The following is a 56227-nucleotide window of genomic DNA, read 5'->3' as shown; positions in this document are numbered from 1 at the left end:
GGCAAAACTCAGACCATCGATTTGTAGCGCCGACGTCATGGTTTGACCGCTACGCCCCAAGGATAACGCCCCACCGCCACCGACTTGGTTACCTTGTGACTTTCCAGGTCGATGATCGAAATATCGTTGCTGACGCCGTTGGTGGTATACAGGCGCTTTTGGTCCGGTGAAAAAGCCAGATTCCAAACTCGTTGACCGACCAGTAAAAATTTCTCCACCTTGTAATTCTGCGCGTCGATCACCGCGACCCGATTGGCCGGCCCCATCGCTACATAGCCGTAGCGGCGTTGTTTATCGATAGCGATGCCGACCGGCTGCACCAAATCGCTGCTCAAACCGGGTACATCCAGTTTAATATTCTGGACGACTTGCTTGGTTGCGGTGTCGATGATGGTCAACGTACCGGCCATTTCCGAAGTTGCCCAGAGTTGCTGACTATCGTCGCTAAACGCCACCGCGCGCGGCCGAGGATCGACCAAGGTATTTTCCTTGATCTGCCGATCGGCAGTGCCTATCCAATGCAGCATATTGGTGGTCTCCGAGGCGCTGACCGTCCATTGGTTGTCAGGGCTGACCGCGATACCTTCCGGCTCGACGCCCACCTTGACCTTAGCCACCGCCTTCTTGCTGGCGATATCAATGACCGTGACTTCGGCGTCGTCCTCGTTGGACACGTACATCAGCTTGTCGTCGGGGCTCAGCGCGAAAGTCTCCGGGTCTTCGCCGGAAGGCAATTTACCGATTTCCTTCAAGCTTGAGCTATCCAGCATGCGGATCGTGTCGTCATCGCTGGTGGCGACGAACAGTGTCTTGCCATCGTGACTGATCGCAATACCGCGCGGCCTCTGGCCAACCTTGACGGTCTTGACCAACTTGCCTTCGGCGGGATCGACCACAGCAATTGCATTGTCTTTTTCCAAAGTCACAAAAACAGTTTCCGCACTTGCCGCACCGGCGACACAAACGGCGGCAGCCATTCCGGCCAGCTTTATCCGACGCATAATGCTTATCCTTGAGTTGCCATAAATCACTTGAGCCATCTCCTCGTTCTTGATCGAGCCAGACCGCATGCTAGACGATCGGCGGGCGGCAAGTTTAACCCGAAGCCAACCAGGATTTCATCCCTTTACAAAAAGGGAAATTTTCCAAATCGACGATTCGGAAATCTACCGGTGGGTTTCTCCCGGAAAATTCTACTGACAATAAACCTGCTGCACCTTGGAACAATAGCCTTGCTAAGCCCGGAGAGAGAGGATATCAACCATGCCGATACCGGCAGCACCCAAAAACACGCCAGACAGATCCGTTTAAGAGCATTCTAATCCGTTACGGAAACTTGAATGCAATGCGTACCAAGAGGACTCGACTCATGAAGATCTATTTGATTACGGACCAACAACTCGAAAACATCGAAAAACAACATGACGCACTGACTAAAACCCAAAACATGTGCGATTTGATGTTGGACATTGCCCAACACAGCGAAAACGGCAAGACCTTCGATGCGGCCATCGAGTTGGCCACCGGCGAACTGGATAGGCTGGAACGTTATTTCGATTCGTGCGAAGTGGTGTTAGCCCCCTGAAGCCCGCTTCGGCCATTGAGCATTGACGCCCGAAGCAGGCAAGCCGGGTTGGTTAATCAACTCCCTTCCACTGCCGGCTTAATCCCCTACTCTGCTCATAACATTAACACGCGCCCGCTCTCAAGATACTCAGCGAGACTCCGTGCTCATTCCCGCAAGTGGCCGTCCCCCACCGCTATCCATTTATAGGTAGTCAACCCGTCCGGCCCGACCGGACCGCGGACGTGGAGTTTGTCGGTGCTGATACCGACTACCGAGCCCAGTCCATAATCGCCGCCGCCGGATAGCCGGGTCGAGGCATTGACCATCACCGAGGCCGAATCGACTTGTTCTTCGAATTGCCTTGCCAGCCTCAGGCTTTGGGTAACGATGCCGTCGGTGTGGCCGGAACCGTAGTGGTTGATATGATCGATGGCTTGCTGGATGCCGGCGACGATTTTCACCGACAGAATCGGCGCCAGGTATTCGCTGGACCAGTCCTGTTCGGTGGCGGCGGCAATGCCGGGCAATATTTTCAGGGTTTCCTCACAGCCGCGCAGTTCGATGCCATTTTCAGTAAAGGCTTCATCCAATAACGGCAACAACCGTTCGGCACATTCGGCATCGACCAGCAAGGTCTCCAACGCGTTGCAGACCTGCACGCTCTGGCATTTGGAATTGACTGCCAGCGCCACGGCTTTGGCCGGTTCGGCGTCGGCCGCCAGATACAAATGGCAAATGCCGTCGTAATGTTTGATCACCGGAATCCGGGTGCCTTCGGCGATACGTTTGATCAGGCTTTTGCCGCCGCGCGGGATCAGTACGTCGATGTACTGGTCTTGTTGCAATAATTCGCCGACCGCTTCGTGGCCCGGCGTGCGGACGATCTGGATGGCGTGTTGCGGCAAGCCGGCGGCCGCCGCGCCGGCCACCATCGCATCGGTCAATACCGCGTTGGTTTGCAAGGCCTCCGAGCCGCCGCGCAGTATCACAGCGTTGCCGCTTTTTATGCAGACGCCGGCGGCGTCGGTGGTGACGTTGGGCCGCGACTCGTAAATCATGCCGATCACGCCGAGCGGTACCGACTTCTTATACACCCGCAACCCGGCCGGATTGGTATGGCCGGTCAGGATACGGTTCAGCGGATCCGGCAGTTGCGCGACTTTTTTCAAGCGCGACAGCATGTAATCGAACATCTTGTCGTCGATGGTCAGCCGCTTGACCATTGCCTCGGTCTGGCCGACCGCGCGGGCTTTAGCGACTTCTTCGGCGTTGGTTGCCAGTACCTGCGCTCTAACGGCCTGCAACGCTTCGGCCATTTTTGCCAGAGCCAAATTACGTTGCGCGTCGGAAGCCGGCGCCAGTTGGCGCGCAGCCAAGCGGCTTTGCCGGGCGATCTCGGTTATGGAAGATGAGTTCATGAGTTGCAGAATGGTTTTCGGTTAAAGGATGTCTGAGAAATCAGCCGGCGCGGATTAATTTGCCGGCCAAAGATAAGTGGCGACGCTCTTGGCCGGGATTTCGACGCGGGCAGTAAGCGCTCGATAACGGATATCGAAGCCAACACCGGCGTCGCCGTCGTTCAACACAATCAGCACCAGATTACCTTCCGGGGTAACGAACGCCACGTTCGGCAACAAATCGTCGCTGGAATCGATTCTCATCGAGCCCGGCCTTACCGTTTTTGCGGCATGGCCGATGATGTAGTAAGCCACGTTACGCTCGACCCGCTCGCCGTCGATGGTCAAAGCGCCGACGCAGCGCGCCTCGCCGCCCGGCGTGTGGGGGCAGCAGAACGGGTCGGCCGCCAGATTCCACTCCAGTACCGCGTTACTCCAATTGCGGCAGGCACCGATCAGCACATGGCGGATGTGCCACATCAAATCGCCACCGAATTCGCCGTCAGAGCCGACCCATTGTTCGGTGAAATACAACTTCATGTCCGGATAGGCCGCGTGGATTTCCGACAGCACCGAAATATCGCCGCCATAGAGATGCCAAGCCGAGCCGCGCAAATAATGGCGGGCGCCAGCGTCGGCGAACACCGCCAACGAATATTCCTTGACGTCGCAATTGTGGTCCCAACACAAGATTTCGACTTCGGCCAAACCGGCCTCAGCCAGCGCCGGACCTAAGTAGGTTTTGACGAACTCGGCTTGCTCGGCCGCCTCCATCACCATACTCGGGTCGTTTTTGAAGTTTTTCGGTTCGTTTTGCGGCGTGATGGCGTGAATCGCGATACCGCGTTCGCGCATCGCCAACAGGTATTTGACGAAATATTGAGCGTAAACGGCGTAACACTCCGGTCTTAACTTGCCGCCGACGGCAGCTTGGTTGGTTTTCATCCAGCGCGGCGCCGACCAGGGCGTGGCGATGATTTTGATCTCAGGATTCAATGCCAGGATTTCCCGCAACAGCGGCACCACCTCGCAGTCGCCGGCATCCAGGTCAAAGTAGGCCAACTCGAAGTCGGTTTGCCCTGCCGGCAGATCGTCGTAGGAATAACTGCGCTCGCTCAAATCCGACGCGCCGATACTCAACCGTAAAAAACTGACACCGATGCCATCGGCGTCGGCCGAAAACAATTCATTCAATAACTTCTGTTTGACGTCTGTCGGCAAGCGGCTGATCAGCATGGCACTGCCGCCGGTCACCGAAAAACCGAATCCCTCGATCGTTTGCCGGGTTTGTTCCGGGTCCAACGTAATCGCCGGGCCGACGCCGACGCCCGCTTGAAAAAACAGCACATCCTGCGCCTTTTCGAACAAGCGACTGCGGTCGGCGCTGGTCAGCCAAACTGAGATGGCCTGGGTCGGCTCGGGACTGGAAAACTGGGTCATGATGGATCTCGCATGATCGTTGAACGGGAGTTCGGCGGCGGTTTTGGCAGCGTGCTTTAGGCTTGTTCGCTCCTCGTGCCCCGCAGCTCGACACAGCGACATGATAATTAAATCCGCCGGAAAAATGCGAAATGCTTGGTGCCGGCCGGTTTCCGCTAACGACGGTCGGATTTGGCAATGCAAAATCGGAGACTGTAAAATTCAATTGAACATTGTTTAATTTGATTTTATAGTAGCTCCGGTCTTTATCTTTACTGTCTGCTAAACTGCGCCGGGGAGGAAATTTATGTTGAAAATCGTATTGCGCTGGTTGTTAACCCTACTTTATCGGGTCAAGGTCAACGGTCTGGAGAATTACGCCGCAGCCGGCAACCGGGTGCTGATCGTCGCCAACCACACCTCGTTTCTCGATCCCCTGTTATTGGGCGTGTTTTTACCGGACGACATCACGTTCGCCATCAATACCCACATCTCCGAACGCTGGTGGTTGCGACCGTTCTTGAGGCTATCCAAAGTGTTCCCGATGGACCCGACCCATCCGCTGTCGCTGAAAGCCCTGATCCACCACATGCAACAGGACACCAAAACCGTGATTTTCCCGGAAGGTCGAATCACCACCACCGGTACGTTGATGAAAATATACGACGGTACCGGCATGGTCGCCGATAAATCCGGCGCCACGCTGCTGCCGGTGCGGATCGACGGCGCCGAATTCAGCCGCTTCTCCAAATTGGGCGATAAGGTCAGACAACGCTGGTTTCCGCGCATCACCCTCCACATCCTGCCCCCGACCCGCATCGAAACCCACGGCGACGTCACCGGCAAAGCCCGCCGCAAACATAGCGGCCATATTTTGTCGGACATCATGAGCGAAATGATGTTTGCCACCAGCCATTACCGGCAAACCATTTTTGCCGCGCTACTGGAAGCCCGCACCATTTTCGGCGGCAACTATGCCATTGCCGAGGACCTGGAGCGCAAACCGGTCAGTTACGACACGTTGATTACGCGCAGCATCGCGGTCGGCAAATTGGTGAAATCCATTACCGAGTCCGGCGAAAACGTCGGCGTGTTGCTGCCGAACAGTTGCAAGACCTTGAACGTAATACTGGGACTGCAACTTTACCGCCGCACGCCGGCGATGCTGAATTACTCGCTGGGCGCAGCCGGGATGGCTGCCGCCTGCCGCACCGGTCGGGTCAAAACCGTGCTGACCTCGCGCAAATTCATCGAAGCCGCGCATTTGCAAACCGAAGCGGATACACTGGCTGAGCAAGTGAACTTGGTCTATCTGGAGGATCTGGCGGCGGCGCTGACCGGCTTCGACAAGGCGGCGGCGTGGCTGCAGGGCAAAACCGCCCGACTCTGGTACAAAAGCCGGGAATACGATGCCGACGACGCGGCCGTGGTACTGTTCACTTCCGGCTCGGAGGGCTTGCCGAAAGGTGTGGTGCTGTCGCATGCCAACATTCTGGCCAACCATAAACAGATTCGCGCCCGCATCGATTTCGGACCGGGCGACGTGGTGTTGAATTTCCTGCCGATGTTCCATTCCTTCGGTTTCACCGTCGGCACGATGATGTCGGTGTTAAACGGCATGGTCAGCTTTTTCTACCCGTCCCCGCTGCATTATGCGGTGATTCCGGAAATGGCCTACGAAGTCGGCGCCACCATCATGTTCGGTACCAACACCTTCCTGGCGGCCTACGCAAAAAAAGCCCACCCCTACGATTTTTACAAGATGCGTTATGTCGTGGCCGGCGCCGAAAAATTGCAGGAAACCACCCGCACCCTGTGGCTGAACAAATTCGGGATCCGGATTCTGGAGGGTTACGGCGCGACCGAAACGGCTCCGGTCACGTCGGTCAATACGCCGATGGACTACAAAGCCGGCAGCGTCGGCCGCTTCATGCCCGACATGCTGCACCACCTGGAGCCGGTACCGGGCATCGAAGGCGCCGGCCGGCTGCACGTGGCCGGACCGAATATCATGAAAGGCTACTTATTGCCGGATAATCCCGGCGTATTGACGCCCCCGATTTCGCCGCAGTACGGCGAAGGTTGGTACGATACCGGCGACATCGTCCACGTCGACGACGAGGGCTTTATTCACATTCGCGGCCGCAGCAAGCGCTTTGCCAAAGTCGGCGGTGAAATGGTGTCGTTGACGGCGGTCGAACAATTGGCGATCCAGGCCTGGCCGGATACACAACACGTTGCGGTCAGCCTGCCCGACCCGCGCAAGGGCGAACAAATCATCCTGCTGACCACCCAACGCAACGCAACGTTGAAGCAATTGGCCGAAGCCTCGCCAGGCGTGGCGGCCATCAATCTGCCGAAAAAATTGTTCGTGCTGGAAAAACTGCCGGTGCTGGCCACCGGTAAAACCGACTATCCGGGTTCGACGGCGTTGGCGGAAAAGCTGACCCAAACCGATAGTGCCGACGACGACCAATAACGCCCACCAGTAATCGATTCAGACCGATGCCCCTGCCATGAACAAATCCATTTATCCGTTGCTGGTTGCGCAATTTCTCTCGGCCTTTGCCGATAACGCCATTTTGTTCACGGTCATTGCAATGGTGATGCAACAAGCGGAACTGGCCAGTTGGTACGTGCCGGCATTGCAGAGCGCATTTTTGGTGGCTTTCGTCGCGTTGGCACCCTGGGCGGGCGGCTTTGCCGACAGCCAGCCTAAATCGCGGGTACTGATCATCGCCAATCTGATCAAAGCCGGCGGCGCCGGGTTATTGCTGGTCAAGGTCGAACCTTTGCTGGCTTATTGCCTGGTCGGCGTCGGCGCCACGCTCTACAGCCCGGCCAAATATGGCATATTGCCGGAGTTGGCCGGACACAATGCCTTGGTCAAAGCCAATAGCTGGGTCGAGGGCTCGACCATTTTAGCGATACTCACCGGTATGCTGGTCGGCGCCAAGCTGGCCGACCATTCCGTCACCTGGGCTTTGCTGGCCACGATCGGTCTGTACTCGGTATCGGCTGCGACGACGCTGTTTTTGCCGACAGGATTGCGCAAAACAATAGGCGGCGGGTCGAAAATCCTGCTGTTTTACCGCGAGGTCAAAGATTTTCTGTCGGTACCGCGCTCGCGGTTTGCGGTGTTGGGTGCTTCGCTGTTTTGGGCGGCGGCGGCCAGCGTCCGGGTCATCATCATCGCCTGGGCGCCGTTGGTGTTGATGCTGCACAATGCCAGCGACATCGCCAACCTGACGCTATTTCTGGCGTTGGGCATCATCGCCGGCTCAGCGCTGGCACCCCACTTGATTCCGCTGGAACATCTGCGCCGGGCAAGGCTTCCTGCCTATGCAATGAGTGCGCTGATTGTGGCATTGAGCTTTACCGACGCGATCTGGCCGGCGCGCGGCGTGCTGTTTTTGATGGGGACCGCCGGCGGATTGTTTATCGTGCCGATCAACGCCGCCTTGCAGGAAATCGGCCAACAAAGCATCGGCAGCGGCGGCGCAGTGGCGATGCAAAACTTTTTTCAAAACGCGGCAATGTTGCTGGCGGTCGGTTGCTATACCCTGGCCGCAGCGGAACAGGTGACTCCAATCGCGGCTATGGTCGGATTGGGGCTGCTATTGCTGGTAGCGACTATTCTGGTGGCATGGCATTTGCCGGATTCGGCGCAATCTTCCAGCCCTGAATAAAAGTCCAAACCAACAACTCCACCGCCTTTTTCGCGGCTTCGACTTCGCCGGCTTGCTGCTCGCCGGTCAAGGAGAGGATGCAGATGCCGTGGATGCCGCTCCACAACGCACGCGATGCCAGCCGGCTCCGCTCGGCGGAGACATCCTGCGCTAGCTGGCCGAACAAGGCTTCGGCAATCGCGAACATTTGTTCGACCTTGGCTTGGTACCAATCCGGTACCGGCGCATCGCTCTGGGCATCGAAAATCATCCGCCAGCGGTTGAAATGGCGGGCTGCGAATTGCAAGTAAGTATCCGCCAGCGCCATCAATTGCTGCTCGGCGCCGCCGTCGGTTACGCTGTGTTGCAGGTGTTCGGCAAGTTGCTCCAAAGTCCGCGCCTTAACGTGGGTTGCCAGATCGTTCATATTGGCGAACACCATGTAAATGCTGCCGACCGTATAGCCGATCTCCAGCGCAATCTTCCTGACCGTCAAAGCATTAAAACCATCCTCGATAACAATGGTCTCCGCCGCCTTCAGCACCATTTCCCGGATCTGCTCCTGACTATGCTCGCTTCTTCTTGCCATGTTCGCTCGATAATCCATCAAAAACGGTTACGATACACGACCTTGCCATAGGAATCGATAGCTGACATGTCAAACGAACTGCTCGACGTGGTCGACGAACTCGACTGCATTCTGGAACAGCGCCCGCGCCAGGAAATCCATGCCTCCGGCCGCCGTCACCGCGCTGTGCATATATTGGTGTTTAACGACCGCGACCAGTTGTTTTTGCAAAAACGCTCGATGCTGAAAGATCTGAACAAAGGTCTGTGGGACACGTCTGCCGCCGGCCATGTCGACGCCGGCGAGACCTACGACGATTGCGCGCCGCGCGAGCTGGAAGAAGAGTTGGGAGTGGCCGCCGCCGATTTGAAAGCTTTATTCAAACTGGAGGCTTGCCCTGAAGTGGGCATGGAGTTTATTCAGGTCTACCAAGCCCGACATAACGGGCCGTTCCAATTGGCAGCGGACGAAATAGACGAAGGCGGCTGGTTCCCGCCCACTGCCATAGACGATCGGGTCGCCAAAGACGACCCGACCATGACCGAAACCTTCAAGATAATTTGGCGGCGTTACCGCCAGATTGTGCCGCCGGCAGGCGGTTAATCAATGCTCAAACGCTGGCCGCCTTTGCTTTGGGCTTTGACCAGATTCAAAGTCAGGATCCCGTTGTCGTAACGAGCTTTGCTGGCGCCTTGATCGATCTCGACCGGCAACTGAAAACTACGCGATACCTGCCCGAAATAACGCTCGCTGCGCAAAGGTTTGTCGTCCTTGTTCTGGGTGTCGATCTGGCTGATTTCGGCGCGGATACTGACTACGTTGCCTTCGATCTGGACATGGATGTTTTCTTTGCCGGCACCGGGCAATTCGGCGTGAACGACGTATTCGTTCGGATTTTCTTTAATATCGACTTTAATCTGCGCCGGCAACGGATCGCCGTGTAAAGGGCGGACCCAATAGCCCGGACTGATATCCCGAAACAACTCGTCAAACAGATTACCGCCGACAAATGGACTCAAGCTGCTCATAGCATTTCTCCTTATAGTTTCTGCGGGAAATACGATGATACAAAATTGGGCCGGCATTGCAACCGAGGAAAATCCCAGGAAATTGTTGCGGCTCGAGAGCGAAAGGAGGGGATGGCAAAACGATTGGCGGAGCGGACGGGGCTCGAACCCGCGACCCCCGGCGTGACAGGCCGGTATTCTAACCAACTGAACTACCGCTCCGCGTTGGTGAGCCGCTCATTATACGAGCTGATAAAATACGGTCAAGTAAAAAATCGGTATCGACCATGGACAACTCGACCTGCCCGCTTTGCACCAGCAACGAAACAAACCATTTTCATCGCGACCGGCAACGCGATTACCGCCGCTGCGCAAAATGTTGGCTGGTGTTTGTGGATAGCAGCCAACATTTAAGCCCGGACGCCGAAAAAGCGATTTACGATCTGCATCAAAACCACTTGAACGATGCCGGCTACCTTAACTTTCTGTCGCGGCTGGCGTTACCGCTGACCGGCCTGTTACCGCCCGGCTCGGAAGGGCTGGATTACGGCTGCGGCCCCGGTCCGGCAATGGCCTGCATGCTTGAGGAATACGGACATCGCGTCAAACTCTACGACCCGATTTACGCCAATCATCCCGCACATTTGCAGCAGCAATACGACTTTATCACCTGCACCGAAGTCATCGAGCACTTTCGCGAGCCTGGGCGGGAATTCGGCCGTCTGTTCGGTTTGATTCGCCCCGGAGGTTGGCTGGGTATCATGACTAAATTGGTAATCGATGCGGACGCCTTCAGCCGCTGGCATTACAAGAACGACCCGACCCACATCGCTTTTTTCTCGCGACCCACTTTAACGTGGCTGGCCGAGCACTACGACTGCGCGATCGAATTCATCGGCGGCGACGTCATCATTCTGCAACGCAATCGGCACCGACGCAGCAATTGACTTCCACCGTGACGTGATCCAACTTACCGAACCTCGCCAACAGGCACTTGTAATATTGCGGCGGCTTCGGGCGCTGCGTGACCAGACCGATAATGGCGGCATAGTGGTTGGCGCTGACCGGCCAGATGTGCAGATCGACAACGCGGCATTCGCCGTCCTGTTCCAAAACGGCCCGTATTTTGGCGGCGTAAGCGGAATCGATACTCTGATCCAGCAAAATCGGGCTGGTGTCCCTGATCAAACCGACTGCCCAAATCAATATCACCCCGGCACCGACAAATCCCATCACGGTGTCCAACCAGACCCAGCCGTAATATTTACCGGCTAACAACGCGATAATCGCCAATACCGAGGTCAGTGCGTCCGCCACCACGTGCAGATAGGCCGCTCGCAAGTTATGGTCATGGTGGCCGCGGCTTTCATGTTCATGTTCATGTTCATGTTCATGTTCATGTTCATGTTCATGTTCATGTTCGTGGTCGTGGTCGTGGTCGTGGTCGTGGTCGTGGTCGTGGTCGTGGTGATGATGGTCGCCGTGATGGTGGTCGTGATGGTCGCCCAATAACAACGCACTCACCAGATTGATCAACAAACCGACTTCGGCCACCAAAATCGCTTCGTCGAAATGAATGGCCTGCGGTGCCAACAAGCGTTCGATCGAATCGGCCACCATCACGAATGCCACCATCGCCAAGGCGATTGAGCTGGCAAAACCGCCCAATACGCTAACCTTGGCCGGACTAAACGCAAACGTCTGGTCGTGCTGATGAATCCGACTGTAGCGGTAGGCAAAAATAGCAATCATGAAGGCGACAACGTGAGTCGCCATATGCCAGCCGTCCGCCAGCAAAGCCATCGAGTGGAACTGCATGCCGGCGGCAATTTCCACCAACATTGTGCTAAACGTCAGTGCCAGCACCCATTTGGTCCGCCGCTCGCCTTTACGGTTAATCCTGGCGAAATCATGAGAATGCTGCCAATTACCGAGTTGATGTTCATGCATGAGTCGAATCCTTGTCGTCCACCAAAACCTTAACTGCGCCATTCTAACCCAGCTCTCCGGCAAAAACCGCCGCTGAGGAGAAGCCGACCGGAAACCGCAGAATCGGCTTAGAATAGAGCCATTAAGCTAAGCAGCCACCCTACCCCGTTCAATGACCGATTCCGAAGCTATCTACAGCGTTTCCGAACTCAACCGCGAAACCAAGCGCCTGTTGGCCAACCACTTTCGAACCGTGCAGGTACAGGGCGAAATATCCAACCTGAGCCTGCCTTCGTCCGGCCACTATTACTTCACGTTGAAAGATGCCCAGGCCCAGATTCGTTGCGCCATGTTCAAGGGTCAGCAGCAACGATTACGTTTCAAACCGGCCAATGGCGATTCGGTTATCGCCACCGCCCAGGTCAGTTTGTACGAGCCGCGCGGCGATTACCAGCTGGTGGTGGAACATCTGGCCGAAGCCGGGGACGGCGCCTTGCGGCTTGCGTTCGAACGCCTGAAACAGAAACTGCTGGCCGAGGGTTTGTTCGACCAGGAACGCAAAAAACCGCTACCTACCCTGCCGGACTGCATCGGCGTGATTACTTCGGCCAGCGGCGCCGCGATTCACGATATCCTCAGCGTATTGAGACGGCGTTTTCCGGCGATACCGGTCCTGATTTATCCGGTTGCGGTACAGGGCGAGAGCGCTAAATTCGAAATCAGCGCGGCATTGGCCACAGCAAATCGCGATCCGCAAGCCGACGTTCTGATTTTGGCCCGCGGTGGCGGCTCGCTGGAAGACTTATGGGCATTCAACGAGGAAATCGTCGCCCGTGCCATTGCCGCCAGCAAGATTCCGGTGATCTCCGCCGTCGGTCACGAAGTGGACTTCAGCATCGCCGATTTCGTCGCCGACATGCGCGCGCCGACGCCGTCGGCGGCCGCCGAATGCGTGGTACCGGATGCGAATAGCTTGCTCGGCGCATTTGCCAGCTTCGAGCGCCAACTGCAGCGACTGATACAGCAAAAACTACTGCGTCAGCGCCAGCAGCTGGAGTGGCTGGAAAAAGCCTTGCGCAGCCAGCATCCCGGCCAGAAGCTGCAACGCAATGCTCAACGCCTGGACGAATTGGAATTGCGCCTGCAACATGCGATGCAAAACCGGCTGGCTCATGCCCGCCAGCAAGCGGCGATCCGCGAACAGCGCTTGTACCGCAACCAACCGCTGGCGGCAATCAATGCTCAGCAACGGCAATTGCAATTTTTCCGGCAACGGCTTCAGGCTGCGGTAAACGGCAAAATTGCAGGGTTAAAAAGCCGTCACGCTGCCGCAGCGCAAACCCTGCAGGCCGTCAGCCCACTGGCCACACTGGAGCGCGGCTATGCTATCGTTCGGCGCCACGGCTCGGCACAGGTGATCAAGTCGGTAAGCCAGCTAAACTCCGGCGATCTGCTCGATACCCGCTTGGCCGACGGCCGAATCGTCAGTCGCATCACCGATATTGCCGACGGTTAACTTTGCTTTGGAAAAACCCCCGAATACTGCCGGCGACGGCAACACCAATTCGGCCTGCGGCGGAATCGGCCGACATTTATAAGAGGTAGCAATGACCGATTTTCAACTTCACCCGCAATTGCGACGGGATTGTTTTAGCGTTGGCAGTCTGGCACTGTCGGAACTGCTGATGATGAACGACAGCCAATATCCCTGGTTCATCCTGGTGCCGCGTCGAGCCGATATCACAGAAATATACCAGTTAAACCCCGCGGACCGGCATACGCTGCTGGAAGAGTCATGCCTGTTGGCAGAGGCGTTAGACCGGTTGTACCGGCCTGACAAACTGAACATCGCCGCAATCGGCAATCTGGTACCGCAACTACACCTGCATCACGTAGCGCGTTACCAAAGCGACAAAGCCTGGCCGGCGCCGGTTTGGGGAAAGTTTCCAGCCCTGCCCTACAATGGCGAACAACCGGAGCAGCGCCTCGCGCAACTACGCGAAACGCTGGGAGAATGGTTATTGGATTAAAAACTCGGAAAAGAAGACATCTCTGAAACCGTCGCTATTTTGAATTTTAACCAGCAAGTCGGTAATCAGTTGTTTGGTTTTCAGGCGCAAGGCCTCGCGTTGTTCCATGGACTGTACATCCGCGACATGCATGCCGCTCAACATCATGATCATTTCGTGACGCAACAGCGGCATATGTTTTTTGACTTTCTCGACATGCTCGGCGCCTTCTACCAGCAACTGCACGTTAATCATCAGATACCGTTTCGGTTCGGCCAGATTCACCGTAAATTTCGGCTTCATTTCGATGTATTCGATCACCGGCCCGGCGCTTTCGTCGGCCTTTTTCTCGCCCGAATTGGCCTGCGCCATAAGCGGCGCCATTACTAAACAGAGCAACAAAATAAATGTTCGCACGGATTCCTCATATAATGTGGTGGTAACGCCAAAAAGTATATTCCATTTTCTGCATTTATCACGATGAAACCACTCGCTATCGGCCCGGTGATGATCGACATCGCAGGCCACAGCCTGACTGCGCTGGACCTAGAAAAAATCGCTCATCCCAATACCGGCGCCTTAATCCTGTTTTCCCGCAATTACGAAAATCCGCAACAGGTTGCCGAATTGATCCGCAACATTCGTCAGGCCCGCAACGGCGATATTCTAATCGCCGTCGACCAGGAAGGCGGCCGGGTGCAACGCTTCCAAACCGGCTTTACCCGCTTGCCGGCGGCGGCGCGTTACGCCGAGCGACCGGAATTGGCGGAAGCCGCCGGTTGGCTGATGGCCAGCGAGATTTTGGCCGTCGGCGCCGACTTCAGCTTTGCCCCGGTGCTGGATGTGGACTGCGGCATCAGCACGATCATCGGCGACCGCTCGTTTTCTCAAGTCCCGGAACAAGCCGCCGAACTGGCCGGCAAATTCCGCGCCGGCATGCGCGCCGCCGGCATGGCCGCCACCGGCAAGCACTTCCCCGGCCATGGCGCGGTGGCACTGGATTCGCATCTGGACTTACCCATTGACGAGCGCGACCTGGAAGTCATTCGCCGCCAGGATTTGGTCCCGTTCCGGCGCCTGATCGCGGAAGGCTTGGAAGCAGTAATGCCTGCGCATGTGCTTTACCCGCAGGTCGACCGCTATCCGGCCGGTTTCTCCGAGATTTGGTTGCAACAGGTACTGCGCCGGGAATTGGGTTTCGACGGCGCCATTTTCAGCGACGACCTGAGTATGGCCGGCGCCGCCAGTATCGGCGACTTCAACGAGCGCGCGGGACTGGCTCAACAAGCCGGTTGCGACATGCTGCTGGTGTGCAATAACCCGACGGCCGCCGAACAGGTATTGGACACTTTACCGACCAACCGCGACGAAAAGCGCGAACGACGCCTGCGACGCCTGCAAGCCATGCGCGGTCGCAGCAACTTCAGTCTGGACAATTTGGCCGAACACCCGCAATGGCGCCAATTTTCCCAACTAATCACCGAATTTTATGAATCCTTTGCTTGAAGAAATCGAGTTGGTCAAACAACAGGCGCTGTTGTTGCACAGCGAGGCCGAGGTCGAGGCGGCGCTGGACCAAATGGCGGCCAACATCAATCGGACCTTGGCCGACACTAATCTGTTGCTGTTATGCGTCATCAACGGCGGCATCATCGCCGCCGGCAAATTACTGCCGCGGCTGGACTTCCCTTTGACCTTGGACAGCATCCACGCCAGCCGCTACCGCAATGCCACGTCCGGCAGCGATCTGCACTGGCTGTACAAACCGACGACCCCGCTCTCGGGACGTTCGGTATTGATCGTCGACGACATACTCGATGAAGGCCACACGCTGCAAGGCATCATCGACTATTGTCTGGAGCAAGGTGCGGAACAAGTCTTCACCGCCGTGTTGTTCGACAAACAACTGGATCAGGAAAAGCCGGTTACACCGGACTTCGTCGGCTTGACCGTAGCCAACCACTACTTGTTCGGTTACGGTATGGATTACAAGGGTTATTTGAGAAACGCACCGGGCGTCTTCGCCTGCAAGGAAGTGTTATGACATTGGCAATTATCGGCGGCACCGGCCTGACCCAAATCGCAGAACTGAGCATTACCGGCGAACAAACCCTGGAAACGCCGTTCGGCTCACCATCTGCGCCATACGTATTCGGCGAATTGAATGGACACTCCCTGATATTCCTGGCCAGACACGGCAATCCGCACCGGATTCCGCCCCATAAAATCAATTACCGCGCCAATATCTGGGGTTTGCACCAACTGGGCGCCACTGAGATCATCGGCGTCGCCGCGGTCGGCGGCATCGGCGCAGCGATGGGACCGGCCAAGATTGCGATTCCGACACAATTGATCGATTACAGTTACGGCCGCGAACACACGTTTTTTGCCGACGAGCTGGAACACGTGACCCATATCGATTTTACCGAACCGTATACTCCGAGTTTGAGGCAGCGTATCCTGCGGGCCGCCAACACAGCCGGCATCGAGGTATACGATGGGGGCGTTTACGGCTGCACCCAGGGGCCGAGACTGGAGACGATCGCGGAAATCAAACGTATGGCCAACGACGGTTGCGATTTGGTCGGTATGACCGGGATGCCGGAAGCGGCGCTGGCCCGGGAACTGGAAATTCCATACGCCAACATTTCGGTGGTTGCCAACTGGGCGGCCGGCATCGTCGACGGCGAAATCACGATGGCCGAAATCGAGAAGAATCTGCTGACCGGTATGAGCAATGCAATTAAGCTGCTAAAGGCAACAGTGCTGTCGTCGCCGACATGATTCAACCAAAAACGGGAGCTGGCGCGACCCGGACAATTGCGCCAACCCCCGTGAAAGATCGGAACCGACACCCTCGGTTCCTATAAGTATCCGTCTGGTCGAGCCGGCCCTTTGCGGAGAAGATCGCACCGGCTCGACGGCGGAAGCTTATTTGGTTAGACCGCCTTTATGCAGTACGTCGGAACGGTAAGCCGAATTACTGGAGTCTTCGGCGATATTTTTGGCTGCTGTTGCATATTTGTCGTGTTCGGCATTTTTTACCATCAGCACCGCGCCGGCGACCAATACGACGGCAACAGCTATGTATGTCCAAAAATTGTCTTTTTCTTGTACTTCGTTCATTTGATACCTTCCTTTTCTGGTTTTTTAGTGGTGGTGCTGAAAATGTTTTCAACGCGGCACAAGATAACAAAGGAACCGGACGGAATTTTGATATACGTCAATCTTTCTATGGTTATTACAACCCGATGGCGCATTCTCGGCGGAAGTTTCTGAAACACAGCGGCATATTGGCGGCCGGCGGGCTACTGCTTGCCGACACGGCAGACGGCATTGCCGCGCGGGTGGCTGAAGATTTTGCCGTCAGCGACTTCACCGATCGTTATGCCAAACTGTTCGGTGACCAAGCCGTCGTCGACAGCGAATCAATTGAATTGATTCTGCCGGAAATCGCCGAAGACGGTGCCGTGGTGCCGGTGACGATCCGCAGCGAATTGGACGGCATCGATCGGCTTTATCTGTTGGCCGATAAAAATCCGACGCCGCTGGTTGCCGAATTCGAATTGGCGCAGGTGGTGGCGGTATATCTCACCGCGCGGATCAAACTGGCGGAATCCTGCCGAGTAACCCTGATCGCCCGCCGCGACGGCGGCCTGTTGCGTTGTAGCCGTTGGGTCAATGTGATGCGCGGCGGCTGCGGGAGCGGTTAATGAACAGCATCAAGGTGCGCAGCCGGCGGGAAGGGGAATTGATCGAGGTGAAGGTGCTGATCGAACATCCGATGGAAAACGGCCGCAACCGCGACGCCGCAGGCAACTTGATTCCGGCCCATTTCATCGAACAGTTGACGCTGACATTGAATGCGCAACCGCTACTGACGGTAAATATGGCGGGCAGCGTGTCGAAGAATCCCTTCTTCAGTTTTCGGTTGAAGCAAGCTGCCGACGGCGACGTGCTTCGCGTTGACTGGCGCGATAACCTCGGTTCAAGCGACAGCGCCGAACATCGAATCGGCGTTAACCGCTAAGCGTCGCTCAATTCCGCCGGCAGATTTCTGGCGCTGGCAAGCGTAAAACTCAACGGCGAATCCGCGAATTTCCGCCGCAAGTCCGCTAGCAAGCCATCGGCTATTTCCGGGCTGGCCACGGCGCAAAAACCGGTCGGCCCCCACGAGGTTTGGCCGATGGCGACCGCGCCCTGCTCCGCCAGGTAAGCCATTGCCGCCGCGACTTCGGGGCTGGTGAACACGCCGCCCTGCACCGGCGCGAAATGCTCGCCGACGGCTTGCTGCAATAAAGTGATAACATCGCCGAATTGCTGCAGATCGTGTTCGGCCAAAGCCGGTAAACCGCGCATCAACAGCAGATAGCACAAGCGTTCGGCTTGGGCCTCCGGAAACGGCGGCAATTCGCTGAAAGCGCTGACCTCCTGCTCGCCGTGCAATCCCTGACCGCGTTGGTCGAAAACCAAAACGAAACGCCAGGCATCCGGAACCGCCATTTGTGCGATCACGGGCGGCGTCACGGTATTGGGGCCACGGCCGCCGTCGACGATCACCCCGCCTTTTTCGAAAATCCCGATTCCGATCCCGGAACGCGCACCGCGATCGGACAACTGGGCAATCTCCCGAACCGACAGGCCCAGTCCGTAAAATCGGTTCAATGCGGCCCCGACCGCTAACGCCATTTGCGTCCCCGAACCCAGACCGATATGTTCCGGAATCGCTGCGGCGATATCGATCCGCAACCGGTCAGGCACTCCGGCATATTCGCAAAACTGGCCAACGCAGCGGCGGGCGCGTTCGGCACCCGGCCCGCTAACCGTCAACTCGTCGGCAAGGCTGACGCTGAGCCGAGTGTTGATTTCGTTCAAGGCTACGCCGATGCTGCCGAAATGCCGTCCCAAGCCGCCGCTCAGATCGATAAACCCCATGTGCAGTCGGGCCGGAGCGATCACTGTGACTGATTGGAATTGCGCTTTCACCACCAGGATTCCCTTAGCAAAAATGAGGCGGCATTATAGCGGAAGCGAGCCCTGAGCCGAGAGTAAATCAGCGACTTGGTACAAATCGGCCATCACCTTATCGGCCAAGCCGACAGCCTCCGGCTCCGCCGCCGCGGTCGATGGCACCATGATGCAGCGTGCGCCGGCGGCTTTTGCCGCCCGGACGCCGACCGGCGAATCCTCCAGTACCAGGCAATCGGTAATCGGACAAGCCAAGGCGTCGGCCGCACGCAAAAACAGATCCGGCGCCGGCTTGGCCTGCATCACGGTATCGGCGGTGACCATAACGGTAAACACCTGTTGCAATCCGGCCGCTTGCAGGCAGCGTTCGGCGTTGGCGCGGCGGCTGTTGGTCGCCAGCGCATAACTCAAACCGCAGCGGTTGGCGGCGGCCAAAACCGCCCAAAAACCGGGCTTGACGGCGATACCGTGGCGCTCAACGTGCTCCACCCAATAGCGGCTGCTCAAGCTTTGAAATGCGCCGATATCGAATCCGCTGCCGCCATAGTCCTGCAAGCGTTGCCGAACCACATCACCCGAACAACCGGACAAGCTGGTGCAAAACTGGTCCGACAATTCGCAACCCATATCCGCCGCCGCCCGCCGCCACGCCGCGAAATAAGTGGTCTCGGTATCCAAGACCAGCCCGTCCAGGTCGAATATCAGTCCCGCCAATCGCCAAGACGTCAACGCAACACCTTGATATATTCGCCGATGGCTTCCCGGGTAGAACCGACTACCAGCCGCTTGCGGCCATGTTCATCGACTTCGACCCAGCCGGCGGCCTGAATCCATTCGCCTTGTTGGGCCTGGCCGTTAAAGGTCGCGGTAAAACTGACCACGCTGTCGATCTCGGCATGTTTCAGCGCAAAACAAGCCGGATAATCGAAACTGAAACGGTCGTCGGCCACTTCGGCTTCTATCCGGGCAAAATCCAACTTGCGGTAATTTGCTGTCGTCGAGTCGGCTTCGCTCAGTAGCGACAAATCGAATTTGCGTTGATTGATCATGCCCTTGTTATATTTGCGTTGCTCGTGCCAGATGTAGTCGTCCAGCGCAAAATCGCAGGCGCGGCGCCGGTAGGCCTCCAGCCAATCGCCATCGTTCAAGGCCTGCAGTCGATCCTGGGCGATCAGCGCCTGCACGGTATAGCGGGCACGATGAAACTCGTCGCGGTCGTAACACACCAGATCGATATCGGAATCGCGGTTTTGCACCCCCACCAGCAACGAACCGGTGACGCCGAACAATTCCAGCGCCAAACCATTTTCGGCGAACAGCCGGCACAAGTGCTGCAAGTCAGCCAACACCGCATCGGCCGGCTGCTGCCGCAACAGTGCTTGCAATTGCTTGCGGGGCTGGTGGTGCCGGACGATCGCGGACGCCGGTACGGCGTGGACGTCGGCGTCGATCACCGCCGAATAATGCAAATAGTGCGGATAAGACTGGCGCAGAAAATCGTTTGCAAAATCCGTGCCGACTTTGCGCCAGCGGCCATCGACGCGCAAATAGCGCAGAAAACATAGAACCTTGCCCTGCTCCAATCCGCTGCTGACGGCAGCGAAGATCAAGCCTTCGGCAGTCTCGACGAAATCCTTGGCGAAATACACGGCTTAGTCGATCTCGACTCGGTTGCGGCCGTGCTGTTTGGCTTTATATAAAGCCGCGTCGGCCGCCTCCAGCATGCTATGCGGAGATTTGTATTGGCCGACGAACGTCGCTACGCCCAAACTCAGGCTGACATAGCCTCCCGGCGCCGCGTCGTGTTGCAGCTGCTTGTTCCAGACATCCTCGCGAATCAGCTCCGCCAGACGCCTGGCTTCGGACAGGGGCGTGTCCGGCAATATGGCCGCAAACTCTTCACCGCCGTAACGGCAAATCAGATCGCTGTCGCGCTCGAGTTGGGCGCGGATGCTTTGCGCCACCTCGATCAAGCAAGCATCGCCTTGCGGATGGCCGCGGCTATCGTTGTACTGCTTGAAGTAGTCGATGTCGCAAAGCAGTAAGGTCAGCGGCGATTTGGTTCGCCTTGCCAATGCAAATTGCACGGAAAAATTGCTATCGAATTGGCGGCGGTTGCCTAATCCCGTCAGTTGATCCAGCAAGGTCAAATGTTCCAATTCGCGATTGACCCGCTGCAATTCCTGCTGAGCTTGCTGTAACTTCACCCGCATCACGTAAATCCGCTCCATCGCCATGACCGTGAAACGCAGGCGCACCGGATTCAGCGGCTTGGACAAGTAAGCGTCGCCGCCGGACAGTACGCCATGAACAAACGATTCGTCGTCATCGTGCGTGGTCAAAAAAACCACCGGAAACCAATCGGCTTTTTTTAGCTCGCGGATCGCTTTGGTGGCTTCGAATCCGCTCAAATTCGGCATTTCCACATCCATCAGAATCAGATCCACATCGTGATCGGCGACATATTGCAACGACTCGGCACCGTTTTCCGCGAAAGCCACTTCGTGCCCCATTTCCCGCAAACACTCGGCTGCCAGTTGGCGAATGGTTTTGCTATCGTCTACTACCAAAATTTTCATCGTCAGATTATCAACGGCATGGGCAGGGTCGCGATGATAGCTCAAATCCGGCAGGCCGCAGAAAACAATTGATTAAAGCCAATCAATCACCTATTCTCGCCCGCGGGTTTTTCGGCCTTTGCGATCCGTTATATCCCTCCACACAACAGGAGAAATTATGAAAATCGGTGTTCCCAAAGAAATCTACGACGGCGAAAAACGCGTTGCCACAACGCCGGAAGCCGCGGAAAAAATAATAAAACTGGGGTTCGAAATGCTGCTGGAAAGCGGCGCCGGAGCAGACGCCAACATCTCCGACGACGCTTATCGCGCCGCCGGCGTGCAGATTGTCGGTACGGCTCAGGAACTGTGGCAGCAAAGCGACATCGTCATGAAAGTCCGCGCCCCGCAGCACCATCCGCAACTCGGCATCGACGAAGCCGACTTACTGCGCGACGGGCAACATCTAATCAGTTTCATCTGGCCGGCGCAGAACGAAGCGCTGATGCAGAAATTAGCCGCCAAAAACGCCACGGTACTGGCGATGGACAGCGTACCGCGCATGTCCAGGGCGCAGAAAATGGACGCGTTAAGCTCGATGGCCAACATCGCCGGCTACCGCGCCATCGTCGAAGCCGCCCAACATTTCGGCCGCTTCTTTACCGGCCAGATCACCGCCGCCGGCAAGATCCCGCCGGCCAAAGTACTGGTGATTGGTGCCGGCGTCGCTGGTCTGGCCGCGATCGGTGCCGCCAAGGGCATGGGCGCCATTGTCCGCGCCTTTGACACCCGGCCGGAAGTCAAAGAACAAATCGAGAGTATGGACGCCGAATTCCTGATGCTGGATTTCCAGGAAGACGGCTCCGGTAGCGGCGGCTATGCCAAGGTGATGTCCGCAGAATTCATCGCCGCCGAAATGGCCTTGTTCGCCCAGCAAGCTAAGGAAGTCGACATCATCATCACGACCGCGTTGATTCCGGGCAAACCGGCGCCGGAGCTGATCACCGCCGAGATGGTGGCCTCGATGAAGCCGGGCAGCGTCATCGTCGATCTGGCGGCCGAGCAAGGCGGCAACTGCGCATTGACCGAGAAGAACCAGGTCGTGGTCAAACACGACGTCACCATCATCGGTTACACCAACTTGCCGAGCCGACTGGCCAACCAGTCCAGCCAACTGTATGCCACCAATTTACGGCATTTGCTGACCGACCTGTGTCCGACCAAGGACGGTACGCTCAACGTCAACTTCGACGACGAAGTAATTCGCGGCGCCACCGTCATCAAAGAAGGCAAAATCACTTGGCCGCCGCCACCGCCGCAATTGTCGGCCGCCCCCAAAGCGGCTGCGGCCGTAGCGGAAACCGCCATCGAACCGAAAAAACCGCTGCTACCGGAGCCGGTACGGCAATTTTTGCCGATGGCATTGGCCGGCCTGGCCCTGTTCGGCGTCGGCGCGGTGGCGCCAGCCTCGTTTTTGGCTCACTTCACCGTATTCGTGCTGGCCTGCTTCGTCGGCTACATGGTGATCTGGAACGTAACGCCATCGTTGCACACGCCATTGATGAGCGTAACCAATGCCATCAGCGGCATCATCGTCATCGGCGCTTTGGTGCAAGTGTCTTCAGCCACCGAAATCGTCGCCGGCCTATCGGCCCTGGCGATCCTGATCGCTTCGATCAACATCGCCGGTGGCTTCCTGGTCACCCGACGCATGCTCGCCATGTTTAGAAAATAGGGGAAACGCAATGTCGAACGGAATGGTAACCATGGCCTATATTGCGGCCTCTATTTTATTCATCCTCAGCTTGAGCGGCCTGAGTCGGCAAGACACCTCGCGGCGCGGCAATTACTTCGGTATGCTGGGCATGGCGATTGCGATCATTGCCACGGTACTCAGCGAAGATGTCACTGCCTACGGCTGGTTGAGTGTAGCCTTGTTGATTGGTGGCGCCATCGGTGCCCGTGCCGCCGCCAAGGTGGAAATGACGCAAATGCCGGAACTGGTGGCGCTGATGCACAGCTTGGTCGGTATGGCCGCGGTACTGGTCGGTTATGCCAGCTTTCTCGACCACTCCAACACCCTCACCGGAGTCGAGCGCACGATTCACGAACTGGAGATTTACATCGGCATCTTCATCGGTGCCGTCACTTTCTCCGGCTCGGTGATCGCTTTCGGCAAACTCTGCGGCAAAATCAACGGCAAGCCGGTGTTACTGCCAGCCCGCCACTGGTTGAACCTCGGCCTGTTCGTCGCCACCTTTGTCCTCGGCGGCAGCTTCCTGCAAGGCACCGAAACCGGCGGCGGCATGACCCCGCTGTTAATCATGACCGCGATCGCTCTGGTGTTCGGCGTGCATATGGTGATGGCGATCGGCGGTGCCGACATGCCGGTGGTGGTGTCGATGCTGAACAGCTACTCGGGTTGGGCGGCGGCAGCCACCGGCTTCATGCTCAGCAACGACTTGCTGATCGTCACCGGTGCTTTGGTCGGTTCCAGCGGTGCGATTTTGAGTTACATCATGTGCCGGGCGATGAACCGCCATTTCTTGAGCGTAATCGCCGGCGGTTTCGGCAGTGCCGGCGGCGAAGCGGCGGAAGTGGTCGGCGAAGTGCAGCCGATAGAGGTCGAGGAAACCGCACAACTGCTGCGCGATTCCAAGGACATCGTCATCATCCCCGGCTACGGCATGGCGGTTGCCCAAGCTCAACACACGGTCAATGAAATTACCAAATACCTGACCAGCCACGGCAAGAAGGTGCGCTTCGCGATCCATCCGGTCGCCGGGCGGATGCCTGGTCATATGAACGTGTTGTTAGCGGAAGCGAAAGTGCCTTACGACATCGTATTCGAAATGGACGAAATCAACGAGGACTTCCCCCACGTCGACGTCTCGATCGTCATCGGCGCCAATGACATCGTCAACCCGTCGGCCCTCGACGATCCCAACAGTCCGATTGCCGGCATGCCAGTACTGGAATGCTGGAAAGGCGGCACCACCATCGTCATGAAGCGCTCGATGGCGTCGGGCTATGCCGGGGTCGGCAACCCGCTGTTCGTTCACGACAACACCCGGATGCTGTTCGGCGACGCCAACGATAAATTGCAGGCTTTATTAAAGGCACTGCAAGGCTGATTTACCGGCCAAGCTCCACGAGATCAGTTTTCGGCAAGCCTATAAAGTTCTCGCCGACAACATCGCAACCGGCCCGTCTACGCCAAGGCGGGCCGGCATTAGAGTTCAAGCCGGTTTTCCGGCCCCCGCCCCTATCGCCAGCTTTGACATATTTCTGACATATTCGCTGTCTAGAATTCGCGGCATACCGTTATTTCTGGACTCTCTTCGATGATCGACGCCGAACGCATACTGCATGAAACCTACCCCGACTTCAAATTAGGCAAGGACAACACATTGGTGGTCAAAGCTTTGAAAAAGCTGATCCACGAAGACGACTTCAACGACGTGATCCGCAAAAACCAGCACTTACGCGGCTTTGCGTTTTTAGACAAACTGCTGAAATACTTCAACTTCAGTTACCAGATCGGTAACGACTCCTACAACAACATCCCTGCCGAAGGCCGACTGATCATCGTCGCCAACCACCCGATCGGCACCCTCGACGGGCTGGCCTTAGTCAAACTGATTCGCTCGGTCCGGCCCGACGTGCGCATCGTCGCCAACCGCGTGCTATCGCACATGGAACCGTTGCAATCGATCTTCCTGCCGGTCGACGTGCTGTCCGAAAAAAAGAAGTTCAAGGAAGTGTATAAGACCATGATCGATGCACTGGAAAACGAAGAAGCCGTGATTTTTTTCCCGGCCGGCGAAGTCTCGCGCATTACCCCCAAAGGCATCCGCGACGGCGCCTGGCAGAGCGGATTCGTCAAACTGGCGCGTAAAACCCAGTCGCCGGTGCTGCCGATTTATATCAAAGCCAAGAACTCGGCCTTGTTTTACAGCGCCTCGACGCTTTACAAACCGCTGGGCACGATGTTGCTGGTCAAGGAGATGTTCAACAAAAAAGGCCAGGAAATCAAATTCCTGGTCGGCGCACCGGTGCCGTTCCAAGCGCTCGCCGACAGCCCGGAAACCAACAAACAACTCAGCCAGCGCTTTCGCAAGCATGTGCAAAACCTGGGCAAGAAAAACAAGGCGCCGCTATTCGATACCGTTGCCACCGTGGTGCATCCGTCCGATACCAAGGCGGTCAAAAAGGCCTTGTACCAGTCACGCCTGCTGGGCGAGACCCGCGACGGCAAAAAGATTTTTTTATACCAATTTCAGGACGACTGCCCGGTGATGCAGGAAATTGCCCGGCTGCGGGAGTTGACCTTCCGCACTGTGGAAGAAGGCACCGGCCTGGCCCTGGACTTGGATAAGTTCGATATCTATTACAGCCACATTGTATTGTGGGACGACAACGATCTGGAAATCGTCGGCGCCTATCGCATCGGCGACGGCCCGGCCATCATGTCCAGCCACGGCATCGACGGTTTTTACACACAAACCCTGTTCGATTTGCGCGGCGAGTTCGTCGGCTACTTGCCCAACAGCATCGAACTGGGCCGCAGCTTTGTCCAACCGCGTTATTGGGGCCAACATAGTCTGGATTATTTGTGGTACGGCATCGGCGCTTATCTGCGGGAACGGCCGGACATCAAATACCTGTTCGGTCCGGTCAGCATCAGCAACGCCTATCCGCACGCCGCCAAAGAACTGATCATCGGCTTTTACCGGCAGCAATTCGGTGCCGAACCGCATCAAACCAAAGCCCGCAAGCCGTTCATCATTTCCGAGGCCGGTCAGGCCTTTGCCGCCAGCGAATTCAATGCCGACTATTCGACCAGCTTCAAAGTACTGAACAGCGAATTGAAAAAACTCGGCGTCAAAGTACCCACCTTATACAAACAATACGTGGAATTGTGCGTGGATAAGGGTTGCCATTTCATCGATTTCAATATCGATCCGGACTTCAACAATTGCATCGACAGCCTGATCATGGTCGAAGTTGACAAAATCGCCCCGAAAAAACGCCAGCGTTATATCGAAAAATCCTTGGCCGGGTAATCCACCGCGCACCGACCGACTCATGAAACAGCGTCCATTCCCTGAACTGGAGCAATTGGAAACAATTGTCGCCCGCTTGGGCAGCCGCGCCCAGTGCGAGGTCGTCGAAACCGTCGAACATGCCGGCCGCCGGTTTCCGATCCACTGTCTGACGATAGGCTCCACCGCGCCGGACGTGCCGGTGCTGGCCTACTTCGGCGGGGTACACGGCCTGGAAAAAATCGGTTCCGAAGTGATTTTGGCCTATCTGCATACACTATGCGAGTTGCTGGATTGGGACGAAGAACTGAACCAACGTCTAAGCAAAGCTCGCCTGGTGTTCATGCCCCTGGTCAATCCGGTCGGCGTGTTTCGCGGGACCCGCTGTAACGGCCGCGGTGTGGATTTAATGCGCAATTCGCCGATCGAAAGCGACGGCAATACCCGCTTATACAGTGGCCAGCGCTTCAGCCCGAAACTGCCCTGGTACCGCGGCGACGAATCCAAGATGGAAAAAGAAGCCCAGGCGCTATGTCGGGTGGTGCACCGGCATCTGTTCGACGCGCCGCTGGCGATTGCCGTGGATCTGCATTCCGGCTTCGGTATTCACGACCGCCTGTGGTTTCCGTACGCTTCTCGGCAAACGCCCTTTCCCGACCTGGCCGACGCCTACGCATTGAAACAGTTGTTCGACCGCTGCTACCCGCACCATTTTTATAAAATCGAACCGATGAGTCAGGAATATGTGATCAGCGGCGATTTATGGGATTACCTGTACGACGACTTCACCGACCGCTATCGGCAACGCAAGCTGTTCTTGCCGCTGACACTCGAGATGGGCTCCTGGCTCTGGCTAAGAAAAAGCCCGACTCATTTATTTCAACGCCACGGCTTGTTTCACCCGCTGTTACCGCATCGGCAACAACGCATATTGCGCCGGCATTTAACCTTATTCGACTTTTTGTTTCGATGCTTGTTGTACCCAAATCGATGGGCGAAACTCGACGAGTCGCAACGGGATTTGAATCAAAGCCAGGCACTGGAGTTATGGTATGGCCAGCCACCGCGCTGAAGACTGGATACTGCTGCGCGGTCTATGCCGCGAGGCCGGCCATTGGGGAAATTTCCCCAGCTTGCTGCAATCGGCATTTCCAGCCTCTACCGTCCATTGCATCGATTTACCGGGCGCCGGCACGTTCCACCGTGAGACCAGCCCGAAGCGGATAGAAGAGATCAGCGAATGGGTACGTCAGCGGGCGGATCAAGCCGGTATGCTGCAGCGGCCGGTCAACCTTCTGGCGCTGTCTCTGGGCGGCATGGTGGCCTGGGAATGGTTGCAGCGATATCCGGGCGATATTGCCGGCGTTGCGCTGTTGAATACCAGCTTTGCCGGGCTCAGCCCGTTCTTTCATCGCCTGCGCTGGCAAAGCTACCGACGCTTGCTGCAAATTATGCTGGAAAAGGATGTCTACCGCAGAGAGTTGGCGATTATCCGCCTGACCAGTAACCGTCGCGACTCCGACCATGAATTGGCCGAAACCTGGGCCCATATTCAACGGCAAAGACCGGTCAGTGTCAGAAATGCGCTACGTCAACTGTACGCAGCGTCGCGCTATCGGCCGACTGCTTGCGCAAACCAAACTCCGGTACTGCTATTGAGCGGAAAAGGCGACAGAATCGTCGCTCAGGAATGTTCGAAAGCCATCCATGGCCGATGGAATGTTCCATGGCTAAGCCACCCTTGGGCCGGACACGACCTGATATTGGACGACGGCATTTGGGTGGCTGAGCGCTTACAGGATTGGACGAAGCAACTATCCGGAATTACTTGATTTCGAATTCGGATTTATCGCGACCTGCCGCCAGCAGTTCCTGCATCCATTTCGGCGCCAAACCTCTGCCTGACCAAGTCAATGCCGAATTGTTCGGGTTGCGGTATCGCGCTGCAACTTTAGAGACTTTTCTTTCGGACTTTTTATCGCCGTCGTGAATATCAACGGTCACACCAATCGACGTGGCCAACTCTTTAATTTGGGCGATAACTTCTTTACGTTTGCTGAATTGCCTTTCTTTCAACGCTTTTTCGGCATTATCGATAACGGCTTGTAACTCTGCTTCGGATAATTTATTAAAATCAGTCATATTTTCCTCTTTAATCAAAAGACGGCGCGGATTCTATCACTAAGTTTTAGCGAAAAAAACTATTATTCCGCGGATAATGAAAATTTCACCTCAGAGTATACCTTACCTTTCTTATCCGACAACCTTACTTGCCACTCGCCGACGTCTTTATACGACAAAGTTTTGCTTGACCACACCTTGGAGCGGGTTTCTTTCAAATCTAATTGTTTATGCTGCACTACTTGTTTGTTTCGCAACCACTCGTGAAATAACACCAGCCTTCCCGGATTTTTTATCTCGGTAAAATAAAACAACTCTATAGGTTTTCCCTTTACCACGGCAAACGCTCCTGCTATTGGCTGGTCGGGTTCGTTATCTTTCAATCGGGTATTCAGCGAAGCGCGAATCACCCGGCGATCGAAAATAATGCCCAGCGGACGCGTGCCCAGCAGCTCGGTTTTGGTGTTCTCCGCTTGCAACTGTTGTGCAAGCGGAATCTCCTTGGTATACACCTTATTGATAGCCAAGCCATCGGCCGCAGGCGGCTCCGAGTTGTTTGCGCTGGAAATCTGATTCGACTCAGGCTCTTGAACTTTTCCAGCCGTATCGGTCTGAGTATTGCCCGGCTGCTCGGATCCGCTAAACGTAAAGTACAAAAACAGCGAAAATAGCAGCAGTAAAACCAAGGCAATAGCGATTCTTCCGGTATGCCAAACAGTAATAGTCTGCGGCGGATTTATCTGCTTTGCCGTTTTAGTTTTATCGTAGTTTATTTTTATAACGACTCTATTATCCGTCATGCCTTTGCCTTGTTAATAAAACAGAACTTGCGCCGAAACCGCGACCGCTATCATCACCCCACGCTTGGTAATATAGCATTTTCGCTCTAACATAATTGACTTCAACTTGCCGATAACCAGGACGTTTGCAATGAGTAGCTTGCTTAAAGAATTCGAAGAATCCTCCTCGCTGTACGGCGGCAATGCCCACTACGTCGAATACCTGTACGAACAATACTTGAATGCGCCGGATACCATAAGTCCCAGTTGGCGCGCCCGCTTTGACGCCATCCGCAGCGGCTCGGCCGAAGACACGCCGCACAGCGCGATTGTCGACCGGTTCGAGAAACTGGCTATCGCCGAACCGGGCAAACTGGCCCGGATGCAGGGCTTTACCGAACAAAGCGTAAAGAAGCAATCCGCCGTGGCTCGCTTGATCAACCACTACCGGGTCAAAGGCCACCAAATCGCCGCCAACAATCCGTTACGCGGCTCACCGACCGTCCCGGCCGATCTGGAGCCCTTGTATTACGGCCTGACCGAAGCGGATATGAGCACCTTATTCGATACCGGCGGCCTGTGCGGTATCGACCGCCTGCCACTGAAAGCCATCCTGCAGACCTTGAAGGAAATCTACTGCGGCAGCATCGGCAGCGAATACATGCACATCGTCGACGACGAATCCAAACGCTGGATCAAGAACAAGTTGGAAGGGGCAAAACCCGACTTCTCCAGCCACCCGGAAAAACGCATCTGGCTGCTAAAACTACTCATTGCCGCCGAAGGCCTGGAGAAATTCCTGCACCGAAAATACGTCGGCCAAAAACGCTTCTCGCTGGAAGGCGGCGAATCGCTGATCCCGATTCTCGACGAATTGATTCAACGCGCCGGCGAACACAAATTCAAGGAAATTGTCATCGGCATGGCCCACCGCGGCCGGCTCAACGTACTTATTAATATACTCGGCAAAAGCCCGGCCGTGTTATTCGGCGAATTCGAAGGCACCCACACCTCTTCCCCCGGCGTGCTGACCGGCGACGTCAAATACCACCAGGGTTTCTCTTCGAACATCGCCACACCGGGTGGCCCGATCCATCTGACACTGGCGTTCAACCCCTCGCATCTGGAAATCATCAATCCAGTGGTGGAAGGCTCGGTCAAAGCCCGCCAGGACCGGCACGGCGTCGGCGGCATCGATGCGATCGTGCCGATTTTAATTCACGGTGACGCGGCGTTTGCCGGCCAGGGCATCGTCATGGAAACCCTGAACATGTCGGAAACTCGGGCATTTTCCACCGGCGGCACAGTACATATCGTTATCAATAACCAGATCGGTTTTACGACCAGCAATCCGTTCGACGCCCGCTCTACCTTATACTGTACCGACGTAGCCAACATGATTCAGGCGCCCGTGTTCCACGTCAACGGCGACGATCCGGAAGCGGTCATTTTCATCACCCAATTGGCGCTGGATTACCGTAACACCTTCCATAAGGACGTGGTGATCGATTTGATCTGCTACCGCCGCCACGGCCATAACGAAGCCGACGAGCCGGCTGCCACCCAGCCCATGATGTACAAAGCCATCCGCGACCATTTGACGCCGCCGCAAATCTACGCGCAGAAACTGATCGCCGACGGTGTCATCGACGAGGCCGGGGTGCAACAACTGGAACAGCATTATCTGCAACAACTGAACGAAGGCTTGCCGGTTTCGCGGCCCATCATCGAAAACAAGGCCTATTCTTACTCGGCACGCTGGGAACGGTTTCTGAATAAACACTGGGACATTCCGGCAGATACTTCCGTCACGCCGGAGCGAATTCGGTTCTGCAACCAGCGCCTGCAATCCTTGCCCGAGGGTTTCGAATTGCATCCGCGCGTCGCAAAAGTCATGGAAGACCGCAACAAGATGGCGGCCGGCGAAATGCCGATGGATTGGGGCTTTGCCGAGAACATGGCCTACGCCACCGTGCTAATGGACGGTTACGACTTACGCCTGACCGGCCAGGACATCGGCCGCGGCACCTTTTCCCACCGCCACGCTATTTTGCTGAATCAAGCCACTGGCGAAAATTACATACCGCTGAAGCATCTGGCCGAAGACCAGGGCCGGGCGCAAATTTTCAACTCGCTACTGTCGGAGGCAGGCGTACTCGGCTTCGAATACGGCTACAGCTCGACCGAACCCAACAAACTAATCATCTGGGAGGCGCAATTCGGCGATTTCGCCAACGGCGCTCAAGTCGTGATCGATCAATTCATCAGTTCCGGCGAAACCAAATGGGGCAAACTCAGCGGCTTGGTGATGCTGTTGCCGCACGGTTTCGAAGGCCAGGGCCCGGAGCATTCCTCGGCCCGCCTGGAACGCTATCTGCAATTATGCGCCGACCAGAATATCCAGGTCTGCGTGCCGACCACCCCGGCCCAAATTTTCCATTTGCTGCGCCGGCAAGTGGTGCGCGAATACCGCAAACCGCTGATTGTAATGAGCCCGAAAAGCCTGCTGCGTCATAAACTGGCGGTGTCGGAGCTGGACGAACTGGTTAACGGCGAATTCCAGACCGTGATCGGCGAACAGGACGATATCGATCCATTTCACGTCACCCGCTTGATTCTCTGCTCCGGCAAGGTTTACTACGACTTGCTGGAAACCCGGCGCGCGGACAATCTGCAGCACGTGGCGATCGTCCGCATCGAACAACTGTACCCGTTCCCGAACGACCGCTTTAAACAGGAGATTGACAAATTCCCCAATCTGGAACAAATCTACTGGTGCCAGGAAGAACCGAAAAACCAGGGCGCCTGGTACCAAAGTAAACACCATTTCTTCGATTTGGTGGACAACAACATCCCGATTCACTATGCCGGCCGACCGCCTTGCGCCGCGCCGGCGGTGGGCAATTACAAAACCCACTTGCAAGAACAACGTGCGGTAGTTCATGCCGCTCTTTACGGAAACAACGAAGGAAACAAACATGAGCTTTGATATTTTGGTACCCAGCCTCCCCGAATCGGTGTCCGACGCCACGCTGGTCGCTTGGCACAAACAGGCCGGAGAATGGGTCAACGAAGGCGAAAACCTGGCCGACCTGGAAACCGATAAAGTGATTCTGGAAGTACCGGCCCCCAAATCCGGCACACTGGAAGCCATCGTCGTTCAAGACGGCGAAACCGTCGTCGGTGGCCAGTTGCTGGCCAAGCTCGATGTGCAGAGCGCCAAGACGGCCGCGCCGGCGGCAAAGCCGGAAGAAGCCCCGCTCAGCCCGTCGGTCCGCAAACTGGTAGCCGAAAAGGAACTGGACCCAAGCTCAATCCACGGCTCCGGCAAACACGGCCGGATTCTGAAAAGCGACGTGCTGGACTATTTGCAAGACCAGCAAGTGCAGCCGGAACCGGCGCCCGCCGTGGTTGCTTCAGCGGCCGACAGTAGCCATTCTCCGCTTTCCGCGACGGCTATTGCCGCATTGCGGCCTGAGCAACGGGTACCAATGACCCGGTTGCGGGCCAAGGTTGCCGAGCGGCTGTTGCAGGCCCAACAAAACGCGGCAATGTTAACCACCTTCAACGAAGTCAACCTGAAAGCGGTCATCGAACTGCGCAACCAATATAAAGACCGGTTCGAAGCCAAGCACAACATCAAACTCGGCTTCATGTCGTTTTTCGTCAAGGCGTCCATCGAAGCCTTGAAACGCTTCCCGGCCATCAACGCCTCGATCGACGGTAACGACATCATCTACCACGGTTATTACGACATCGGTATCGCCGTCACGACTCAGCGCGGCTTGATCGTGCCGATTTTGCGCGACGCCGACCAGCTCGATTTCGCCGGCATCGAAAAAGGCATCCACGACTTCAGCAACAAAGCCCGCAACGGCTCGATCAGCGTCGAAGACCTCAGCGGCGGCACCTTTACCATCACCAACGGCGGCATCTTCGGCTCGATGCTGTCCACACCGATCTTAAACCCGCCGCAATGCGCGATTTTGGGCATGCATGCGATCAAGGACCGGCCGGTGGTCGAGAACGGCGAAATCGTGATCCGGCCGATCATGTACCTGGCCTTGTCCTACGACCACCGTCTGGTGGACGGCAAGGAAGCGGTGCAATTCCTCGGCATCATCAAGGAATGCTTGGAAGCTCCGGCGCATTTGCTGTTGAACATCTAAAAATCGATTGCATTTATATGAGATTCTTTGGGTTAGTTGTTTTATTAACTTGCTTCATTTCAATAGGACATGCCGAAACCACAAAATCCGGTATCCCTGCTGAGCTAGAGATTCAAATAAAAAAGCTGACTGAATTATTAAGTGACTCATACGGCTCCTCTCCGTCGAAATCTTGGGAAGTACAAGCCATCAGCCTAAATTCAATTGCGGTTAACTTTCTGGCAATTTTTACTCTTGAAGGTTACACCGGCGGCAACGGCTGGACTCAATATCTGGCTGTTTTCGAATTTGGAGAAGGCGAGAATGGCAAACCAGATAGTTACCCATTGGTTGACTTCATGCCTGTAGGCGGTAAGGGGTGCCGGACAATCCCGAAGCTTGATGTAAAAACAACCTATTTAAACACCCATGGTGATAAGGTTTTCACGCTTGATGTTCTGGAAAATACAGAGAATGATGCGCCGAATTTTCCAACTAGAAAATCAACAGCTGATATCACTCTAAAAAACGGCCGCCTCACTGAACAAAACCAGAAATGTCAAGGTGCCTGGGACTAACCCTCAATTCAACTTCCATGCGCTACACCATCATCCCCGTCACAGCCTACCAACAAAACTGCACCCTACTCGTCTGCGAACAAACCCATAAAGCCGCTTTGGTCGATCCGGGCGGCGACATTGATTTGTTGCTCAGCGAAGTAAAAAAACAAGAAGTCGAACTGGAGGCCTTACTGTTGACCCACGGCCATCTGGATCATGTCGGCGGCACTGCCGAATTGGCCGCAAAATTGTCGTTACCGATCATCGGGCCGCAGCTGGAAGACGATTTCTGGATCAAATTGTTACCGGAACAATGCCGCATGTTCGGCTTTCCGCAGTCGGCCGGCTTCACGCCGCAGCGCTGGCTCAACGACGGCGACACGGTCAAGGTCGGCAACGAAGTGTTACAGGTCCTCCACTGCCCTGGCCATACCCCCGGCCATGTGGTGTTTTTCAGCGAGACGGAACGACTGGCGTTGGTGGGCGACGTGCTGTTCAAAGGTTCGATTGGCCGCACCGATTTCCCGAAAGGCGATTACCAGACCTTGATCGATTCGATCGTCAACAAGCTTTGGCCGCTGGGCGAAGACGTCAAATTCATTCCCGGCCACGGCCCGATGTCGACTTTCGGCGCCGAAATGCGCAGCAACCCTTACGTCGGCCAAGTCGTCGCTTCTTAGCGACGCTGCGATAAATACTGCCGGCCTACCGGCCGGTTTAATGTGAAATCCGCTGCTGCCGGATCTTGGCGTTGAATTGGTCGATATCGGAGACGACATCTACGTTGGCGACCGCAGGATCTTCCGCGCCCAACAAATACAACGCACCGCCACCGCCCAACCAGACTTTCAAATCGTCCTGCCGGGCCGCATCCAGCAGTCGGTGCAAATGCTCGACCGTAACCGCTTCCGGCGGGGTTTTCACCATGCCGATCACCAATAACTCAGGCGCCAAGTGCCGCGCTGCTTCGATGATGTCTTCCGCCGGTAAATCTGCACCCAGGTAATAGCAATTGTAGTTCTGCGCCGCGGCGATCAAGCAACTGACCAATATGCCGAATTCGTGCGGCTCGCCGCTGGGCGTGGCCAACATAATCCCCGGATTGTTGCGGGAATGGCGATGCAGATTGTTCACCATACTTAGCACGATCCGTTTCACGCAGGACGAGAACATATGCTCCTGGGCGATGTTGATTTTGCCCCGGTGCCACAAATCCCCGACCTTTTGCATCGCCGGCAACAAAACGTCGCGGGCGTAGTCCAACGGCTCGCTGACCAGCAACGCTTTCTTCAATAACTGCTCGCAACGTTCGATACGGTATTCGCGCAAGGCATCTGCAATTTGCTCCAGAAACGGCACCGGCTCGCGCCGCTGCTGTAGTTCAGACTGGTTTTGCAAATCGCTGAGCTGTTGCCAGCTCAGACCGGCGAGTTTACCGATGGAATGCCCTTGCCCGGTCAAGTTCACCAGCAGCGTCAACTTGTCCAGATCCTGCTGCGAATAGAACCGCCTGCCGGTGTCGTTGCGCGCCGGCGTGACACAAGCATAGCGGCGTTCCCAGGCTCTTAGCGTTTCCGGTGTCAAACCCGTTAACGATGTAATGGCTTTAATTGAGTACATTGTTCACGTTTTGTACATATTTTATTTTGACAAACATTTTACAATCTAGTAACGTATTTGCCAACAACTTAATTCAACGAGCGAAACGATTATGTCTAATACAGTCGCACTATCCTTTGCTAGCGAGACAGTCACTATCGCGGATGCCGAGCCAGGCACCTTAAGCGTGCGCATGGAGCAAGCCCGGAACCGTCTCAACCAGTTATTGCTTGATAATCAGCAGGTTAGTCCGCTGATAGCCAAACGTTTACTCAACGAACTGCAGCGAGGCATCGATTGCTCCGAATTGATGATTGCGAAAAATTCGGACGAAGCCAAGCGCCTGATAGAACTGTTGTACAAGCAAGAGTCACTTGTACAAAATACCGCAGCCAACTTCAAAGCCGCGCAAGAAGTTGTACAGCCGCAAAACATTGTACAACTTTTGGACCCACACCGGCGTACAGTAAACCAGTTGTTGTACAGCTTGCACTTGTTGCCGGTGTTCCTGATCGATAGCGCCGGCGACATCCTGAAAACGCTGGCCACTGATCCCGCCCTAGACTCTGATTATTCAGCCGAACTCAAAGTGGCAATTCGCGAATTGAAAACCATCCGCCAGCAAACCATATCGGCCAACACCGGATTGGTGGCGTTCGTGGCCCACAAATACAAAACCAACAACCTCAGTTTCGACGATCTGATGCAAGAAGGCTTGGTCGGCTTGATTAAAGCGGTCGACCGTTTCGATGCGGAACGCGGCATCTGCTTTTCGACTTACGCTATCTATTGGATCAAACAAGCCATATCGCGCTTGATCGTCAAACAGGAAAAAATCGTGCGTTTGCCGGTGGCCTTGGCGGAAAAAGCCTCGGTAGTGTTCGAGGCCATGCGCAACTGCTACCTAAAGACCGAACGCTGGCCAAGCATCGCCGAGCTCAAGGCCTGCTGCGACCTGACCGAACAAGAGATCAAAACCATCAGCAGTTATTACCAATCCACACACTCCCTGGACGCCACAATCGGCGACGAAGACGACGGGCTGGATCTGATGGCGAAGATGCAACAGCACCAGTTCAGTCTGCCGCTCGATGAACTAATCGACAACGATCTAGCTCAATACGTCGACAAAGCGGTGGCGTCGTTACCGGAAAAACAGGCAGCGATTCTGACGATGCGCTTCGGCTTGCGCGATCACACGGAAATGACTTTGCAAGCCGTTGCCGACCAACTGCATGTTACTCGAGAACGAGTCCGGCAAATCCAGAACGAAGCGTTAAAAAAATTGAAACAACAGTTCGGCTTTGACCTTATGCTATTTCTCGAACCCAAGGACGGTTAACAATAACAATCAATGACTCAGGTCAGGCGAACACTACAAGAGGAGTGATTATGTCATCAGAAAAACACAATACCAGTAAGCAGACGCCACAACCGGATTGGAGGCTGGAGATAGACAAGTATTGGAAGCAGGTGTCGGAAAAGACCGGCGATTTTTTCAACGGCCACAAAAGCATGTTTTCCACCGGGAAAGTGGCTTCTGCGTTCGGCGGCACCTTGGCGGTGGTCTGGCTGGCCAGCGGCTTCTACATCGTCGACCAAGGCAACCGCGGCGTGGTAACCCGCTTCGGCGCCTACTCGGAAACCACGATGCCCGGCCCGAACTGGCACATTCCGGTGCCGTTCGAGAACGAGGCTATCGTCAACGTCGAACAGCAACGCTTCATTGAAGTGGGCTATACCGACAGCAGCCGTGTCAGCAAATCGTCGCTGATTCCGCAAGAGTCGTTAATGCTGACCGCCGACGAAAACATCATCGCCGTGCGCTTAGCGGTTCAATACCAAATTAATAACGCCAGAGATTATCTGTTCAACGTCAAGAACAACGAAAACACGTTGAAACAACTGACCGAGAGCGTCGAGCGGGCCGTGATCGGCCGCAACAGTATGGACTTCGTCCTGACCGAAGGCCGTAGCCAGATTGTTGCCGAAATCAAGGAACAGATTCAGGCCGGCATGGATGAATACAAAACCGGTATCAGCATCGCCAGCGTCAATCTACAAGATGCGCAACCGCCCGAGGAAGTGCAAGGCGCCTTCGAAGACGCCATCCGCGCCCGCGAGGATAAACAACGCCTGATCAACGAAGCCGAAGCCTACGCCAACGAAGTGATTCCGAAGGCCCGCGGTGCGGCGGGACGGATTGTGCAGGAAGCCGAAGCCTACGAAGCGGAAAAAGTCGCCAAAGCCAAAGGCGAAACCGAACGCTTCGACCAACTGCTGGTGGAATACGAAAAAAGCCCGGCCATCACCCGCAAGCGCCTGTACCTGGAAGCCAAAGAAAAACTGTACAGCAACACTAACAAAGTGATGCTCGAAGCCGACAATACCAATCCAACGCTGTACATGCCGATGCCGCAAACCTTCCAACAACACGGCACCGGCGCAGCCGGCAATAACGAAGTCGAATCGGTATCCGAACCGCACAACGCCGATAAAGGCGCGGTCCGCAAAACCGTCGGCACCGATTTACGCCCAAGCAGGAGCAAACAATGAGCAGCAGAACCCAAATTTTGATTCCAGCCGGTCTGTCCCTGTTGGTACTCGGTTACATGTCGGTTTTCTACGTGAAGGAACACGAGAAAGCCATTCTATTTCGTCTCGGCGAGATGGTCGAATCCGACTACAAGCCCGGACTCCACTTTAAGGCCCCCCTCATCAATAATGTCAGTACGTTTGATGCGCGCGTGCTGACCTTGGACGCCAAGTCCGAGCGTTTTCTTACCTCCGAAAAGAAGAACGTTATTGTCGACTCGTTCGCCAAATGGCGGATAGGTGATGTGGGCCTCTTTTATACCACGGTCGGCGGCGACGAGTTTCAAGCCAATCTCCGCCTCGACCAAATCATGAAAGACGCGATGCGCAGCGAATTCGGCGTGCGTACCATCAAGCAATTGATCTCGGAAGACCGTAGCGAATTGCGCGAAACGCTGTTGGCCAAGTTGTCGCCGACCGCCGAGAAATTCGGCATCGAGCTGATCGATATCCGCATCAAACGGATTGATCTGCCGCAGGAAGTGAGTAGCTCGGTATTCCAGCGCATGCGCGCCGAACGGGAGCGGGTCGCCCGCGAATTCCGCTCGCAGGGTGCGGAAAGCGCCGAGCAGATCAGCGCCGAAGCCGATAAGCAGAAACAAGTGATCGTCGCCAATGCCCAACGCGACGCCGAGAATATCCGCGGTCGCGGCGACGCTCAATCGGCCGAGATTTACGCTAAGAGTTTCGGCAAAAATCCGGAGTTTTATGCGTTCTACCGCAGTCTGCAGGCCTATCAAACCTCCTTCGAGAAAACGCAGGATACCTTGGTGCTGAAGCCGAACTCGGATTTCTTCAAATATTTCTCCAGCGAGAAATAACACCGGAGCGAAATCATGAAAAAGTATTTCATTATTCTGACGATTTTCGCTGCGGTCGGTTTGATCATCTCGGCCATTTTCAACCGCGGCATGCCGCAATACGATCCGCACTACGAAATTTCGTATTCCGACTTTATCGAAGACGTCCGCAACAAAGCGGTAGAGGAAGTGGTGATCGACGGCAATTACGTCGACGGCCGCCGTCCGAACGGCACCCGGTTCTCCACCTACAACCCGAACGACATGCGAATGATCGACGAGTTGCTGGAATACGGGGTGAAAATCAAGGTGGAAAAACCGCAACAACCGTCCACCCTGATGCAAATCTTTATTTCCTGGGCGCCGACCCTGTTGCTGATCGCCGTGCTGGTCTACTTCATGCGCAAGCAGGCCGCAGCGATGGGCGGCCGCGACGGCCAAATGGGGTTCGGCAAAAGCCGGGCCAAATTGATGGCCGAGGACCAGATCAAGATCCGCTTCAAAGACGTCGCCGGCTGCGAAGAAGCCAAGCACGACGTGGTAGAAATGGTCGATTTCCTGCGCGATCCCGGCAAATACGAAGCGCTGGGCGGCAAGATTCCGCGCGGCGTGTTGATGGTTGGCCCTCCGGGTACCGGTAAAACGCTGCTGGCCAAAGCCATAGCCGGCGAAGCGGGCGTCCCCTTCTTCTCGATCTCCGGTTCCGATTTCGTCGAAATGTTCGTCGGCGTCGGTGCGGCACGGGTGCGGGACATGTTCACCGAAGCCAAAAAACGTGCCCCTTGCATCATCTTTATCGACGAGATCGATGCGGTTGGCCGCCAACGCGGCGGCGCCGGCATGGGCGGCGGTAACGAGGAGCGCGAGCAAACCTTGAACCAGTTGCTGGTAGAAATGGACGGTTTCAGCGGTAGCGAAGGCATCATCGTCATCGCCGCGACCAACCGCTCGGACATTCTCGACAAAGCCCTGTTACGGCCGGGCCGCTTCGACCGCCAGGTCCAGGTCGGTTTGCCCGATATCAAAGGCCGCGAGCAAATTCTGAAAGTCCACGGCGACCGGGTACCGCTATCCGAAGACGTGAATCTGACCGATTTGGCGCGCGGCACACCGGGTTTCTCCGGCGCTGAACTGGCGAATCTGATCAACGAAGGCGCCTTGTTCGCGGCACGCAATAATAAGAAAGTCGTGACCATGAACGACCTGGACAAAGCGCGCGACAAAATGATCATGGGCGCCGAAAAACGGACGATGATCATGTCCAAGGAAGACTTGTTGATGACCGCTTACCATGAAGCCGGCCACGCGATCGTCGGCCGCAATGTACCCGAGCACGACCCGGTTTACAAAGTCAGCATCATGCCGCGCGGCGGCGCCCTGGGCATCACCATGTTCCTGCCGGAGCGCGATCAGTACAGCGCTTCCAAGGACAAACTGGAAAGCCAGATCGCCAGTCTGTTCGGCGGCCGGGTTGCCGAAGAACTGATCTACGGTAAAAACAAAGTGACTACCGGCGCCTCCAACGACATCATGCGCGCCACCCAACTAGCCCGCAATATGGTGACCAAATGGGGCTTGTCCGAGCGGTTGGGTCCGATGGACTACGGCGATAGCGAGGGCGGGTACATGGGGCCGCAAGCCAAACCGATGTCGGAAAAAATGGCGCAAACCATCGACGAAGAAATCCGGCATGTGATAGACAGCAATTACAAACGTGCTGAGAACATCCTGAAGGAAAACATCGAGATCCTGCACAACATGGCGCAAGCCCTGATGGATTGGGAAACCATCGATAAATTCCAAATCGACGAACTGATGCAGGGCCGGATGATCGAACCGCCGCAACCGGAACCTGAACCTGAAATGACTTTCGAAGCCGAGACGGACCAGCCGGAACTCTCCAGCGAAGCCGACGGCCAAATCAGTCAAGGAAGCGCACTCGCTTCTTAACAGTCCTCCTCTATGTACCCTCCAAACGCTGTACTCCTGGAGGGTATTTTTTTCAGAGGTTAGCAATATGCAAAACCAAACAGCATCCGTTAGAACCTTAAATTTTTTGCAGCTGGTGTTGCAGGTCAATTTCAATGCCGCCGTGATTACGCTACTGATCGGCGGCATCGCCGCCATACTCGGCAATCCACTGTTTTTTACCGATAACAGCGATTTGTACGGGCCATTGGCCAATAACATGCGGCTGATGATGTTTTATCTGTGCTTGATGCAAGTTGCGGTCTATAGTTTCTACAAACTGGACAACCGGCCGGAAGCGTTGGCGGCATTAGGCATATTTTTTCTGTTGTTGATTGCCTCGCTTGAGTTCTATTGTTCAATCAACCAGATCGAAGTAGACGACAACTACCGCCAGCTTTTGGTTTACTCCGGTTTATCGCACTTACTCTACGGAGCATGCGCCGCGCTGCGCGATCCGCGGCCGCGATCATAAGCAGACCGGACAGGAAAGTCCGGCCTCACCTGGCGTTTCTCAGCGCCGCCAACCAGGGGGAAGCAGCAATGCAAATCAAACTACCGTTCGACGCCAACAAACCGGTGGCCGCCGAGGCCAGTATCGAGATAGAACAACCATTAAGTGAGGTATTCGAGTTCGTCGGCCACGACTTTTTTGAAAATTACCCAAAATGGGCGGCAGACTTGGTGGATTTCGAGCCATTGGACGGCGAACAAGTCTTTGTCGGCGCCAAAGCCCGGCAGATTCGCCACGACAGCGGCGAAGAAGTCGAATCGGTATTCGAAATTGCCGAGTACCAACCCCTGACCAAGCTGGCCGTGCAAGGCCTGACCCAGCCTTACCGACAAAGTTACCTGCTACAGCCGGAGGGCGACCGGCCGCAGACCCGCCTTACCTTCCGGTTCGAATTTCTGCAACTGGACATATTCATGCGGCCTTTCGAAAAACTGATCCGTTGCGCGATCGAAGAAGGCGCGGAAAACACCGTAGAACAGATCAAAAATCTGATTATGTACGATTCCAATCCAACAGCCCAAGCTTAGTGGAGTGTATTTATGGCTTTTGTCGTTGAAAAAGATAACGGACTGATTCCGCAAGTGTTGTCGGCCATTCTTGACGAATGCGTGAATGGCGTGACGCTTGCCGACCCAGACCAAGAAGACGCACCGATCGTTTATGCCAACAAAGCCTTCGAACGCTTGACCGGGTATAGCCAGGACGAAATCATCGGCCACAATTGTCGGTTTTTGCAAGGCAAGGACCGCGACCAAGACGCGCGCTTCCAAATTGCGGAGGCGATGCAGCGTCACGAAGCGGTCGAAGTCACGCTACGCAATTACCGTAAGGACGGCAGCTTGTTTCATAACCGGCTCAAAATCGTGCCGTTGTTCGACCGTAAACAACGGGTTATTTATTACCTCGGCGTGCAATACGACATTACTCATCAGGTCGATGCCGATACCGAAATCAAAAGTCTGACCGACCTACTGAACGCTAGCTCGCGCCCTTAACTCCAAGCAACCGGTGACGCCATGAACGCAATCGGCAGTGAAAACGGCATGTTATTCAACCAAGGCCTGTTCGGCTTGGCGATACTGGCTTTTTTGTTCTTGCTGGCGCTGGAAAAGAAACGGCCTTACCGCTATTTCCCACCCAAGGTGTATAAGGAATCGATTGTCACCAACACCATGGCCTTCCTGGTAAACAACCTGATTCTGGCGATTCTGCGAGCCTCGTCTTTGTTTCTGGTCGCTCAGCAATTCGCTGGGCACGGCTTATTGAGTGCGATGCCCAACGGACCGCTGAAATGGCTGCTGGCTTTCGCCTGTTTCGATCTGGCGATTTACGCCTGGCACTATGCCAGCCACAAATCGGAATATTTATGGCGGTTTCATAAGATTCACCACAGCGACAAGTCGTTTAACGTGTCGACCGGCTTCCGGTTTCACGTGTTCGATTTACTGCTGGAAATCGGCTATAAGTGCCTGTTCGTGGTGGTGATCGGCGTCGATGCCTACTTGGTGCTGTCGATCGAAATCGTCGAGTTGTTTTTCATCTTTTTCCACCACGCCAATATCCGCGTGCCGAACGAAGATGCGCTATCGCAATTCATCATCACCCCGGCGTTACACCGCACTCACCACTCCACCCTACGCAGCGAACACGACAGCAATTACGGCATCGTGCTGGCGCTGTGGGACCGGATGTTCGGCACCCGCAAAGAAATGGTCCCGGCCAATATCGGCCTGGATCTGATCGAAGCCGAAAACTTCATCCAGTTATTTTCGCTGGCCTTCATTACCGAACGGAAAATCCGCCAACTGCTCGGCTGGATTCCGAAAGGTAAGAAATAAGGTCCGGTAACGTCTGAGCGCGAGTCTCGCCTCCTACTGTCGGCCACAACTATGTTGATTCAAACCCGCCAACCCATTCCGAGCAGCGAGATTACCGATCCGGCAGTATTCAGGCAACGGCGTACCTTAATGAAGGCCATCGCCGCGCTTGCGGTAGGCGTTTCCGCCGCAGACACCGCCAACGCAAGGCCGCGAAACTGGTCGGCTCTGCCGCCCGGCGGTCCGCAAACTCTCGGTTTGACAGCAACCCCAGCCGAGTTGATGCTGAATTACACCAACTATTACGAGTTTGCCTTCAATAAAGAAGACAGCACCCGTTTGGCTCAACGATTGCGGATCGATCCTTGGTCGGTGGAGATCGGCGGCGAGGTCGAAAATCCGCTCAGCTACCGGGTGGAGGATTTGCTGAAACGCTTTCCACTGCGCGAATACCTGTATCGTTTCCGCTGCGTGGAAGGCTGGTCCATGGTCGTGCCTTGGGTCGGTTTTGCCCTAAGCGATTTGTTACAGCTGGCACAACCGTTGTCGTCCGCCAAGTTCGTCAAATTCATCAGCGCCAGCCAGCCGGAAGCGATGCCGCGGCTGCGGCAACAAGCCATGTTGGCTTGGCCCTATGAAGAAGGCTTGCGCATCGACGAAGCGGTTCATCCGCTCACCATCCTGGCGGTCGGCGCCTATGGCGAAACCTTGCCCAAACAGAACGGCGCCCCCTTGCGTTTGGTGGTGCCCTGGAAATACGGCTTCAAGAGTGCCAAAGCAATCGTCAGAATCGAACTGTGCCGGAGGCCACCTCTAACCAGCTGGAACCGGTTTGCGCCCGAAGAATACGGCTTCTACGCCAACGTCAATCCGGCAGTGCCGCATCCGCGCTGGAGTCAGGCCAGCGAGCGGCCGCTGGGCTCCGACTTTTTCACGCCACGGCGGCGGACCGAATTGTTCAACGGTTACGGCGAACAGGTGGCAGGCTTGTACAGTGATATGGACCTGGGGCATTTCTTCTGATGGACGCCCTGATCAACCGGCTCTGGCCGATCACTCTGGTCAGCTGCGCGGCACCGCTCCTGTGGCTGTTGCTGGAAATCGGCTGGAACCGTTTGGGCTCGAACCCGATTCAGGCGATGCATATTTACCTAGGCGACTGGTCGTTGCGCTTTTTATGCATCACACTGGCTATCACTCCACTGCAAACCATGACCAATTGGCGCGGGATGACCGACTACCGCCAACTGTTCGGCCTGACCGCGTTTTTCTATGCCACCTTGCACCTGCTCGGTTATTTAAGTGCCGACCAGGCCTGGGTTTGGCCGCTGATCGGCATCGATATCCTGCAAAGCAGTTATCTGTGGTTCGGCGTGTTGGCCTACCTGATTCTATTCCTGTTGGCGGTTACCTCGCCCAAAGTCGCCAAGAAGCGGCTCGGCAAAACCTGGAAGAAACTGCACCGTTACATTTACCTGGCCGCGGCCGCGGCCATCGTCCATTACTTCTGGCAATTGAAGGGCAATTTGGCGGAACCGCTGTTCTATTTATTGGTGCTGGCTATGTTGATGGGCTTCCGCGGCTTGGTTTGGCTGAAAAACCGCCGTTTCGGGCAAACCGCAGCTGCCAAGCCTCAAGCCGCTAACCCGGACCGGGCCGACTAAGCCAGCAGCCTGTTGCCGATAAGTTTGGAGAAATCGCCATGACCTCGACCTCGATTTTGATCACCGGTGGCACCGGCTTCTTGGGCAGCGCCCTCACCCGCCGCTTGTTGGCCAAACAATACACTGTCACCGTATTTGGCCGCGACGCGGCAAAGATTCGCCAACAATTCGGCAGCACTGTCGGCGCGGTCACCCGCTTCGCCGATCTGCCCGACGCCGGCGCCTTCGACACCGTGGTGAATCTGGCCGGTGCCGGTATTTTCGACCGTTACTGGACTGCAGCCCGCAAACAGATTTTACGCGACAGCCGGATCGAACTGACTCGAGCGCTGGTCGCCTGGATCGCCGCCGGCAGCAAAGCGCCGGTGTTGGTCAACGGCTCCGCGATCGGCATTTACGGCGACCAAGGCGATAGCGTACTCAGCGAGACCAGTCCGGCCAAAACCGATTTCGCCCAACAATTGTGTGCCGACTGGGAGGCCGCGGCATTGGCCGCCGCGGATCACGGCAGCAGGGTCTGCCTGATCCGTACCGGTCTGGTGCTGGGCCGCGGCGGCGGTTTGTTACAACGCATGCTGCCGGCGTTCCGACTCGGCCTGGGCGGCAGCATGGGCGACGGCCGGCAATGGATGTCGTGGATTCACCTGGATGATTGGCTCGCCGCTGCCGAAGCGATGATCGCCGATCCGACCATGAGCGGCGCCTACAACGCCACGGCGCCGGAACCGGTCACTAATCGCGAGTTCAGCCTGAGCTTGGCAGAAGTGTTGGGCCGACCGATGTTACTGCCGCTACCGGCCGGACTGTTGAAATTGTTGCTCGGCGAAATGGCTGCCTTGGTGCTCGGCAGCCAGCGGGTGAAACCGGAACGCCTGTTGGCACAAGGCTTCGAGTTTCAGTATAGTCGGCTGCGGCCCGCGCTAGACGCGATTTTGCATAACTCCTGACCCGAAAAGATCGGTAATCCCATGTTGATCGACAGCCTGTCCGCGTTATTTGCCTTTACCTCGTTCATCAGATGGTACGAAGCCTTGTTGGTGGCGATCGGCCTCGGCCTGCTGGTGTTTTACCTGACGCCGGAACCGGCAGAGGCATGGGAGGAGCGCGAACCGCCCAGCCTTTACTATTACCTGCAATGGAGCTGGTTGGGTTACCTGCGCTTGAAAGACGCGTTCTATCCGTTTTTCGTTTTGTACAACGCCGTGCTGTTCCTGATCGATTATCGAATCCAGGAAGGCGAGTTCACCGTCGCCAGCTGGGTGACGATGCATATCATCATGGCCCTACCCTTGATTTACTGGATCGGTGCGGTCTGGCGCTGCTCCGATAAAACCGGCGCCCGCCATTGGGCGGTGCTGGCCCGCTTGCTGACCGTTGCGGCGGTTCTGGATTTGATGCTGCGCTGGGTGATTTACCAGTATTACCCCAACATTTTCTTCAATTGCCTGCAGATGACCAACCATTGGGGCGACTGCTGATCGCGATGAGCACACCGCGTTACCGAACTTCCTTATTTATATTCCGCCGCGACCTGCGTCTGACCGACAACACCGCCTTGAACGCGGCATTGAAAAGCTCGCAGCGGGTGCTGACCTGCTTCGTTTTCGATCCGCGCCAGATCGAGGCCCATCCCTACCAAAGCCGGCCGGCACTGCAATTCATGCTGGAATCGTTAAGCGATTTGCAAGCGGACTGTCTGGCAAACCGCGGCCGCCTCTATCTATTCGGCGATCGACCGGAAGCGGTCGTCGAACAACTGCAACAGCAGTTGCGCATCGAAGCCGTGTTCGTCAACCGCGATTACACCCCTTTCGCCCGCGAGCGCGATCAGGAGATTCAGCAATGCTGCCAAAAACTGGGGCTGGACTTTCATAGCCACGCGGATCTGTTGCTGAACGAGCCGGAATATGTGCTGACCGACAAAGGCTTGCCCTATCAGGTGTTTACCGCCTTTTATAAAAAGGCTATCCAGAATCCGGTGGCGGCACCAAGCGGACTGGCGAATGGCCGACTGGTCAGCGAGCCGCTCGCTACGGAAAGATCCGAGCTGCTGCAAACCTTGAGCCGGCCGCAACAGAATGCCTTTGCCGGCGGCCGGCGCGCGGCGCAGCAACAGTTATCGGCATTGACTGCACGGCGCGATTACAGCGAGACCCGCGACTTTCCGGAACTCGACGCCACCAGCCATTTGTCGCCGTATCTGAAGTTCGGCTGCTGCTCGGTACGCGAAGCCTATCAAGCCATCCAGGTTCACCTTGGACCGGACCATGTGCTGTTGCGCCAATTGTACTGGCGGGATTTTTTCAGCCACATCGCCTACCATTTTCCGCACGTCTTCGGCCACGCCTTCGACCTCCGCCTGGATGGCCTGCGCTGGCGCAACGCCCAAGACGATTTCTGGGCCTGGGCCAACGGCCAAACCGGATTTCCCATCGTCGACGCCGCGATGCGGGAGCTGAACCAGACCGGCTGGATGCACAACCGGCTACGGATGGTCGTGGCCTCGTTCCTGGTCAAGGATCTGCATGTGTCCTGGCGCTGGGGCGAACGTTACTTCGCCCAACATTTGCTGGATTACGACCCTTGCGTGAACAACGGCAACTGGCAGTGGGCGGCGTCGACCGGCTGCGACGCCCAACCCTATTTCCGGATTTTCAATCCCTGGCTGCAACAGAAAAAGTTCGATCCCGACTGCCGTTACATCAAGACCTGGCTGCCGGAACTGCAACCTTATTCGGCCAAAGCCATTCATAACTGGGAAAAGGCGCCGCTGGCCGGCGATTATCCGCCGCCGCGGGTAAATCATGCCGAGCAAAGCCGCCGCATCAAAGCCCAATACCAAACTCAACTTTCCAACCAACAGGCCTGAGCCCATGCAATTGATTCCGATACTGTTACTAACTTTGCTACTGTCGACCGGCTGCACCGGCATACCGGAAGGCTTGACCGTGGTCGAAGGTTTCGAATTGCCGCGCTACCTGGGCACCTGGCACGAGATCGCCCGGTTGGACCACCGCTTCGAACGCGGTCTGAGCGAGATCCGCGCCGAATATGGCCTGCGCGAGGACGGAGGCGTCAGAGTGCTGAACAGCGGGTTCGATGCGGAAACCAACCAGCGCCGCAGCGCCGAAGGCAAGGCCTACTTTATCGACGGCCCGGACCGGGGCCGGCTGAAAGTATCGTTTTTCGGACCGTTTTACGGCGCCTACAACATCATCGCGCTGGACAAGACGGCTTACCAATATGCAATGATCGCCGGCCCCGACCGCGACTATTTATGGATTCTGGCGCGCACGCCCGATCTGGCGCAGCCGATCCTGGACAGCCTGCTGGATCAGGCTCGCAGCCAGGGTTTCGCCACCGACCAACTGATTTTCGCCGCGCCCCGGCATTGATTCCAAGGACTCCCATGCACAATATTCCGGTCGGCATCAGCAGTTGCCTGTTGGGCCACGAAGTCCGTTACGACGGCGCCCACAAATACCACAGCTATATCGAACGCACGCTGGGCCGCTATTTCGAGTTCAAGCCGTTTTGTCCGGAGGTGGAAGCCGGGCTCGGCATTCCCCGCCCCTGCGTGCAACTGCGGGAAACAGCCGATGGGATTCGCTGCGTCGGCGTCAAGGACCACAGCTTCGATGTCACCGACCGCTTGCGCGACGCTGCCGCCCGCCAAGCCAACTGGCTGGACGGCCTGTGCGGTTACATCCTGAAAAAAGATTCGCCCAGTTGCGGCATGACCCGGGTCAAGGTTTACAAACACGAAGTGCCGGCCCGCAACGGCACCGGTATTTTTGCCGGCTATCTGCAATCCGCCTTCCCTAACCTCCCGGTCGAAGAAGAGGGCCGGCTCGGCGATCCGGGTTTGCGGGAAAACTTCATTCAACGGGTTTTTGTTTATCAGCGTTGGCGGCAGCTCTGCGAGGAAGGCCTCAGCGCCCACGGCTTGATCACCTTTCACAGCCGGCACAAACTGATCGCGATGAGCCACGACCAGAACCGGGCGCGCCATCTGGGCCGCATCGTTGCCGGCGCCACCGATGCCCGGATCGAGGCGATCGCCGCCGAATACATCACCGAATTGATGGCCTGCCTGAAAATCGTCGCCAGTCGCGGCAACCACGTCAACGTGCTGCAACACATTCAGGGTTATTTGAAACGGGCGCTGGACAGCGACGACAAACAGGAATTGTCCGACACCATCGAAAACTACCGCATCGGCCAGGTGCCGCTGATCGTACCGTTGACGCTGCTGCGCCACCATTTCCGGCGTCAGCCGGACAGTTTCATCGACAACTCGTTTTACATGCAACCGCATCCGGCGGAATTGGCCTTGTTGAACGAGATTTGATCGGCACCGCCGCTAACGGTCCAACTCGCGCCGCTCCTTTTGGTACTGGTCGTAGCCGGGCCGGCGTTCGCAATCGTTGGCCATGGCTTTTTGGCATTGCAATTGGCCGGCATTCTCGACGGCGTGGTAGGCAAAGCGCTGGGCCCAATCGGCGCTGCAAGCGGTACCGGCCGATATGCAAACCGTCAGACTTAATACCCGAATTCCGTTCATACGTTTCGCTCCGTTGGCTTCGCGCCCGACTCTTGTTGGAAATGGCCTTCAGAATACTGCGAAACTCGCTACAATGCTTGACCAATTCAGCTACTTTCGACGGTACATCCGATGGACATGGACACCGCGGAAAACTCCGCAAAATATGCAACCTTTATCAACCAATTAAAGGGTAACGGCAAACTGTCGGACACCGATCTGGGTAAAGTCCGGCGCATGCAGAAAACCGCACCGGACGACTCGCTGCCGCAATTGCTGATCAAACTCGGCTTGTGTTCGGACAACGACATCGCCAACAGTTTTGTGGCGGCCACCGGCATCCAACGCGCGGCGGCGGCAAACTATCCGCCGCAGTCGCCGCTGCCGGACCACATTTCCCAGCGATTTCTGAAGCAACACCATGCCGTTGGCCTGACAGCGGACGAGCAGCAAATCGAAATCGCGGTGATGGACCCGGTGGACGACTATGTGGTGCAAGCCCTGCAATTGGCGACCGGCAAAACCGTGACCTTGCAAATCGGCCAACTCGCCGAAATCGACGCCGCCCTGGAATTGCAATACGGCGAAGGCAAATCGCAGATGGATAAACTGCGCGACAACCTGGACGTCGAGCAGGAGGGCAGCGAGGATTTGGAACATCTGAAAGACCTGGCCTCCGAAGCGCCTATCATCAAGATGGTCAACTATATTCTGCAAAAAGCCGTGGAAAGCCGGGCTTCCGACGTACATATCGAGCCGTTCGAACAAAGCCTGAAAGTGCGGCTGCGCATCGACGGCGTATTGCAAGACATCGATTCGCCGCCGGTCGCCTCCACCGCCGCCGTGTTGTCGCGGATCAAAATCATGGCCAAGCTCAACATCGCCGAACGCCGGCTACCGCAGGACGGCCGGATCAAACTGCAGATGATCGGCAAGGAGTTGGACCTGCGGGTATCGACGATTCCGACCTTGCACGGCGAAAGCGTGGTAATCCGTTTGCTGGACAAGGAAAACGCAGTACTGGACTTCGAAACCCTGGGTTTTGTCGGCCGGCAGGCCGAGCGTTTCATGGAGGTGCTGGCGCAACCGCACGGCATTTTATTGATCACCGGCCCGACCGGTAGCGGTAAATCCACCTCCTTGTACGCCGCGCTGAAAACCCTTAACACGCCGGAACGCAAAATCATCACGGTCGAAGACCCGGTCGAGTACCAACTGGAGGGCATCAACCAGATTCAAGCCAAGCCGCAGATTGGCCTGACCTTCGCCTCGGCGTTGCGCTCCATCGTCCGTCAGGACCCGGACGTGATCATGATCGGCGAGATGCGCGATCTGGAAACCGCCAAGATCGCCGTACAATCGGCGCTGACCGGCCACTTGGTATTGTCCACGCTGCACACCAACGACGCGGCAGCCGGCGTTACCCGGCTGCAGGACATGGGCCTGGAAGAGTATCTGCTCAGCTCGACCATCAACGGTATTCTGGCCCAGCGCCTGGTCAGAAGACTTTGCCCGCACTGCAAGCAAGCCCATCCCGCGGCGGATGCCGTGATCGAGGAAATGCAGTTGCGGCGCTGGCAACCGAGCGGCGAGATCCTGTTCTACAAGCCGGTGGGATGCCCGGCCTGCAACGGCATCGGCTACAAAGGCCGGCTGGCGATCATCGAATTTTTGACGATGACCGACACCATCCGCAAACAAATCATGAAGCACGAGGAAGCCTTCGTCATCCAGCAAACCGCGATCGAGGAAGGCATGCAAACCATGTACGAAGACGGCGTCGGCAAGGCCCTGCAGGGCATTACCACGCTGGAAGAGGTGCTGCGGGTCACCACAGAAGCTTAACGCGTCGGCTCGTCGCCCGAACCGGCGTTTGTTGGCTCTACCCGCACAAAATCAGCCCAATCTTGAAAGCAACCGGGAGACAATCGTGGCATCGGCAATCATTCAGAGTTGGCACCGCATCAGACTGTCGGGCCCAGACTACCAATCCGGCGAATTGGCCGTGTTAATGGGCGCATTTCGCGCGGCCTACGTAGCCCGCAACGGCCCCCAGGGGATGGCGATGTTCGGCCATTGGGCGGCCGACGGCTCGTGCTATTGGGTCTATACCAGCCCGAAATCGGCCAGGCATATCGCGCCGCTGCTGGTGGCCTATTCCGCGGTGTCGACGCCGGCTCCCGATCCGGAGACTTTATCGCTGATTTACGGCGACGAATCCGGCCGCAATTGCTTCGAAACCGGGTTCGAAGCCTGAGAGCAACGTCGGGCTTAATCCGTGGCCGCGGCGCACTGGCGTAAGAACGGCAAGACCTTGCCGGTTGCCAGCGGTTTGCTGAAAAAGTAGCCCTGCACATAGTTGCAACGCAGTTCGCGCAGATAACTCATCTGTGCGGTGCTCTCCACCCCCTCCGCGACTACCTCCAACTTGAGCTGTTGCGCCATCACGGTAATCGCCGACACGATCGCCTTGTCGTTGGGGTCCTCGGTAATATCGTTGACGAAGGATTTGTCGATTTTCAACACATCGATCGGAAACCGCTTCAAGTAACTCAGCGACGAATAACCGGTGCCGAAATCGTCGATCGAAATCCTGACCCCGATATCTTTCAGGATATTCAGGATTTGCATGGTCGAATCGAGTTGCCGCATCAAAATACCCTCGGTAATCTCCAGTTCGAGCAAAGCCGGCGACAAACCGCTGGCATCCAACGCGTCCAGCACGGCATCGAGCAAGGGGTGTCGCGGGTGTTGCGCGGTTTGCACCTGATGGAACTGGCGGCTGGACAAATTGACCGCGACACGAACCGGCAAACCCTCCCGCTCCCAGGCCTTGGCTTGGGCGCAAGCCGTTTTCAGCACCCAGGCACCTATCGGCACAATCAAGCCGGATTCCTCTGCGAACGGAATGAAATCGCCCGGCGGCACCGGCCCCAATTCGGCGCTGAACCAGCGGATCAACGCTTCCATACAGATCACTTTACCGCTGGCGACGTCAAGCTGCGGCTGGTAATAGAGCTCGAGCTCGCCCTGCTCCATGGCCCGCCGCAAATACTTTTCCAATTTCATGTAGTTCTGCGCGGTCCGGTTCATTTCCGGGGTGAAAAACTGGTAATTGTTTTTACCCAGCTTTTTGGCGTAATACATTGCACTGTCGGCGTTGGCGAGCAGGCCTTCCATCTCGTCGGAATCGTCCGGATACACGCTAATCCCGATACTGAAACTGACGAAGACTTCGTGGCGGTCGATATCGAACGATGCGTGCAACGACTCCAGAATTTTCGCGGCCACTTTGGCCGCATCCTGCACATCCGACAAATCCGGCAACATGACGATAAACTCGTCGCCGCCGAGGCGAGCAGCGGTATCGCCGTCGCGCAGACACTGGCTGATCCGCGACGCCACCACCCTTAGCAAGCCGTCCCCCGCCGTGTGGCCGATGGTGTCGTTAATGACTTTGAAATTGTCCAGATCCAAAAACAGGACACCGACCTTGTCTCCACTGCGTTGAGCGTGAGAAATAGCCTGTTCGAAGCGGTCTTTCAACAGGGTACGGTTCGGCAATCCGGTCAAGGCGTCGAAATGCGCCATGTAATTCAAGCTTTTGCGGGCTTGTTTGACTTCCTCGATTTCGCGGGCGTTGTCCAGAATCAACGACAGCGAATAGGCAAAACTCAAAGCCAGCTCCTCGTCGCTGGCTGTAAACGGCTCGCCGTTTTCTTTGTCGCACAGGTAAATCCGGCCGTAAACACGTCCCTGGTGCGAGATCGGCACGGCCAGTAGGGATTTCATCGGCGGATGATGTTCGGGGAAACCGCTGCTGCTAGCATGGGTGGACATCTCTGCCAGCCGCAACGACACGTTGTCTTGAATCACGACGCCTAACAGGCCATTGCCTTGCGGAAATTGGCCGATGCGCTGCGCCTGTTCGGCATCGACACCGGTATAGACGAAGTGGCTGAGTTTTCCGGCGTCGTCCAGGATGCCGACCGCGCCATAACGCGCTTCCAACAGTCTGGTCAACGCCTCGATTCCGGTTTCGAACAGTTCGTTTTGGACCGAGGTGTGCTTCAACACGGTTAACAAACTACGCGAGGCTTCGTGAAGCCGGGCCAGTTTGGCAGACCAGGAACGAATCCGGTTTCGCTCGGTTTCCAGGGATTTGTTCAATCGGCGCGATTGCGCTAACAACCAGCGCTCACGTTTCAACAGGGTTTCCAGAATGCTCTGCCGACTGACCGCGCCGATAAAGCGCGGGCCGTCCAACACCGGCAACGCTTCCAATCCCTGCTCACTTAGAAGCTCCAGGGCACTGCTCACTTCGACGTCCGGGGCGACGCTAAAACACTCGCGGTGCTCGGTAAGGTCGGCAAAAATCCAGCTCGGGTGTTGCACGATATCTTGCGGCGTCACCAGACCGCAAAACATACCGGTTGCGGTGGAATCGCGAAATACCGCATACAGGGGCTGGTTAGCCAGAGAATAGGCCGGCCGCCCCTCTTCCAACACCCGGACGATCGGGTCGCACAAACAATCGCGCACCAGTAAGCGTTGCATCGGTCTTTCAGTCGCCTTGCGACAGGAAAATGCTGACATCCAATTCGGCGTGCAAGACCTCGTCCGGACCCATCATGGGCTTTAATTGGCCGAGCACAAATTCGATCAAGCCTTCCCGCGACACCCGCCGCAAAATGTGCTGACGCACCAAAATATCGGAGATCACCTCGTCTTGCAGCTCGATATGTTCGAAAGGGGTTTTAACCAGCAGCTCGATGGCCCGCCGCATGGCGATGCAGCCGATCGGCGATTGGTTCCCCAAAACCAACATGTCTTTCAAGGGTGGAATCGCATACTCCCCCACCCGCGCCGATAATTGAATTTTCTTGTTGACTGACATGGACTTAAATACGAATTTATTTAATTGTTTTTATCGGATTTATCGATTTCCGCCATGGCCTAAAGTATGGCCGAAGAACCGGACTAATACCACACATATCAAACGCTTTTTAGACACGCTCCGCAGCGCAGTACCAAACCAATCTTCGACTCGTTGCCAATACGTCAGCCACGAAAAAGGGGCCTCACGGCCCCTTCGTTAGAACCGGAAAACGCCCGGTGCTTAGTTAAAGGTAGAACCCGGAGTGCCCGGCAATTGCGGCATGGTTTGAGTCGGGAATTCGCCGGTCAACGCGTTCAGGAACGCAACGATGTCGGCGACGTCGCCGTCGGACAACTCTTTGTTCAATTGCAATTTAGCCATCAACCAGACCGCTCTATCCAGGGTTTTCACCGAACCGTTATGGAAATACGGCGCGGTCAGAGCCACGTTGCGCAAGGTCGGCACTTTCCACAGGTGCTCGTCGCTGTCTTTTTTGGTCACTTCCGCCAAGCCTTTGTCTTTTTGGAAGTGGTATTGCGCCTCGAAATAGCCGTTGGAGTTGACCGGGAATTTCTGGAACATACCGGGACCGTTGAACGCCGGGCCGCTATGGCAGCTGGTGCAACCGACTTCGACGGCTTTTTCCATACCGCGGATTTGCTGCTTGGTCATCGCGTCTTTATCGCCGCCGAGATACTTGTCGTACGGGCTGTTCGGCGTAATCAAAGTTCTTTCGTAAGCCGCGATGGCTTTGGTAGCGTTTTCTTTGGAAATAGAATCCTTACCGAAGGCCTTTTCGAACGCATGTTGATAACCTTCGATGGTTTTCAGACGGGCGACCACGTCGTCCCAGCTCTTCATCCCCATCTCGATCGGATTGGTCACCGGGCCGGCAGCTTGGGCCTCCAGACTGTCGGCGCGGCCGTCCCAGAACTGGACTTTATTGAAGGCGGAGTTCCAGACGGTCGGCGCGCTACGGCCGCCGGTTTGGCCGTTGACACCCATTGCCACCGGCCGGTTGTCTTCGCCGCCCAGCATCGTGTTATGGCAAGAGGCGCAGGATACGGTGCCGGTGGAGGACAACCGCGGATCGTGGTATAGCATTTTTCCCAACGTGACTTTTTCCAGCGTGGTCGGGTTGTCGGCGGGAGCCGGGGCCACACTCGGCAGCGGCTCGGCCGCCATTACAGACATAGAACCGGTCAGCGCAAGCGCGGAAACCAGCAGGCGAAATTTGAACATACCATCCTCCTAAAAATAGTTATTGTCAGAGCCAAGGGCTGGCGAATTGTAAGATATTGCCGCGCGGCAGGTAAATTAAATTGCATCCCTCCCACAGTGCAACGGGGCCGGCGGACCGGACCAGGCGAAAATCGACCGGCGCCGCCGGCCCAAGCGTCCGCTACTGGCAAAACAACCCGGAATCGGCTAATTTTCCCCGACAGTTAAGACGCTAGAACTTTCACTCGCTCAGGGAAGACGCTCAGATGCAACACCTCGACAAACTCATCAAACTCCACAACCTACTGAAAAACCGGCGCACGCCGATTTCGGGGCCGGAAATAGAAAGACTACTGGCTTGCTCGAAAGCCACCCGCCACCGCCTGGTAGACGAACTGCGCGATCGCTTGAACGCGCCGCTGCTCTGCGAACGCGGCATCGGCTATTACTACGACCGCGACGACCCGCGCCACCCGTTCGAATTGCCCGGCATCTGGCTCAGCGCCGAGGAACTGCAAGCCCTGGTCGCCTGCCAGCATCTGCTGGGCAATCTGGCGCCGGGCTTGCTCCGCAACGAAATCGGCCAACTCCGCAGCCACCTGGAGAAACTGCTGGACCACTCGCCGGGCATCAAAACCCCGCAACTGGGCCGCATCAAAATCCTCAGCCAGGCCTACCGCAGCCGCAACGACGACTTGTTTCTGACCTTGGTCCAGGCCCTGTTCGCACAACAACGGCTATGATTCATTCGTTTGCTTGCTCCGATACCCAAGCGCTTTTCAATAGCGAGTTGGTACTGCAATTTAAAAACATTGAGCGCGTCGCTCGGCGCAAGCTTTTGCAGCTGCATGCCGCTACCGACTTGGCCAGCTTACGCATTCCAC

At 56.2% G+C, this 56227-nt stretch carries 60 protein-coding genes and 1 tRNA gene (2 of these 61 only partly in view); 40 read left to right on the top strand and 21 right to left on the bottom strand.

Annotated elements, in window-relative coordinates; genetic code table 11:
• Both C2U68_RS11775 and C2U68_RS11770 read right to left on the bottom strand, forming a co-directional pair.
• Positions 1 to 39, bottom strand: the start of a protein-coding gene (locus C2U68_RS11775; protein WP_140912680.1) for an ABC transporter ATP-binding protein. 705 nt of this gene lie to the left of the window's left edge; the window shows 39 of its 744 coding nt (coding positions 1–39); its start codon is at positions 37 to 39; the stop codon falls past the left edge of the window.
• Complete coding sequence (locus C2U68_RS11770) at positions 36 to 1001, bottom strand: PQQ-dependent catabolism-associated beta-propeller protein (RefSeq protein ID WP_140912679.1); 966 nt, start codon at positions 999 to 1001, stop codon at positions 36 to 38. Before C2U68_RS11770 ends, C2U68_RS11775 begins: the two co-directional genes overlap by 4 nt.
• A 368-nt stretch (positions 1002 to 1369) precedes the next feature.
• On the opposite strand from C2U68_RS11770, the gene C2U68_RS11765 reads away from it, so the two are divergent.
• Positions 1370 to 1585: a hypothetical protein gene (locus tag C2U68_RS11765; protein ID WP_140912678.1), complete on the top strand. Its 216-nt coding sequence runs from the start codon at positions 1370 to 1372 to the stop codon at positions 1583 to 1585.
• 146 nt (positions 1586 to 1731) lie between these two features.
• On the opposite strand, the gene C2U68_RS11760 is transcribed toward C2U68_RS11765, so the two are convergent.
• Together C2U68_RS11760 and C2U68_RS11755 are read right to left on the bottom strand one after the other, a co-directional pair.
• Positions 1732 to 2985, bottom strand: a complete 1254-nt coding sequence (locus C2U68_RS11760; protein ID WP_140912677.1) for a glutamate-5-semialdehyde dehydrogenase — start codon at positions 2983 to 2985, stop codon at positions 1732 to 1734.
• 54 nt (positions 2986 to 3039) lie between these two features.
• Positions 3040 to 4404, bottom strand: coding sequence for a glycoside hydrolase family 30 protein (locus C2U68_RS11755; protein ID WP_140912676.1), 1365 nt, complete (start codon positions 4402 to 4404; stop codon positions 3040 to 3042).
• A 286-nt stretch (positions 4405 to 4690) separates the two neighbouring features.
• Between C2U68_RS11755 and C2U68_RS11750 the strand changes: the two genes are divergently transcribed.
• Positions 4691 to 6862 (top strand): AMP-binding protein, encoded by a 2172-nt coding sequence (locus tag C2U68_RS11750; RefSeq protein ID WP_140912675.1) that lies wholly within the window; start codon positions 4691 to 4693, stop codon positions 6860 to 6862.
• A gap of 37 nt (positions 6863 to 6899) precedes the next feature.
• On the top strand, positions 6900 to 8072 hold the full coding sequence (gene lplT, locus C2U68_RS11745; protein WP_140912674.1) for a lysophospholipid transporter LplT: 1173 nt from the start codon (positions 6900 to 6902) through the stop codon (positions 8070 to 8072).
• Here the strand turns inward: lplT and C2U68_RS11740 are convergent.
• Positions 8017 to 8640 carry a TetR/AcrR family transcriptional regulator gene (locus tag C2U68_RS11740; RefSeq protein ID WP_140912673.1) on the bottom strand — a complete coding sequence of 208 codons (624 nt, stop codon included), beginning with the start codon at positions 8638 to 8640 and terminating at the stop codon, positions 8017 to 8019. The two genes, lplT and C2U68_RS11740, sit on opposite strands and share 56 nt — an antisense overlap.
• Before the next feature lie 66 nt (positions 8641 to 8706).
• Here C2U68_RS11740 and C2U68_RS11735 point away from each other — a divergent pair, with 66 nt between their 5' ends.
• On the top strand, positions 8707 to 9222 hold the full coding sequence (locus tag C2U68_RS11735) for an NUDIX hydrolase (protein WP_140912672.1): 516 nt from the start codon (positions 8707 to 8709) through the stop codon (positions 9220 to 9222).
• Here the strand turns inward: C2U68_RS11735 and C2U68_RS11730 are convergent.
• Together C2U68_RS11730 and C2U68_RS11725 are read right to left on the bottom strand one after the other, a co-directional pair.
• Positions 9219 to 9647: an Hsp20/alpha crystallin family protein gene (locus tag C2U68_RS11730; protein ID WP_186289589.1), complete on the bottom strand. Its 429-nt coding sequence runs from the start codon at positions 9645 to 9647 to the stop codon at positions 9219 to 9221. The two genes, C2U68_RS11735 and C2U68_RS11730, sit on opposite strands and share 4 nt — an antisense overlap.
• A gap of 124 nt (positions 9648 to 9771) precedes the next feature.
• A tRNA-Asp gene (locus C2U68_RS11725) sits at positions 9772 to 9848 on the bottom strand.
• Positions 9849 to 9913: 65 nt separating this feature from the next.
• On the opposite strand from C2U68_RS11725, the gene C2U68_RS11720 reads away from it, so the two are divergent.
• Positions 9914 to 10573, top strand: coding sequence for a class I SAM-dependent methyltransferase (locus C2U68_RS11720; RefSeq protein WP_140912670.1), 660 nt, complete (start codon positions 9914 to 9916; stop codon positions 10571 to 10573).
• Here the strand turns inward: C2U68_RS11720 and dmeF are convergent.
• Positions 10536 to 11576, bottom strand: a complete 1041-nt coding sequence (gene dmeF, locus C2U68_RS11715; RefSeq protein ID WP_140912669.1) for a CDF family Co(II)/Ni(II) efflux transporter DmeF — start codon at positions 11574 to 11576, stop codon at positions 10536 to 10538. The genes C2U68_RS11720 and dmeF overlap by 38 nt on opposite strands.
• A gap of 151 nt (positions 11577 to 11727) precedes the next feature.
• Between dmeF and xseA the strand changes: the two genes are divergently transcribed.
• Together xseA and C2U68_RS11705 are read left to right on the top strand one after the other, a co-directional pair.
• Positions 11728 to 13071 carry an exodeoxyribonuclease VII large subunit gene (gene xseA, locus C2U68_RS11710; RefSeq protein WP_140912668.1) on the top strand — a complete coding sequence of 448 codons (1344 nt, stop codon included), beginning with the start codon at positions 11728 to 11730 and terminating at the stop codon, positions 13069 to 13071.
• Positions 13072 to 13162: 91 nt separating this feature from the next.
• Positions 13163 to 13585 carry an HIT domain-containing protein gene (locus C2U68_RS11705; RefSeq protein ID WP_140912667.1) on the top strand — a complete coding sequence of 141 codons (423 nt, stop codon included), beginning with the start codon at positions 13163 to 13165 and terminating at the stop codon, positions 13583 to 13585.
• Here the strand turns inward: C2U68_RS11705 and fliL are convergent.
• A complete protein-coding gene (fliL, locus tag C2U68_RS11700; protein WP_260839324.1) occupies positions 13574 to 13936 on the bottom strand; it encodes a flagellar basal body-associated protein FliL in 363 nt (120 codons plus the stop codon). The genes C2U68_RS11705 and fliL overlap by 12 nt on opposite strands.
• 108 nt (positions 13937 to 14044) lie before the next feature.
• Between fliL and nagZ the strand changes: the two genes are divergently transcribed.
• From nagZ to C2U68_RS11685, 3 genes are read left to right on the top strand one after another with little or no spacing between them, the layout of a single operon-like run.
• Positions 14045 to 15070, top strand: a complete 1026-nt coding sequence (gene nagZ / locus C2U68_RS11695; protein ID WP_260839323.1) for a beta-N-acetylhexosaminidase — start codon at positions 14045 to 14047, stop codon at positions 15068 to 15070.
• A complete protein-coding gene (locus C2U68_RS11690; protein ID WP_409563853.1) occupies positions 15063 to 15608 on the top strand; it encodes a hypoxanthine-guanine phosphoribosyltransferase in 546 nt (181 codons plus the stop codon). The genes nagZ and C2U68_RS11690 overlap by 8 nt, the downstream gene beginning before the upstream one ends.
• Positions 15605 to 16348 carry an S-methyl-5'-thioinosine phosphorylase gene (locus C2U68_RS11685; protein WP_140912664.1) on the top strand — a complete coding sequence of 248 codons (744 nt, stop codon included), beginning with the start codon at positions 15605 to 15607 and terminating at the stop codon, positions 16346 to 16348. The genes C2U68_RS11690 and C2U68_RS11685 overlap by 4 nt, the downstream gene beginning before the upstream one ends.
• Before the next feature lie 147 nt (positions 16349 to 16495).
• Here C2U68_RS11685 and C2U68_RS11680 read toward each other — a convergent pair whose 3' ends face one another.
• Entirely contained in the window at positions 16496 to 16690 is a 195-nt protein-coding gene (locus tag C2U68_RS11680) for a hypothetical protein (protein ID WP_140912663.1), read from the bottom strand.
• 125 nt (positions 16691 to 16815) lie between these two features.
• Here C2U68_RS11680 and C2U68_RS11675 point away from each other — a divergent pair, with 125 nt between their 5' ends.
• Both C2U68_RS11675 and soxZ read left to right on the top strand, forming a co-directional pair.
• Positions 16816 to 17277 (top strand): thiosulfate oxidation carrier protein SoxY, encoded by a 462-nt coding sequence (locus tag C2U68_RS11675; protein WP_186289588.1) that lies wholly within the window; start codon positions 16816 to 16818, stop codon positions 17275 to 17277.
• Positions 17277 to 17594 (top strand): thiosulfate oxidation carrier complex protein SoxZ, encoded by a 318-nt coding sequence (gene soxZ, locus C2U68_RS11670; RefSeq protein WP_140912661.1) that lies wholly within the window; start codon positions 17277 to 17279, stop codon positions 17592 to 17594. Before C2U68_RS11675 ends, soxZ begins: the two co-directional genes overlap by 1 nt.
• On the opposite strand, the gene C2U68_RS11665 is transcribed toward soxZ, so the two are convergent.
• From C2U68_RS11665 to C2U68_RS11650, 4 genes are read right to left on the bottom strand one after another with little or no spacing between them, the layout of a single operon-like run.
• The gene (locus C2U68_RS11665) at positions 17591 to 18550 is read right to left on the bottom strand and encodes a beta-ribofuranosylaminobenzene 5'-phosphate synthase family protein (protein ID WP_140912660.1); all 960 of its coding nucleotides are present in this window, start codon (positions 18548 to 18550) and stop codon (positions 17591 to 17593) included. The two genes, soxZ and C2U68_RS11665, sit on opposite strands and share 4 nt — an antisense overlap.
• Before the next feature lie 33 nt (positions 18551 to 18583).
• Positions 18584 to 19261, bottom strand: coding sequence for an HAD family hydrolase (locus C2U68_RS11660; protein ID WP_186289587.1), 678 nt, complete (start codon positions 19259 to 19261; stop codon positions 18584 to 18586).
• Positions 19258 to 20181 carry a hypothetical protein gene (locus C2U68_RS11655; protein WP_140912658.1) on the bottom strand — a complete coding sequence of 308 codons (924 nt, stop codon included), beginning with the start codon at positions 20179 to 20181 and terminating at the stop codon, positions 19258 to 19260. Before C2U68_RS11655 ends, C2U68_RS11660 begins: the two co-directional genes overlap by 4 nt.
• Before the next feature lie 3 nt (positions 20182 to 20184).
• Positions 20185 to 21111, bottom strand: a complete 927-nt coding sequence (locus C2U68_RS11650) for a diguanylate cyclase (protein WP_140912657.1) — start codon at positions 21109 to 21111, stop codon at positions 20185 to 20187.
• Between the two features lie 157 nt (positions 21112 to 21268).
• On the opposite strand from C2U68_RS11650, the gene C2U68_RS11645 reads away from it, so the two are divergent.
• The 5 genes from C2U68_RS11645 to C2U68_RS11625 all read left to right on the top strand — a co-directional run bounded on the left by C2U68_RS11645 (position 21269) and on the right by C2U68_RS11625 (position 27967).
• The gene (locus C2U68_RS11645; protein ID WP_140912656.1) at positions 21269 to 22825 is read left to right on the top strand and encodes a Re/Si-specific NAD(P)(+) transhydrogenase subunit alpha; all 1557 of its coding nucleotides are present in this window, start codon (positions 21269 to 21271) and stop codon (positions 22823 to 22825) included.
• Between the two features lie 10 nt (positions 22826 to 22835).
• Positions 22836 to 24224: a Re/Si-specific NAD(P)(+) transhydrogenase subunit beta gene (pntB, locus tag C2U68_RS11640; protein WP_140912655.1), complete on the top strand. Its 1389-nt coding sequence runs from the start codon at positions 22836 to 22838 to the stop codon at positions 24222 to 24224.
• Between the two features lie 210 nt (positions 24225 to 24434).
• Entirely contained in the window at positions 24435 to 26156 is a 1722-nt protein-coding gene (locus C2U68_RS11635; RefSeq protein WP_140912654.1) for a lysophospholipid acyltransferase family protein, read from the top strand.
• 22 nt (positions 26157 to 26178) lie between these two features.
• Complete coding sequence (locus C2U68_RS11630) at positions 26179 to 27207, top strand: M14 family zinc carboxypeptidase (protein ID WP_140912653.1); 1029 nt, start codon at positions 26179 to 26181, stop codon at positions 27205 to 27207.
• Positions 27188 to 27967: an alpha/beta fold hydrolase gene (locus tag C2U68_RS11625; RefSeq protein ID WP_140912652.1), complete on the top strand. Its 780-nt coding sequence runs from the start codon at positions 27188 to 27190 to the stop codon at positions 27965 to 27967. The genes C2U68_RS11630 and C2U68_RS11625 overlap by 20 nt, the downstream gene beginning before the upstream one ends.
• Here the strand turns inward: C2U68_RS11625 and C2U68_RS11620 are convergent.
• Complete coding sequence (locus tag C2U68_RS11620; protein WP_140912702.1) at positions 27960 to 28277, bottom strand: H-NS family nucleoid-associated regulatory protein; 318 nt, start codon at positions 28275 to 28277, stop codon at positions 27960 to 27962. The genes C2U68_RS11625 and C2U68_RS11620 overlap by 8 nt on opposite strands.
• A 62-nt stretch (positions 28278 to 28339) precedes the next feature.
• Positions 28340 to 29056 carry a DUF2914 domain-containing protein gene (locus C2U68_RS11615; RefSeq protein WP_140912651.1) on the bottom strand — a complete coding sequence of 239 codons (717 nt, stop codon included), beginning with the start codon at positions 29054 to 29056 and terminating at the stop codon, positions 28340 to 28342.
• Between the two features lie 130 nt (positions 29057 to 29186).
• On the opposite strand from C2U68_RS11615, the gene C2U68_RS11610 reads away from it, so the two are divergent.
• Genes C2U68_RS11610 through C2U68_RS11595 form a run of 4 tightly spaced genes read left to right on the top strand, consistent with a single transcriptional unit; the run spans position 29187 to position 34423 of the window.
• Positions 29187 to 32024, top strand: coding sequence for a 2-oxoglutarate dehydrogenase E1 component (locus C2U68_RS11610; RefSeq protein ID WP_140912650.1), 2838 nt, complete (start codon positions 29187 to 29189; stop codon positions 32022 to 32024).
• Positions 32014 to 33204 (top strand): 2-oxoglutarate dehydrogenase complex dihydrolipoyllysine-residue succinyltransferase, encoded by a 1191-nt coding sequence (odhB, locus tag C2U68_RS11605; protein WP_140912649.1) that lies wholly within the window; start codon positions 32014 to 32016, stop codon positions 33202 to 33204. The genes C2U68_RS11610 and odhB overlap by 11 nt, the downstream gene beginning before the upstream one ends.
• A complete protein-coding gene (locus C2U68_RS11600; RefSeq protein ID WP_140912648.1) occupies positions 33165 to 33761 on the top strand; it encodes a hypothetical protein in 597 nt (198 codons plus the stop codon). Before odhB ends, C2U68_RS11600 begins: the two co-directional genes overlap by 40 nt.
• 17 nt (positions 33762 to 33778) lie before the next feature.
• The gene (locus tag C2U68_RS11595; RefSeq protein ID WP_140912647.1) at positions 33779 to 34423 is read left to right on the top strand and encodes an MBL fold metallo-hydrolase; all 645 of its coding nucleotides are present in this window, start codon (positions 33779 to 33781) and stop codon (positions 34421 to 34423) included.
• A 37-nt stretch (positions 34424 to 34460) separates the two neighbouring features.
• Here the strand turns inward: C2U68_RS11595 and C2U68_RS11590 are convergent, their stop codons facing one another.
• Positions 34461 to 35363, bottom strand: a complete 903-nt coding sequence (locus C2U68_RS11590) for a MerR family transcriptional regulator (RefSeq protein WP_140912646.1) — start codon at positions 35361 to 35363, stop codon at positions 34461 to 34463.
• A gap of 91 nt (positions 35364 to 35454) precedes the next feature.
• On the opposite strand from C2U68_RS11590, the gene C2U68_RS11585 reads away from it, so the two are divergent.
• From C2U68_RS11585 to C2U68_RS11515, 15 genes are all read left to right on the top strand, one after another.
• A complete protein-coding gene (locus C2U68_RS11585) occupies positions 35455 to 36684 on the top strand; it encodes an RNA polymerase sigma factor RpoD/SigA (RefSeq protein ID WP_140912645.1) in 1230 nt (409 codons plus the stop codon).
• Between the two features lie 50 nt (positions 36685 to 36734).
• Entirely contained in the window at positions 36735 to 37898 is a 1164-nt protein-coding gene (gene hflK / locus C2U68_RS11580) for an FtsH protease activity modulator HflK (RefSeq protein WP_140912644.1), read from the top strand.
• Positions 37895 to 38758: a protease modulator HflC gene (hflC, locus tag C2U68_RS11575; RefSeq protein ID WP_140912643.1), complete on the top strand. Its 864-nt coding sequence runs from the start codon at positions 37895 to 37897 to the stop codon at positions 38756 to 38758. The genes hflK and hflC overlap by 4 nt, the downstream gene beginning before the upstream one ends.
• A gap of 15 nt (positions 38759 to 38773) precedes the next feature.
• Positions 38774 to 40687: an ATP-dependent zinc metalloprotease FtsH gene (gene ftsH, locus C2U68_RS11570; RefSeq protein WP_140912642.1), complete on the top strand. Its 1914-nt coding sequence runs from the start codon at positions 38774 to 38776 to the stop codon at positions 40685 to 40687.
• A 67-nt stretch (positions 40688 to 40754) separates the two neighbouring features.
• Positions 40755 to 41180, top strand: a complete 426-nt coding sequence (locus C2U68_RS11565) for a hypothetical protein (RefSeq protein ID WP_140912641.1) — start codon at positions 40755 to 40757, stop codon at positions 41178 to 41180.
• Between the two features lie 68 nt (positions 41181 to 41248).
• Positions 41249 to 41746, top strand: a complete 498-nt coding sequence (locus C2U68_RS11560; RefSeq protein ID WP_140912640.1) for an SRPBCC family protein — start codon at positions 41249 to 41251, stop codon at positions 41744 to 41746.
• 12 nt (positions 41747 to 41758) lie between these two features.
• A complete protein-coding gene (locus C2U68_RS11555; RefSeq protein ID WP_140912639.1) occupies positions 41759 to 42214 on the top strand; it encodes a PAS domain-containing protein in 456 nt (151 codons plus the stop codon).
• Between the two features lie 21 nt (positions 42215 to 42235).
• On the top strand, positions 42236 to 43057 hold the full coding sequence (locus tag C2U68_RS11550) for a sterol desaturase family protein (RefSeq protein WP_140912638.1): 822 nt from the start codon (positions 42236 to 42238) through the stop codon (positions 43055 to 43057).
• 54 nt (positions 43058 to 43111) lie between these two features.
• Entirely contained in the window at positions 43112 to 44059 is a 948-nt protein-coding gene (gene msrP / locus C2U68_RS11545) for a protein-methionine-sulfoxide reductase catalytic subunit MsrP (RefSeq protein WP_409563852.1), read from the top strand.
• A complete protein-coding gene (locus tag C2U68_RS11540) occupies positions 44059 to 44700 on the top strand; it encodes a sulfite oxidase heme-binding subunit YedZ (RefSeq protein ID WP_140912636.1) in 642 nt (213 codons plus the stop codon). The genes msrP and C2U68_RS11540 overlap by 1 nt, the downstream gene beginning before the upstream one ends.
• A 38-nt stretch (positions 44701 to 44738) precedes the next feature.
• Positions 44739 to 45647, top strand: coding sequence for a TIGR01777 family oxidoreductase (locus C2U68_RS11535; RefSeq protein ID WP_140912635.1), 909 nt, complete (start codon positions 44739 to 44741; stop codon positions 45645 to 45647).
• 21 nt (positions 45648 to 45668) lie between these two features.
• The gene (locus C2U68_RS11530) at positions 45669 to 46178 is read left to right on the top strand and encodes a hypothetical protein (protein ID WP_140912634.1); all 510 of its coding nucleotides are present in this window, start codon (positions 45669 to 45671) and stop codon (positions 46176 to 46178) included.
• Positions 46179 to 46183: 5 nt separating this feature from the next.
• Entirely contained in the window at positions 46184 to 47569 is a 1386-nt protein-coding gene (locus C2U68_RS11525; RefSeq protein WP_140912633.1) for a cryptochrome/photolyase family protein, read from the top strand.
• Between the two features lie 4 nt (positions 47570 to 47573).
• Positions 47574 to 48095: a lipocalin family protein gene (locus tag C2U68_RS11520; protein WP_140912632.1), complete on the top strand. Its 522-nt coding sequence runs from the start codon at positions 47574 to 47576 to the stop codon at positions 48093 to 48095.
• Between the two features lie 14 nt (positions 48096 to 48109).
• Positions 48110 to 49051 carry a YbgA family protein gene (locus C2U68_RS11515; protein WP_140912631.1) on the top strand — a complete coding sequence of 314 codons (942 nt, stop codon included), beginning with the start codon at positions 48110 to 48112 and terminating at the stop codon, positions 49049 to 49051.
• Between the two features lie 12 nt (positions 49052 to 49063).
• Here C2U68_RS11515 and C2U68_RS11510 read toward each other — a convergent pair whose 3' ends face one another.
• Positions 49064 to 49264 (bottom strand): hypothetical protein, encoded by a 201-nt coding sequence (locus C2U68_RS11510; RefSeq protein WP_140912630.1) that lies wholly within the window; start codon positions 49262 to 49264, stop codon positions 49064 to 49066.
• 111 nt (positions 49265 to 49375) lie between these two features.
• Here C2U68_RS11510 and gspE point away from each other — a divergent pair, with 111 nt between their 5' ends.
• Entirely contained in the window at positions 49376 to 51088 is a 1713-nt protein-coding gene (gene gspE, locus C2U68_RS11505) for a type II secretion system ATPase GspE (RefSeq protein WP_140912629.1), read from the top strand.
• 85 nt (positions 51089 to 51173) lie between these two features.
• A complete protein-coding gene (locus C2U68_RS11500) occupies positions 51174 to 51500 on the top strand; it encodes a hypothetical protein (RefSeq protein WP_260839322.1) in 327 nt (108 codons plus the stop codon).
• A 14-nt stretch (positions 51501 to 51514) separates the two neighbouring features.
• On the opposite strand, the gene C2U68_RS11495 is transcribed toward C2U68_RS11500, so the two are convergent.
• The 3 genes from C2U68_RS11495 to C2U68_RS11485 form a co-directional block, all read right to left on the bottom strand.
• Positions 51515 to 53800, bottom strand: a complete 2286-nt coding sequence (locus C2U68_RS11495; RefSeq protein WP_140912628.1) for an EAL domain-containing protein — start codon at positions 53798 to 53800, stop codon at positions 51515 to 51517.
• A gap of 7 nt (positions 53801 to 53807) precedes the next feature.
• Positions 53808 to 54140 carry a hypothetical protein gene (locus tag C2U68_RS11490; protein ID WP_140912627.1) on the bottom strand — a complete coding sequence of 111 codons (333 nt, stop codon included), beginning with the start codon at positions 54138 to 54140 and terminating at the stop codon, positions 53808 to 53810.
• Positions 54141 to 54362: 222 nt separating this feature from the next.
• The gene (locus C2U68_RS11485; protein WP_140912626.1) at positions 54363 to 55364 is read right to left on the bottom strand and encodes a cytochrome-c peroxidase; all 1002 of its coding nucleotides are present in this window, start codon (positions 55362 to 55364) and stop codon (positions 54363 to 54365) included.
• Positions 55365 to 55609: 245 nt separating this feature from the next.
• Here C2U68_RS11485 and C2U68_RS11480 point away from each other — a divergent pair, with 245 nt between their 5' ends.
• On the top strand, positions 55610 to 56086 hold the full coding sequence (locus tag C2U68_RS11480) for a helix-turn-helix transcriptional regulator (RefSeq protein ID WP_140912625.1): 477 nt from the start codon (positions 55610 to 55612) through the stop codon (positions 56084 to 56086).
• Positions 56083 to 56227, top strand: partial view of a type II toxin-antitoxin system RelE/ParE family toxin gene (locus C2U68_RS11475; RefSeq protein WP_140912624.1) — the 5' portion only. Its footprint extends 110 nt past the window's final position; the window shows 145 of its 255 coding nt (coding positions 1–145); the start codon lies at positions 56083 to 56085; its stop codon lies beyond the right edge, outside the window. Before C2U68_RS11480 ends, C2U68_RS11475 begins: the two co-directional genes overlap by 4 nt.

The sequence above is a fragment of the Methylomonas koyamae genome, assembly GCF_006483455.1.
GTDB lineage: Bacteria > Pseudomonadota > Gammaproteobacteria > Methylococcales > Methylomonadaceae > Methylomonas > Methylomonas koyamae_B.
Note: the sequence above shows the minus strand (reverse complement) of the source record. Positions and strands in the feature narration are given on the sequence as shown.

Bases quoted from the DNA above. Each gene is read 5' to 3' on its own strand.
- nagZ (WP_260839323.1), top strand. From the start codon at position 14,045: ATGAAACCACTCGCTATCGGCCCGGTGATGATCGACATCGCAGGCCAC.
- C2U68_RS11765 (WP_140912678.1), top strand. From the start codon at position 1,370: ATGAAGATCTATTTGATTACGGACCAACAACTCGAAAACATCGAAAAA.
- C2U68_RS11755 (WP_140912676.1), bottom strand. From the start codon at position 4,404: ATGACCCAGTTTTCCAGTCCCGAGCCGACCCAGGCCATCTCAGTTTGG.
- C2U68_RS11585 (WP_140912645.1), top strand. From the start codon at position 35,455: ATGTCTAATACAGTCGCACTATCCTTTGCTAGCGAGACAGTCACTATC.
- C2U68_RS11550 (WP_140912638.1), top strand. From the start codon at position 42,236: ATGAACGCAATCGGCAGTGAAAACGGCATGTTATTCAACCAAGGCCTG.
- C2U68_RS11685 (WP_140912664.1), top strand. From the start codon at position 15,605: ATGACATTGGCAATTATCGGCGGCACCGGCCTGACCCAAATCGCAGAA.
- hflK (WP_140912644.1), top strand. From the start codon at position 36,735: ATGTCATCAGAAAAACACAATACCAGTAAGCAGACGCCACAACCGGAT.
- C2U68_RS11720 (WP_140912670.1), top strand. From the start codon at position 9,914: ATGGACAACTCGACCTGCCCGCTTTGCACCAGCAACGAAACAAACCAT.
- dmeF (WP_140912669.1), bottom strand. From the start codon at position 11,576: ATGCATGAACATCAACTCGGTAATTGGCAGCATTCTCATGATTTCGCC.
- C2U68_RS11485 (WP_140912626.1), bottom strand. From the start codon at position 55,364: ATGTTCAAATTTCGCCTGCTGGTTTCCGCGCTTGCGCTGACCGGTTCT.
- C2U68_RS11515 (WP_140912631.1), top strand. From the start codon at position 48,110: ATGCACAATATTCCGGTCGGCATCAGCAGTTGCCTGTTGGGCCACGAA.
- C2U68_RS11760 (WP_140912677.1), bottom strand. From the start codon at position 2,985: ATGAACTCATCTTCCATAACCGAGATCGCCCGGCAAAGCCGCTTGGCT.
- C2U68_RS11750 (WP_140912675.1), top strand. From the start codon at position 4,691: ATGTTGAAAATCGTATTGCGCTGGTTGTTAACCCTACTTTATCGGGTC.
- hflC (WP_140912643.1), top strand. From the start codon at position 37,895: ATGAGCAGCAGAACCCAAATTTTGATTCCAGCCGGTCTGTCCCTGTTG.
- C2U68_RS11510 (WP_140912630.1), bottom strand. From the start codon at position 49,264: ATGAACGGAATTCGGGTATTAAGTCTGACGGTTTGCATATCGGCCGGT.
- C2U68_RS11520 (WP_140912632.1), top strand. From the start codon at position 47,574: ATGCAATTGATTCCGATACTGTTACTAACTTTGCTACTGTCGACCGGC.
- C2U68_RS11770 (WP_140912679.1), bottom strand. From the start codon at position 1,001: ATGCGTCGGATAAAGCTGGCCGGAATGGCTGCCGCCGTTTGTGTCGCC.
- fliL (WP_260839324.1), bottom strand. From the start codon at position 13,936: ATGGCGCAGGCCAATTCGGGCGAGAAAAAGGCCGACGAAAGCGCCGGG.
- C2U68_RS11635 (WP_140912654.1), top strand. From the start codon at position 24,435: ATGATCGACGCCGAACGCATACTGCATGAAACCTACCCCGACTTCAAA.
- C2U68_RS11730 (WP_186289589.1), bottom strand. From the start codon at position 9,647: ATGAGCAGCTTGAGTCCATTTGTCGGCGGTAATCTGTTTGACGAGTTG.
- C2U68_RS11590 (WP_140912646.1), bottom strand. From the start codon at position 35,363: ATGTACTCAATTAAAGCCATTACATCGTTAACGGGTTTGACACCGGAA.
- C2U68_RS11645 (WP_140912656.1), top strand. From the start codon at position 21,269: ATGAAAATCGGTGTTCCCAAAGAAATCTACGACGGCGAAAAACGCGTT.
- C2U68_RS11595 (WP_140912647.1), top strand. From the start codon at position 33,779: ATGCGCTACACCATCATCCCCGTCACAGCCTACCAACAAAACTGCACC.
- soxZ (WP_140912661.1), top strand. From the start codon at position 17,277: ATGAACAGCATCAAGGTGCGCAGCCGGCGGGAAGGGGAATTGATCGAG.
- C2U68_RS11540 (WP_140912636.1), top strand. From the start codon at position 44,059: ATGGACGCCCTGATCAACCGGCTCTGGCCGATCACTCTGGTCAGCTGC.
- C2U68_RS11600 (WP_140912648.1), top strand. From the start codon at position 33,165: ATGCTTGGAAGCTCCGGCGCATTTGCTGTTGAACATCTAAAAATCGAT.
- C2U68_RS11615 (WP_140912651.1), bottom strand. From the start codon at position 29,056: ATGACGGATAATAGAGTCGTTATAAAAATAAACTACGATAAAACTAAA.
- pntB (WP_140912655.1), top strand. From the start codon at position 22,836: ATGTCGAACGGAATGGTAACCATGGCCTATATTGCGGCCTCTATTTTA.
- C2U68_RS11490 (WP_140912627.1), bottom strand. From the start codon at position 54,140: ATGTCAGTCAACAAGAAAATTCAATTATCGGCGCGGGTGGGGGAGTAT.
- C2U68_RS11555 (WP_140912639.1), top strand. From the start codon at position 41,759: ATGGCTTTTGTCGTTGAAAAAGATAACGGACTGATTCCGCAAGTGTTG.
- C2U68_RS11565 (WP_140912641.1), top strand. From the start codon at position 40,755: ATGCAAAACCAAACAGCATCCGTTAGAACCTTAAATTTTTTGCAGCTG.
- C2U68_RS11610 (WP_140912650.1), top strand. From the start codon at position 29,187: ATGAGTAGCTTGCTTAAAGAATTCGAAGAATCCTCCTCGCTGTACGGC.
- C2U68_RS11495 (WP_140912628.1), bottom strand. From the start codon at position 53,800: ATGCAACGCTTACTGGTGCGCGATTGTTTGTGCGACCCGATCGTCCGG.
- gspE (WP_140912629.1), top strand. From the start codon at position 49,376: ATGGACATGGACACCGCGGAAAACTCCGCAAAATATGCAACCTTTATC.
- xseA (WP_140912668.1), top strand. From the start codon at position 11,728: ATGACCGATTCCGAAGCTATCTACAGCGTTTCCGAACTCAACCGCGAA.
- C2U68_RS11650 (WP_140912657.1), bottom strand. From the start codon at position 21,111: ATGAAAATTTTGGTAGTAGACGATAGCAAAACCATTCGCCAACTGGCA.
- odhB (WP_140912649.1), top strand. From the start codon at position 32,014: ATGAGCTTTGATATTTTGGTACCCAGCCTCCCCGAATCGGTGTCCGAC.
- C2U68_RS11675 (WP_186289588.1), top strand. From the start codon at position 16,816: ATGGCGCATTCTCGGCGGAAGTTTCTGAAACACAGCGGCATATTGGCG.
- C2U68_RS11735 (WP_140912672.1), top strand. From the start codon at position 8,707: ATGTCAAACGAACTGCTCGACGTGGTCGACGAACTCGACTGCATTCTG.
- C2U68_RS11535 (WP_140912635.1), top strand. From the start codon at position 44,739: ATGACCTCGACCTCGATTTTGATCACCGGTGGCACCGGCTTCTTGGGC.
- C2U68_RS11620 (WP_140912702.1), bottom strand. From the start codon at position 28,277: ATGACTGATTTTAATAAATTATCCGAAGCAGAGTTACAAGCCGTTATC.
- C2U68_RS11630 (WP_140912653.1), top strand. From the start codon at position 26,179: ATGAAACAGCGTCCATTCCCTGAACTGGAGCAATTGGAAACAATTGTC.
- lplT (WP_140912674.1), top strand. From the start codon at position 6,900: ATGAACAAATCCATTTATCCGTTGCTGGTTGCGCAATTTCTCTCGGCC.
- ftsH (WP_140912642.1), top strand. From the start codon at position 38,774: ATGAAAAAGTATTTCATTATTCTGACGATTTTCGCTGCGGTCGGTTTG.
- C2U68_RS11525 (WP_140912633.1), top strand. From the start codon at position 46,184: ATGAGCACACCGCGTTACCGAACTTCCTTATTTATATTCCGCCGCGAC.
- C2U68_RS11625 (WP_140912652.1), top strand. From the start codon at position 27,188: ATGGCCAGCCACCGCGCTGAAGACTGGATACTGCTGCGCGGTCTATGC.
- C2U68_RS11480 (WP_140912625.1), top strand. From the start codon at position 55,610: ATGCAACACCTCGACAAACTCATCAAACTCCACAACCTACTGAAAAAC.
- C2U68_RS11560 (WP_140912640.1), top strand. From the start codon at position 41,249: ATGCAAATCAAACTACCGTTCGACGCCAACAAACCGGTGGCCGCCGAG.
- C2U68_RS11740 (WP_140912673.1), bottom strand. From the start codon at position 8,640: ATGGCAAGAAGAAGCGAGCATAGTCAGGAGCAGATCCGGGAAATGGTG.
- C2U68_RS11705 (WP_140912667.1), top strand. From the start codon at position 13,163: ATGACCGATTTTCAACTTCACCCGCAATTGCGACGGGATTGTTTTAGC.
- C2U68_RS11530 (WP_140912634.1), top strand. From the start codon at position 45,669: ATGTTGATCGACAGCCTGTCCGCGTTATTTGCCTTTACCTCGTTCATC.
- C2U68_RS11680 (WP_140912663.1), bottom strand. From the start codon at position 16,690: ATGAACGAAGTACAAGAAAAAGACAATTTTTGGACATACATAGCTGTT.